The organism is Amycolatopsis sp. cmx-11-32 (assembly GCF_047608695.1).
In the GTDB taxonomy this organism is placed as follows: Bacteria; Actinomycetota; Actinomycetes; order Mycobacteriales; family Pseudonocardiaceae; genus Amycolatopsis.
Genome location: NZ_JADNQN010000013.1, coordinates 114,518 through 170,396 on the forward strand (window position 1 = coordinate 114,518; position 55,879 = coordinate 170,396).

Annotated in this window: 57 protein-coding genes (2 of these 57 cut by a window edge); 14 read left to right on the plus strand and 43 right to left on the minus strand. The window is 68.6% G+C overall.

Going from position 1 to position 55,879, the window contains the following annotated elements; translation table 11 throughout:
• The 3 genes from ACM6LR_RS31430 to ACM6LR_RS31440 form a co-directional block, all read right to left on the minus strand.
• Window positions 1-1,727: the 5' portion of a WD40/YVTN/BNR-like repeat-containing protein gene (locus ACM6LR_RS31430; RefSeq protein WP_414945084.1), read on the minus strand. Its footprint begins 253 nt before the window's first position; the window shows 1,727 of its 1,980 coding nt (coding positions 1-1,727); its start codon is at window positions 1,725-1,727; its stop codon lies off the left edge, out of view.
• A 349-nt stretch (window positions 1,728-2,076) separates the two neighbouring features.
• Window positions 2,077-3,990, minus strand: a complete 1,914-nt coding sequence (locus ACM6LR_RS31435) for a hypothetical protein (RefSeq protein WP_414945085.1) — start codon at window positions 3,988-3,990, stop codon at window positions 2,077-2,079.
• 138 nt (window positions 3,991-4,128) lie between these two features.
• Complete coding sequence (locus tag ACM6LR_RS31440) at window positions 4,129-4,944, minus strand: DUF1206 domain-containing protein (protein ID WP_414940825.1); 816 nt, start codon at window positions 4,942-4,944, stop codon at window positions 4,129-4,131.
• Between the two features lie 239 nt (window positions 4,945-5,183).
• On the opposite strand from ACM6LR_RS31440, the gene ACM6LR_RS31445 reads away from it, so the two are divergent.
• The gene (locus ACM6LR_RS31445) at window positions 5,184-5,684 is read left to right on the plus strand and encodes a polyketide cyclase (protein ID WP_414940826.1); all 501 of its coding nucleotides are present in this window, start codon (window positions 5,184-5,186) and stop codon (window positions 5,682-5,684) included.
• 326 nt (window positions 5,685-6,010) lie between these two features.
• Here the strand turns inward: ACM6LR_RS31445 and ACM6LR_RS31450 are convergent, their stop codons facing one another.
• Complete coding sequence (locus ACM6LR_RS31450) at window positions 6,011-6,283, minus strand: hypothetical protein (RefSeq protein WP_414940968.1); 273 nt, start codon at window positions 6,281-6,283, stop codon at window positions 6,011-6,013.
• 32 nt (window positions 6,284-6,315) lie between these two features.
• Window positions 6,316-7,422 carry a 23S rRNA (adenine(2503)-C(2))-methyltransferase RlmN gene (rlmN, locus tag ACM6LR_RS31455; RefSeq protein ID WP_414940827.1) on the minus strand — a complete coding sequence of 369 codons (1,107 nt, stop codon included), beginning with the start codon at window positions 7,420-7,422 and terminating at the stop codon, window positions 6,316-6,318.
• A 424-nt stretch (window positions 7,423-7,846) separates the two neighbouring features.
• Between rlmN and ACM6LR_RS31460 the strand changes: the two genes are divergently transcribed.
• Window positions 7,847-8,476: a hypothetical protein gene (locus ACM6LR_RS31460; protein ID WP_414940828.1), complete on the plus strand. Its 630-nt coding sequence runs from the start codon at window positions 7,847-7,849 to the stop codon at window positions 8,474-8,476.
• A gap of 98 nt (window positions 8,477-8,574) precedes the next feature.
• Window positions 8,575-9,201 (plus strand): PadR family transcriptional regulator, encoded by a 627-nt coding sequence (locus ACM6LR_RS31465; protein WP_414940829.1) that lies wholly within the window; start codon window positions 8,575-8,577, stop codon window positions 9,199-9,201.
• Here ACM6LR_RS31465 and ACM6LR_RS31470 read toward each other — a convergent pair.
• A complete protein-coding gene (locus ACM6LR_RS31470; protein ID WP_414940830.1) occupies window positions 9,132-9,983 on the minus strand; it encodes a class I SAM-dependent methyltransferase in 852 nt (283 codons plus the stop codon). The genes ACM6LR_RS31465 and ACM6LR_RS31470 overlap by 70 nt on opposite strands.
• Window positions 9,984-10,098: 115 nt before the next feature.
• Here ACM6LR_RS31470 and ACM6LR_RS31475 point away from each other — a divergent pair, with 115 nt between their 5' ends.
• Window positions 10,099-10,944, plus strand: coding sequence for a VOC family protein (locus ACM6LR_RS31475; RefSeq protein WP_414940831.1), 846 nt, complete (start codon window positions 10,099-10,101; stop codon window positions 10,942-10,944).
• A gap of 41 nt (window positions 10,945-10,985) precedes the next feature.
• On the opposite strand, the gene ACM6LR_RS31480 is transcribed toward ACM6LR_RS31475, so the two are convergent.
• The 6 genes from ACM6LR_RS31480 to rpsB form a co-directional block, all read right to left on the minus strand.
• Window positions 10,986-12,518 carry a carboxylesterase/lipase family protein gene (locus ACM6LR_RS31480; RefSeq protein WP_414940832.1) on the minus strand — a complete coding sequence of 511 codons (1,533 nt, stop codon included), beginning with the start codon at window positions 12,516-12,518 and terminating at the stop codon, window positions 10,986-10,988.
• Between the two features lie 50 nt (window positions 12,519-12,568).
• Complete coding sequence (locus ACM6LR_RS31485; protein ID WP_414940833.1) at window positions 12,569-13,483, minus strand: phosphatidate cytidylyltransferase; 915 nt, start codon at window positions 13,481-13,483, stop codon at window positions 12,569-12,571.
• On the minus strand, window positions 13,483-14,040 hold the full coding sequence (gene frr / locus ACM6LR_RS31490) for a ribosome recycling factor (RefSeq protein ID WP_414940834.1): 558 nt from the start codon (window positions 14,038-14,040) through the stop codon (window positions 13,483-13,485). Before frr ends, ACM6LR_RS31485 begins: the two co-directional genes overlap by 1 nt.
• Before the next feature lie 51 nt (window positions 14,041-14,091).
• Window positions 14,092-14,835 carry a UMP kinase gene (pyrH, locus tag ACM6LR_RS31495; RefSeq protein WP_005154669.1) on the minus strand — a complete coding sequence of 248 codons (744 nt, stop codon included), beginning with the start codon at window positions 14,833-14,835 and terminating at the stop codon, window positions 14,092-14,094.
• A gap of 92 nt (window positions 14,836-14,927) precedes the next feature.
• Complete coding sequence (gene tsf, locus ACM6LR_RS31500; RefSeq protein ID WP_414940835.1) at window positions 14,928-15,752, minus strand: translation elongation factor Ts; 825 nt, start codon at window positions 15,750-15,752, stop codon at window positions 14,928-14,930.
• An 86-nt stretch (window positions 15,753-15,838) separates the two neighbouring features.
• The gene (gene rpsB / locus ACM6LR_RS31505) at window positions 15,839-16,780 is read right to left on the minus strand and encodes a 30S ribosomal protein S2 (protein WP_414940836.1); all 942 of its coding nucleotides are present in this window, start codon (window positions 16,778-16,780) and stop codon (window positions 15,839-15,841) included.
• A 384-nt stretch (window positions 16,781-17,164) separates the two neighbouring features.
• Between rpsB and ACM6LR_RS31510 the strand changes: the two genes are divergently transcribed.
• Window positions 17,165-17,776, plus strand: coding sequence for a murein hydrolase activator EnvC family protein (locus tag ACM6LR_RS31510; protein ID WP_414940837.1), 612 nt, complete (start codon window positions 17,165-17,167; stop codon window positions 17,774-17,776).
• 190 nt (window positions 17,777-17,966) lie between these two features.
• On the opposite strand, the gene ACM6LR_RS31515 is transcribed toward ACM6LR_RS31510, so the two are convergent.
• The 22 genes from ACM6LR_RS31515 to ACM6LR_RS31620 all read right to left on the minus strand — a co-directional run bounded on the left by ACM6LR_RS31515 (window position 17,967) and on the right by ACM6LR_RS31620 (window position 38,464).
• Window positions 17,967-18,902 carry a FliA/WhiG family RNA polymerase sigma factor gene (locus tag ACM6LR_RS31515; RefSeq protein WP_414945086.1) on the minus strand — a complete coding sequence of 312 codons (936 nt, stop codon included), beginning with the start codon at window positions 18,900-18,902 and terminating at the stop codon, window positions 17,967-17,969.
• A 20-nt stretch (window positions 18,903-18,922) separates the two neighbouring features.
• A complete protein-coding gene (locus tag ACM6LR_RS31520; RefSeq protein ID WP_414945087.1) occupies window positions 18,923-19,918 on the minus strand; it encodes a tyrosine recombinase XerC in 996 nt (331 codons plus the stop codon).
• 105 nt (window positions 19,919-20,023) lie between these two features.
• On the minus strand, window positions 20,024-21,163 hold the full coding sequence (gene dprA, locus ACM6LR_RS31525) for a DNA-processing protein DprA (protein ID WP_414940840.1): 1,140 nt from the start codon (window positions 21,161-21,163) through the stop codon (window positions 20,024-20,026).
• Entirely contained in the window at window positions 21,160-22,671 is a 1,512-nt protein-coding gene (locus ACM6LR_RS31530; RefSeq protein ID WP_414945088.1) for a YifB family Mg chelatase-like AAA ATPase, read from the minus strand. The genes dprA and ACM6LR_RS31530 overlap by 4 nt, the downstream gene beginning before the upstream one ends.
• Entirely contained in the window at window positions 22,672-23,058 is a 387-nt protein-coding gene (locus ACM6LR_RS31535; protein WP_414940842.1) for a YraN family protein, read from the minus strand.
• 240 nt (window positions 23,059-23,298) lie between these two features.
• On the minus strand, window positions 23,299-23,622 hold the full coding sequence (locus ACM6LR_RS31540; RefSeq protein ID WP_003096226.1) for a DUF2469 domain-containing protein: 324 nt from the start codon (window positions 23,620-23,622) through the stop codon (window positions 23,299-23,301).
• Window positions 23,619-24,398 (minus strand): ribonuclease HII, encoded by a 780-nt coding sequence (locus ACM6LR_RS31545; RefSeq protein WP_414940969.1) that lies wholly within the window; start codon window positions 24,396-24,398, stop codon window positions 23,619-23,621. Before ACM6LR_RS31545 ends, ACM6LR_RS31540 begins: the two co-directional genes overlap by 4 nt.
• Window positions 24,399-24,456: 58 nt before the next feature.
• Entirely contained in the window at window positions 24,457-25,386 is a 930-nt protein-coding gene (gene lepB / locus ACM6LR_RS31550; protein WP_414940843.1) for a signal peptidase I, read from the minus strand.
• Window positions 25,387-25,417: 31 nt separating this feature from the next.
• Window positions 25,418-25,786 (minus strand): 50S ribosomal protein L19, encoded by a 369-nt coding sequence (gene rplS, locus ACM6LR_RS31555; RefSeq protein ID WP_409490277.1) that lies wholly within the window; start codon window positions 25,784-25,786, stop codon window positions 25,418-25,420.
• Between the two features lie 159 nt (window positions 25,787-25,945).
• A complete protein-coding gene (gene trmD / locus ACM6LR_RS31560; protein WP_414940844.1) occupies window positions 25,946-26,710 on the minus strand; it encodes a tRNA (guanosine(37)-N1)-methyltransferase TrmD in 765 nt (254 codons plus the stop codon).
• Window positions 26,710-27,222 (minus strand): ribosome maturation factor RimM, encoded by a 513-nt coding sequence (gene rimM, locus ACM6LR_RS31565; protein WP_414940845.1) that lies wholly within the window; start codon window positions 27,220-27,222, stop codon window positions 26,710-26,712. Before rimM ends, trmD begins: the two co-directional genes overlap by 1 nt.
• Before the next feature lie 22 nt (window positions 27,223-27,244).
• Window positions 27,245-27,484 (minus strand): RNA-binding protein, encoded by a 240-nt coding sequence (locus tag ACM6LR_RS31570; RefSeq protein ID WP_003103110.1) that lies wholly within the window; start codon window positions 27,482-27,484, stop codon window positions 27,245-27,247.
• Window positions 27,481-27,927, minus strand: coding sequence for a 30S ribosomal protein S16 (gene rpsP / locus ACM6LR_RS31575; RefSeq protein WP_414940846.1), 447 nt, complete (start codon window positions 27,925-27,927; stop codon window positions 27,481-27,483). Before rpsP ends, ACM6LR_RS31570 begins: the two co-directional genes overlap by 4 nt.
• 159 nt (window positions 27,928-28,086) lie before the next feature.
• Window positions 28,087-28,893 carry a lysostaphin resistance A-like protein gene (locus ACM6LR_RS31580; protein WP_414940847.1) on the minus strand — a complete coding sequence of 269 codons (807 nt, stop codon included), beginning with the start codon at window positions 28,891-28,893 and terminating at the stop codon, window positions 28,087-28,089.
• A 37-nt stretch (window positions 28,894-28,930) separates the two neighbouring features.
• Entirely contained in the window at window positions 28,931-29,701 is a 771-nt protein-coding gene (locus ACM6LR_RS31585; protein ID WP_414945136.1) for a lysostaphin resistance A-like protein, read from the minus strand.
• Window positions 29,702-29,831: 130 nt separating this feature from the next.
• Window positions 29,832-30,905: an amidohydrolase family protein gene (locus tag ACM6LR_RS31590; RefSeq protein ID WP_414945089.1), complete on the minus strand. Its 1,074-nt coding sequence runs from the start codon at window positions 30,903-30,905 to the stop codon at window positions 29,832-29,834.
• A gap of 2 nt (window positions 30,906-30,907) precedes the next feature.
• Entirely contained in the window at window positions 30,908-32,467 is a 1,560-nt protein-coding gene (ffh, locus tag ACM6LR_RS31595) for a signal recognition particle protein (protein ID WP_414945090.1), read from the minus strand.
• A gap of 496 nt (window positions 32,468-32,963) precedes the next feature.
• Window positions 32,964-33,836 carry a Ku protein gene (locus tag ACM6LR_RS31600; protein WP_414945091.1) on the minus strand — a complete coding sequence of 291 codons (873 nt, stop codon included), beginning with the start codon at window positions 33,834-33,836 and terminating at the stop codon, window positions 32,964-32,966.
• Between the two features lie 50 nt (window positions 33,837-33,886).
• Window positions 33,887-34,279 carry a hypothetical protein gene (locus ACM6LR_RS31605; RefSeq protein WP_414940851.1) on the minus strand — a complete coding sequence of 131 codons (393 nt, stop codon included), beginning with the start codon at window positions 34,277-34,279 and terminating at the stop codon, window positions 33,887-33,889.
• 136 nt (window positions 34,280-34,415) lie between these two features.
• Entirely contained in the window at window positions 34,416-36,725 is a 2,310-nt protein-coding gene (locus tag ACM6LR_RS31610; protein ID WP_414945092.1) for a [protein-PII] uridylyltransferase, read from the minus strand.
• Window positions 36,726-36,734: 9 nt separating this feature from the next.
• On the minus strand, window positions 36,735-37,073 hold the full coding sequence (locus tag ACM6LR_RS31615; RefSeq protein WP_414940853.1) for a P-II family nitrogen regulator: 339 nt from the start codon (window positions 37,071-37,073) through the stop codon (window positions 36,735-36,737).
• Complete coding sequence (locus ACM6LR_RS31620; RefSeq protein WP_414940854.1) at window positions 37,070-38,464, minus strand: ammonium transporter; 1,395 nt, start codon at window positions 38,462-38,464, stop codon at window positions 37,070-37,072. Before ACM6LR_RS31620 ends, ACM6LR_RS31615 begins: the two co-directional genes overlap by 4 nt.
• Before the next feature lie 176 nt (window positions 38,465-38,640).
• Here ACM6LR_RS31620 and ACM6LR_RS31625 point away from each other — a divergent pair, with 176 nt between their 5' ends.
• A complete protein-coding gene (locus tag ACM6LR_RS31625) occupies window positions 38,641-39,501 on the plus strand; it encodes a putative RNA methyltransferase (RefSeq protein WP_414940855.1) in 861 nt (286 codons plus the stop codon).
• The gene (locus tag ACM6LR_RS31630) at window positions 39,501-40,115 is read left to right on the plus strand and encodes a (2Fe-2S)-binding protein (protein WP_414945093.1); all 615 of its coding nucleotides are present in this window, start codon (window positions 39,501-39,503) and stop codon (window positions 40,113-40,115) included. The genes ACM6LR_RS31625 and ACM6LR_RS31630 overlap by 1 nt, the downstream gene beginning before the upstream one ends.
• Window positions 40,116-40,296: 181 nt before the next feature.
• Here ACM6LR_RS31630 and ACM6LR_RS31635 read toward each other — a convergent pair whose 3' ends face one another.
• Window positions 40,297-42,411 (minus strand): RICIN domain-containing protein, encoded by a 2,115-nt coding sequence (locus ACM6LR_RS31635; protein ID WP_414945094.1) that lies wholly within the window; start codon window positions 42,409-42,411, stop codon window positions 40,297-40,299.
• A gap of 110 nt (window positions 42,412-42,521) precedes the next feature.
• Between ACM6LR_RS31635 and ACM6LR_RS31640 the strand changes: the two genes are divergently transcribed.
• Window positions 42,522-42,698, plus strand: coding sequence for a hypothetical protein (locus ACM6LR_RS31640; protein WP_414940858.1), 177 nt, complete (start codon window positions 42,522-42,524; stop codon window positions 42,696-42,698).
• Window positions 42,699-42,766: 68 nt separating this feature from the next.
• On the opposite strand, the gene alc is transcribed toward ACM6LR_RS31640, so the two are convergent.
• Window positions 42,767-43,783: an allantoicase gene (gene alc, locus ACM6LR_RS31645; RefSeq protein ID WP_414945095.1), complete on the minus strand. Its 1,017-nt coding sequence runs from the start codon at window positions 43,781-43,783 to the stop codon at window positions 42,767-42,769.
• Between the two features lies 1 nt (window position 43,784).
• Complete coding sequence (gene allB, locus ACM6LR_RS31650) at window positions 43,785-45,113, minus strand: allantoinase AllB (protein WP_414945096.1); 1,329 nt, start codon at window positions 45,111-45,113, stop codon at window positions 43,785-43,787.
• A 103-nt stretch (window positions 45,114-45,216) separates the two neighbouring features.
• Here allB and ACM6LR_RS31655 point away from each other — a divergent pair, with 103 nt between their 5' ends.
• From ACM6LR_RS31655 to pucL, 4 genes are read left to right on the plus strand one after another with little or no spacing between them, the layout of a single operon-like run.
• Entirely contained in the window at window positions 45,217-45,693 is a 477-nt protein-coding gene (locus ACM6LR_RS31655; protein ID WP_414940861.1) for a helix-turn-helix domain-containing protein, read from the plus strand.
• A gap of 58 nt (window positions 45,694-45,751) precedes the next feature.
• Window positions 45,752-46,243: a 2-oxo-4-hydroxy-4-carboxy-5-ureidoimidazoline decarboxylase gene (uraD, locus tag ACM6LR_RS31660; RefSeq protein ID WP_414940862.1), complete on the plus strand. Its 492-nt coding sequence runs from the start codon at window positions 45,752-45,754 to the stop codon at window positions 46,241-46,243.
• The gene (uraH, locus tag ACM6LR_RS31665; RefSeq protein ID WP_414940863.1) at window positions 46,240-46,557 is read left to right on the plus strand and encodes a hydroxyisourate hydrolase; all 318 of its coding nucleotides are present in this window, start codon (window positions 46,240-46,242) and stop codon (window positions 46,555-46,557) included. The genes uraD and uraH overlap by 4 nt, the downstream gene beginning before the upstream one ends.
• Window positions 46,558-46,563: 6 nt before the next feature.
• Window positions 46,564-47,451 (plus strand): factor-independent urate hydroxylase, encoded by an 888-nt coding sequence (gene pucL / locus ACM6LR_RS31670; protein WP_414945097.1) that lies wholly within the window; start codon window positions 46,564-46,566, stop codon window positions 47,449-47,451.
• Here pucL and ACM6LR_RS31675 read toward each other — a convergent pair.
• Window positions 47,448-48,965 (minus strand): alpha/beta hydrolase, encoded by a 1,518-nt coding sequence (locus tag ACM6LR_RS31675; protein WP_414940865.1) that lies wholly within the window; start codon window positions 48,963-48,965, stop codon window positions 47,448-47,450. The two genes, pucL and ACM6LR_RS31675, sit on opposite strands and share 4 nt — an antisense overlap.
• Before the next feature lie 342 nt (window positions 48,966-49,307).
• Here ACM6LR_RS31675 and ACM6LR_RS31680 point away from each other — a divergent pair, with 342 nt between their 5' ends.
• Window positions 49,308-49,853: a TetR/AcrR family transcriptional regulator gene (locus tag ACM6LR_RS31680; protein ID WP_414940971.1), complete on the plus strand. Its 546-nt coding sequence runs from the start codon at window positions 49,308-49,310 to the stop codon at window positions 49,851-49,853.
• 108 nt (window positions 49,854-49,961) lie between these two features.
• Window positions 49,962-50,651, plus strand: a complete 690-nt coding sequence (locus ACM6LR_RS31685) for a hypothetical protein (protein ID WP_414940866.1) — start codon at window positions 49,962-49,964, stop codon at window positions 50,649-50,651.
• Between the two features lie 71 nt (window positions 50,652-50,722).
• Here the strand turns inward: ACM6LR_RS31685 and ACM6LR_RS31690 are convergent, their stop codons facing one another.
• The 5 genes in view from ACM6LR_RS31690 to ACM6LR_RS31710 are tightly spaced (at most 34 nt apart) and all read right to left on the minus strand, a layout consistent with a single transcriptional unit that may run on beyond the window.
• Window positions 50,723-51,094 carry a gamma-glutamylcyclotransferase gene (locus tag ACM6LR_RS31690; protein WP_414945098.1) on the minus strand — a complete coding sequence of 124 codons (372 nt, stop codon included), beginning with the start codon at window positions 51,092-51,094 and terminating at the stop codon, window positions 50,723-50,725.
• The gene (locus tag ACM6LR_RS31695; RefSeq protein ID WP_414940868.1) at window positions 51,085-52,527 is read right to left on the minus strand and encodes an NCS2 family permease; all 1,443 of its coding nucleotides are present in this window, start codon (window positions 52,525-52,527) and stop codon (window positions 51,085-51,087) included. Before ACM6LR_RS31695 ends, ACM6LR_RS31690 begins: the two co-directional genes overlap by 10 nt.
• Window positions 52,528-52,560: 33 nt before the next feature.
• Window positions 52,561-53,055, minus strand: a complete 495-nt coding sequence (locus ACM6LR_RS31700) for a nucleoside deaminase (RefSeq protein ID WP_414940869.1) — start codon at window positions 53,053-53,055, stop codon at window positions 52,561-52,563.
• A gap of 34 nt (window positions 53,056-53,089) precedes the next feature.
• Window positions 53,090-55,378 (minus strand): xanthine dehydrogenase subunit D, encoded by a 2,289-nt coding sequence (gene pucD, locus ACM6LR_RS31705; RefSeq protein ID WP_414945099.1) that lies wholly within the window; start codon window positions 55,376-55,378, stop codon window positions 53,090-53,092.
• On the minus strand, window positions 55,375-55,879 hold the final stretch of the coding sequence (locus tag ACM6LR_RS31710; protein ID WP_414945100.1) for an 8-oxoguanine deaminase. The gene runs 845 nt beyond the window's last position; the window shows 505 of its 1,350 coding nt (coding positions 846-1,350); its start codon lies beyond the right edge, outside the window — the gene reads right to left on this strand; its stop codon occupies window positions 55,375-55,377. The genes pucD and ACM6LR_RS31710 overlap by 4 nt, the downstream gene beginning before the upstream one ends.

Consider the following 55,879-nt stretch of genomic DNA (forward strand, 5'->3'; position numbering starts at 1 on the left):
CGGAACGTCCGGCCGTTGTCCTCGCTGAGCAGCAGACCGGCACCGCCTGCCAGGACGCGGCCCCGGTGGCTCACCGAGATCGAACTGACCGGCTCGTCGGAGACGTGGGTCCAGGTCCTGCCGCCGTCGTCGGACCGGGACAGACCGTGGGAATCCCCGCCCCAGACCCGGTTCGCGTTCCACGGGTCACCGGCGAACGCGATGAACCCGTTGTCGCCTGCGAGCTTCTCCCAGGTCTTCCCGGCGTTGTCACTGCGATAGAGCACATAGCCGCTGGGAGCGAAGGCCGAGACGAAAAGCCTGTCGGGAGCGGCCGGGTGGGCGAAGATCGTCCTGGGGAGGCCTTCCTTCGCCTTCGCCGCGAACTGCCAGGTGCGGCCGCCGTCACCGCTGCGGAGCACGTCGAGCGAGAAGCCGTTGCGGGTGACCTGCCAGACGACGTCCGGACGGGCGGGCGAGACGGACAGACGCGCGTCCTCGTGCAACCTGTCGGTGGGGTGCGACTGCCACACCCGGTCCGCCGCGGCGACCTTGCCACGCGGAAGCGGGGTGTTGTAGATCTCCTGCACGCCGGCCGCGACGACGCTCTCGCGCAGGAGGTTCCCGCTGGTCACCAGGTCGCGAATGGATTCGCCGGGCACACCGATCTGCTGGTAGCCGCTCTTGCCGCCGTCCGCGTACACCCCTCGGTACAGCGAGGAGATCAGCGTGGTGGCGGGTTTGCCCGCCCCGGCGGGGAGTTCGATCATGTCGCTGACGCCTTCGCCCGGCGCGGGCACCGGTTTCCGGGTCCAGGTGCGGCCGAAGTCCGCGCTGACATCTATGTCGTTATACGTCGCGATATACAGGCGGCCGCCGACGAAGTGCGGTTCGCGCAGAGGCTGTCCGCCGGGTTCGCGGCGCAGGACCGTCCAGGTCTTCCCGCCGTCGGTGGAGCCGTGCAGCTCGGGGCCGACCGTGACCACGAACCGCTTGCCATCCGACGCGACCTGCCCGACCTCGTCGTTGGTCCGGTAGACGAGTTCGGCCCGCGGCTCCTTGCCGCTGACCCCGCGGACCGCCCACAGCGAGTACTCCGGGTAGACCGTCGTGAAGTAGGCGTCGTCGCCGACGAGGGTGAGTTTGAGCCCGCCGACCGGTGCGGCGACCCCCTCACGCGGCCAGGTCCTCGGCACGTCGTTCCAGTGGTCTCCGCCGTCGGTGCTGACGCTCAGCGAATCGAGGTTCTGTACCACGACGACCCGGCCGGTGGGGTCCGTCGCCATGCCGAACGCGCCGTCGGGATACCACTCGCGCAGGGTCTCCCAGGTCTCGCCGCGGTCGGTGGTGCGCAGCAGCAGGCCGCGCCACTCGCCGACCTGGTGCCCGGGTTTGTTGCCCACCGCGAGCATCCGGTCGGGATTCACCGGATCGGCGAAGAATCCCTGGATGGCGGTGTCCACCGGCAGTCCCCGACGCGCGGTCCACGAGCCACCGCGGTCGCCGGAGAGCCACAACGCGGGCGGGCCGGGCTGCATCATCGCGAGCCCGGCGGGCGAAACGGCCAGCAGCCCGCCGATGCTGTTCGGGCCGACCGGTTCCCAGCCGCCTCGTGGCAGCCCGGTCGCGTTCACGTCCGTGGGTACCTGCGCGGGTTCGGCGGTGGCCGCTGACGTAGCCCCGGTGGTCCCGAGAACCGTCAGCAGCCCGAGAACGAGCATGCGTTTGGTGATCGATCTCAGCTTCATGCGGAAGATCTTGGCGCAAGATCCGGCAAAGGTATAGAGATTCATCGGATCTTTATCTCGACACACTTTCCTCTATACCCTCGATGCCGCTCACATAGGGTCAACTCATCGGATCACTGTCGGTCAGTGACTCGGTAACGCAGGTGAGTGACGCCCGTCCCTTCGACCACGGCGGCGGCCCTTCGAACCGCGTCGGCGCCACCCCGAGCGGCGAACAGCGGCTTGCCGTCGCCCGACTCCCCCAGCCGGCCCGAAGCAGTTCGGCGGTACGCCAGGACTGGCCGCCGGGATCTCGACGTCACCGTTGCCGTACCCGCCCCGGTTCTTCGTCGAACCGGGGCGGGCGGGCTCAGCCGCCCAGCCAGCGGTCGAACCAGCCGAGGTTCTGGTTCATCGCCGCTGCGCGGTGTCGCGGCTGATGGAAAAGGTGCGTCTCGTCACCGAAGAGCACGAACTCGGCCGGCACGTTCTTCCCCTTCACGAACCGGTGGATGCTCAGGGTGAGTGAACCGGCGGCCGGCCCGGCCTGTTGCAGCACGGGGCCGTTGACACGGTCCGCCGTCTGCCCGGAGCCGGGGATCAGCGACGGGCTACCGCCCTCGCCGGCGGAGGCCGCTTTGAACACGGTCGAACGCGCGATCGCCTCCTCGCTGACGAACGCGCCCCGGCTGTAGCCCATGATGCCTGCCTTTCCCTGGTCGGCGGTACCACTGTCCACTTCGGACTTGACCGCGGTTTCCATTGCCGCCACGGCGTCCCGCGGATCCTGGGTCGCCCGCGACTCGTTGACCAGCAGGACGACGTATCCCTTGGCGGCGAAGACCTGGGACGGGTACTGCCATTCGTTCTCCTCCGCCATGAACCGCTCGGTGGCGTCGTAGCCATGGGTGATCACGACGACGGGGCAGCGGCTCTCGCGCCCACAGCGCTCGGGGACGAGGCGGTAGCCCGTGGCCCGATGCCCCGACGGCAGGGTCCACTCCGCGGCCCGCGGCCTGGTCAGGCGGACACCGGTGACCCAGCCGTTCGGATCGTGGCCTTCACGCACGGATCCGGTCGCGGCGTCCACGACGACGAGACGGGGCGGCGAAGCCACGTCCTCCCGGACGCAGAGAGCGTGACGCCGGGCCGGATCGAACGAGCAGCCCGCCAAGGTACCGGCAGCCAGGGCAACGGGCGTCAAGATTCCCTGACTGGACGCCGAGTACAGGGTTTCGCGCCGCTCGTCGCTCGCCATGGCGAACACCCGGTCACCGGCCGGTGACCACCACGCGCTGCCCGACGACGAAATCCGCGTGCCCTTGGGCAGGGTCGCGACCGGTGCCGGTGCCCCGCCGTCGACGGGAACCGCCAGCACCCGGTCGTCCTTCGACGCGAGGACCGAACGTCCGTCCGGGGACCACGCCGACGGCAGCGGGCGCGCTCCGGCAGTGTCCACAATGGTCGCTCGGCCGGAGGCCGCGTCCAGTAGCCGCACCGTGTCGAGATTGTCGGCAGGGCGCTGAGTCTCCCTGGTCACGAACGCGAGCCGGGAACCGTCGGGCGACCACGCCATACCCGGTTTGCCGGGGACGGCGAGCGGGCCCATCACGAAGTCGGCGATATGCCGACGGCTCCCGGTCTTCGTGTCCAGCAACCAGAGTCCGTTCCGCGTCAGGTCGTACTCCCCCGTCTCCAAGGTCCGGAGATCCATCGCCCGCTCGTCGAAGACGACGCCGTCGGCCGTCGGCCTGCCACCGGGACGCGGTGTGCTGAACGCCAGCGATCGCCCGTCCGGAGACCACTCGAACGCGAGGATCTTCGCCGGATGCGGTGGGACGTTGGCCAGCCGGAACGCCTCGTGCTTACCGCCGATCGGGACCGCGGGGCCGTCGAAATCGAGCAGTTTCGCCGGCTTCCCGCCCCGCACCGGCACCTGCCAGATCTCGTCGGCGCCGTCCCGCGGCGCGAGGTAGGCCAGCGAGCCGCCATCCGGTGACCAGCGCAGATTCGTGATCCTGGCCGTCGTACCGGTCACCGTCGCGACCGTCCTGACTTCCGCCGGTTTCGCCAGGGACAACACGAGAATCCGGCTGGTGACGGTGTTGTCCGCGACCGATGGTTCGGTGACGACAGCGGCGCCGAACCGCCCGTCCGAAGACGTCCTCGCTTCGCCGATCCGGCGGGTCTGCACCACGTCCGCCACCCCGATCTCGGGTGTCGCCGCCACGAACGTCGCCGCCACGGCCAGCGCCGTCACGACCTTGCCCAGCTTTTCCCACATCCCGTTTTCCCTTCGCCCAGTGGAAGATCACTGCGACGTCAGGCTAGGAACGGCGTTACTGCGCGCACATCGTCCGGCGGTGCCGAAGAGAGTCGACTTCGGCAGGAGGGGGATTCGTCCCCCAGGGTGGACTGCTCCTCAGCCGCGCTGTGCCCGTGCCGCCCCCATGCAGTACGCGCCGAAAGCGGCGACTCCGGCGGCCACCACGAGGAGCAGCACCGTGCCGAACGGCTGAGCGGCCAAGGCGCGCAGCGCGGCGTCGAGCCCGCCGGAGCGGGACGGGTCGTGTGCCAGCGCCGCGAATCCGAGGAGCACCGCGACCACGCCGAACACGACACCCCGTGCCACATAACCGATCCGCCCGAGCCGCTCGACCCAGCGCCGGGTTCCCGACGGCAACGACGAGAGGTCGAGATCCCGCACGAAGTTCCGGCGCACACCGTTCACCACCGAAGCCACGGCGACACCGAACACGATGACGGCCGCCACGATCACCAGGAACGGGCCGGCGGGCAACGCGAGCAGCCGCGCGGTGAGTTCCTGCTGTTTCTGGTCGCCGCTGCCCTGTTCTCCCGCCCCCGCGGCGAGCCGGGCCGCGTACACCCCCAGTGAGATTCCCACCAGGCAGCGCGCTCCGGACGTCACCCGCTTGACGACGCGCTGTCGCTTTTTGTCGATCCAGGTGTACCCGACAGCGGCCAGCAGCGCCTGCCACAGGCCGTACGCCACCAGTCCGGCCGCCAGCGCCCACAACAGCACGCCGCCCAACGGGGTCGAGCCGACCTCGGCGACCGCACCACGCCCGTCGGCCTCCTGGCCGCCACCGCCGAAGGCGATACGCGCCGCCAGGTACCCGATGAGCAGGTACACCAGCCCGTAGCACCCCATCCCGATCCGTCCGAACACCTGGACGGCCTTGTTGTGGCGTACCTGTCCCGCCTTGCTCGATGGCATTGGGTTCACTCTCCTCTTCGATCCACACCGAGTGTCGCGGCCAGCGGCCGGGACCGCCGTGCGACTGGTCCATCCAGCCCAATACCGACCGGAGCGGTGTCGCCTACCTCTCACCCAGCACCGAGTCGATCAGTCCACCGCGTGCGGACTCCGTGACGATGACGGCTCGCGGTCGTTTCTTTCGCGGCGATGTCGGATCGCGCCGTTCCCGTTCGTAGGCAAGGTGAGAGGAGGCCGAAATGACACGAAGCAAGCACACCACGGCCGAGGAGAATGTGAGCGCCACCCTGACCGTCGCCGCGCCTGTCACCAGGGTGTTCGCGGTGCTGGCGGATCCGGCGACCCATTCGGCCATCGACGGCACCGGCTGGGTTCAGGACCCCGCCGACCCCGCGCCGCTGACCGAGGTCGGGCAGATCTTCCGGATGAACATGTATCACGCCGGCCACGCGGACGGTGACTACCGGGTGGCCAACAAGGTCGACGTGTTCGACTCACCGCGTGCCATCGGCTGGCTGACGGGAACGGAAAAGGCCGACGGACGGCTGGAGTTCGGCGGCTGGTTCTGGCGTTACGACCTGGCACCGCTCGGGCCGTCCGAAACCGGGGTCACGCTCTCCTACGACTGGTCGGCCGTGCCGCCGTCCATCCGGGAGTACATCCGGTTCCCGCCGTTCGGCCCCGAACATCTCATCAACTCGCTGCACCACCTGGCCGAACTCGCCGAAGGAGCATCATGACCGCGACCGAGCACGCCGCGAGAACCGCGGTTAGAGACGGTGTTCGCCGTCGAATCGAACCGAACTCCGACATCGAACCGCCGGAAGACCGAGCGCGGCCAGGGCGCGTTTCGCTCCATCCCGAGAGCGCCGAACCGGCAGCCGGCCACGATCACGGTTTCGGCCTCGAAAGAGTTCGACCCACTCGAATCACGATAGTTGATCATGAGCCGATCACCTGGACCGTACGCAACGCCTTGGACCATCTCGCCGACGAGCTTCGCCGCGACACCGGCGGCCAGTCCGGCGGGTCCGGAGCGGAGCGGACGCTCACCGAAGCCGGGGACTCAGCGAGCCAGCCAAGGAGCCAGCAACGTCTCGAGATCGGCGTCCGACAACGCATACGGCCCGCCGTGGAACTCGTGCCACCGCGAAGCGTCGCGTGCCGCGTTGTAGTCCACCTCGAACGCGCGCATCAGCACGTACATGAACGTCACCGAGCTGAAGCGCTCGCCGAGCAGTGTCCGGGCCTCACGCGCGACACCTGTCGCGCCATGGCCGATCACGTCCGCGAGCTTCAGCTCGTCCGCAGCCGGATCCAACAGGCTCGGGGCATACATCACGACGAATTCTCCATCACCGAAACGAAAAGTCAGTTCTCAGCGGCAAGCTGACCGCAAGCCGCGGCGATCTCCTGGCCACGCGTGTCCCGAACCGTGCAGGCGACCCCGCCCGCGTTCACCAGCCGGACGAACTCACGCTCCACCGGCTTCGGCGACGCATCCCACTTCGAACCCGGGGTGGGGTTCAACGGGATCACGTTCACGTGCACCAACTGACCCAGGTGCTGACGCAGGCGCTTCGCCAAAAGCTCCGCACGCCAAGGCTGATCATTGATGTCCCGGATCAACGCGTACTCGATGGACACCCGACGACCGGAAGTGTCCGCGTAGTACCGGGCGGCCGACAGCACCTCGTCCACCGACCAACGCTCGTTCACCGGCACCAGCGTGTCCCGCAACTCGTCGTCCGGCGTGTGCAGCGAAACGGCGAGACGCACCTGCATCTTCTCGTCAGCCAGCTTCCGGATCGCCGGCGCGAGGCCCACCGTCGACACCGTCACCGAACGCTGGCCGATCCCCAGCCCCTCCGGCGAAGGGTCAGTGATCCGGCGCACCGCGGCGACGACACGCTTGTAATTCGCCAGCGGCTCACCCATGCCCATGAAGACGATGTTCGACAGACGGCCGGGGCCGCCGGTCATCTCGCCGTCGCGCATCACGGCGGCGGCCGAGCGGACCTGGTCGACGATCTCCGCCGTCGACAGGTTCCGGTCGAGGCCGCCCTGCCCTGTCGCGCAGAACGGGCACGCCATGCCGCAGCCCGCCTGGCTCGAGATGCACAGTGTCGCGCGGTCCGGGTAACGCATCAGCACGCTCTCCAGCAGCGTCCCGTCGTGCGCGCGCCACAGGGTCTTGCGGGTGGTGCCGTCGTCGCAGGCGAGAGCCTTGATCTCGGTGAGCAGCGTCGGCATCAGATCTCCGACGAGCTTCTCCCGCGACGCCGCCGGGATGTCGGTCATCTCCTCCGGGTTCACCGTGAGCCGCGAGAAGTAGTGGTTCGACAGCTGCTTCGCGCGGAACGGCTTCTCACCCAGCTCGGCGACGGCCTCGGCCCGCTCGGCGGCGGTGAGGTCGGCGAGGTGGCGCGGCGGGAGGCCGCGCTTGGGCGCGTCGAAAACGAGGGGGAGGGCAGTCATAGCCCACTCAGTCTCCCATGTCCACTCCCGCCGCGCCCGGGCCGCCCCGGATCGCTGTTCCCCAGGTCACGTATGCGTTCTTCCCGCGACGGCGTGCGAATCGCGGCCGAGGAGACGCCAGGACTTCACACCACGGCCGAGACTGGGGCAGGAAACCGTTCCGTCGCCTTTAAACGATGGGGTTGCCTATGACCTCGGTCCTCCTCACCGGCTCGCCCGCGCTCACCGAGCCGCTGACGGAAGTCCTCGGCGACAGCGGCTACACCGGGCGTTGCCGTCCTCCGGGAATTGGCAGAAGTGGTGCCCGAGAACACCGGCGTGGTCGCGGTCTTCGAGCACGCCGCCCACGCCGAACTGACCGAGTTGGAAGCGTTGTGCGCCAGGATCGGGGCGCTGGCTACCGCTGCGCCGGGAACTCGGCCGGATGATCGCCGGACCCGCGATCACACCCGGCGGAATCGACTTCGCCGACGTCGTCGCCCGCCGCCGTTCCGCCGCCCGAGGCCCGGTGCCCACCGACCCCGCGCCACTGCGATCCGGCGACCTCCGCTGGGTGCTGGCGAACCTCTCCGTCCACCTCGAACGCTGGCTTTCCGGTGGGCGATCCGCAATCACCACGGGTGAGATCGAGCTGGACCCGGCGGACCTGTCGGAGAGCCGCCGTCCGATCCTTCCCGTCCCCGATCGCGTCCGGCCTGTGCCCGCGGTGACCGACCCGGGGGCGGGCAAGCGAGTGACTCCGTGGGTACACGACCTGCCGGACCGGTCTTGGGACGACCTGCCGTCGTTCGGTGAACGGCGACTCAAGGCGTATCAGGACCGCGTCGAGGCCCGGGGTTTCGAGGTGATCAGCGTCGACTTGACCACCTGCGACGTCGCGGCCGCCGGACTCCACGTCACTCATACGCTGGTTCCAGGTCTCGTATCACCCTTCCCCGCCGGACTCCCGTCGTGGGGCGGCCGGATGATCGCCAACGCAGCCGTGACGCTCGGCTGGCGTGCCCGGCGGCTCGCCGAGCGGGACCCTCAACGTCATCCCCTTCCCTGCGTCTGACCTCGCATGAGACCCACTTCACCCCAAGCGGGTTGTCGTACGACCGTTTCCGATATATCGTGAACGTGTTGAAACATTACGTAGAGAGGATCTGCATCATGCGAGGACGACCTTTTCCTCCAGAACACGGCCGACCCGCCTTCGGGCCTTGGGCTCGCGGCGGCTTCGGCGACTTCCCCCCTGGCCCCGGCGGGCCAGGACACCGTCATCGGCACGGTCGCCGCGGTGGCCCCGGCGGACGGCGCGGCAAACGCGGTGACGTCCGCGCCGCGATCCTCGCGCTGCTTTCCGAGCAGCCGAGGCACGGTTACGAGATCATTCGCGAGATCGGCGAGCGCAGCGGCGGCTACTGGAAGCCGAGCCCCGGCTCGGTCTACCCGACACTGCAGATGCTGGCCGACGAAGGCCTGGTGATCAGCAAGGACGAGAGCGGCAAGAAGCTGTTCGAACTCACCGAATCCGGTCGCGCCGCGGCCGAACAGCAGGACGCCGTCCCGCCGTGGGAGCAGATCGCCCACGACGTCGACCCGGTCGAGGTGAACCTGCGCAAGGCGGGAGCGACCCTGGCCGCCGCGATCATGCAGGTCATGCACGCCGGCAGCGAGGCACAGCAATCCCGCGCCGTCGACGTGCTCAACGAGGCACGCCGGACGATCTACGGCATCCTCGGCGAGGCCGACGACGCTACCGCTCCGGACGAGACGCCCACCGAGGACGCGGAGTGACCTGGCACGACGAGGCCGGTGGGCTTGGTGCGCGTATGCACGCGATAGCCCACCGGCAGCGTCATCCGCTTCTCCCCCGCGCCTGACGAAACCTCGTTGAGGCGCCGGACCTCCGCGATCGCCTTCGCCGCGACCGGAGCACTGAACTCGATTTTCAGCACCGCTTCCATCGCGGCGGCGTCCTCGAACAGCCACCGCGTCATCACCTTGCGGCAGTCGAAATCTCGACGGGCGAAGAACTTCTCGACACCGGGCGGGTCATAGTCCGGCAGATCCAGTCGCATCCAGCGTCCGTAGGGCTCACTCGCCACATCGAGATCCACGATCGCCAACATCCCGCCGGGCCGCAGCACCCGCTCCGCCTCGCGGAGGCCGGGTTCACAGCCGGGGCCGAAGAAGTACGCGGTCCGCGCGTGAACGACGTCGAAAGCCGCGTCCGGCACGGGAAGTCGCTGCGCACGACCCTGCCGCACTTCGACGTTCGGCAGTCCCCCGACACGGCGCCGCGCGTCACGGACGAGCGGCTCATGGGGTTCGATCCCGAGCACCGACCGCGCCGTCGCGGCGAACAGCGGCAAGTGGAACCCGTCACCACAGCCGAGGTCGAGCACGTCCGCACCGGACCAGTCACGCTGCCCCGCGAGCACCCGCCAGATCTCGCCATCGACGTCCTGCGCGCGGTTCTCGACCTCGTAGGCCCTTTGGTAGTACCAGATATTCGGGCTCGGCAGCACTTCCTCGCCGCGGCGGAAGGAGGAGACAGCTCGGGGAAACCAGCGCACGAAAACTCCAACGATGCGGAGCCGGGCCGGGTTCCGGGCCATCCAGGTCGAAAACTTTCCCGGAAACAATGCGGATAGCGACTAGACTTTACTCCCACTGGTAAGGGAGAACCGCATGTCGCTTGGCTCGGCCGCTCACACTTCCGTCATCCCGTCAGGAATCCCGTGCTGGATCGAACTCGCATGCAGAGACGAAGCGGCCGCACAAGCCTTCTACGGCGGACTTTTCGACTGGGAGTACACAGTCCAGCGTGACCCGGCGACGCCGTCCGGCCGGTACTCGATCGCGACACTGAACGGCGTCCCGGTCGGTGGCCTGTACCGCGCAGGCGCGGAGGGGCCATCCGGCTGGAGTGTCCACATCTCCGTGCCTCAGGCGGCCGCGGCCGCCGAATGGGTGGACAGTCTCGGTGGCCGGGTCACCCTCGGACCGATGGCGATTCCCCATCGTGGCAACATCATTCACGCCGTCGACGCGTGCGGCGCGCACGTCGTCTTCTGGGAACCGCCGGAAACCTGGGAGTTCGCGACCGGTGTGCCCAACACCTTCAGTGGCGCGGATCTCAACACCCACGACGGCGCCGCGGCGGATCACTTCTACTGCCGCCTCTTCGACTACACCAGCCACCAGATCGGGGACGGCACGTCGCTCGACTACGCCGAATGGCTCATCGAGCACGAACCGGTGCTGTACCGGTATGTGATGGGCACGGAATACCGGCCGGACACTCCTCCGCACTGGATGGTCTATCTCGAAATCGACCCGGCTCGAGGCGCGGACGCCGCGGCGGGACAGGCCTTGATGCTCGGCGGCGCCGTCGTGGTCCAGCCCTACGACACCCCGTACGGCCGGATGGCGATCCTCGCCGACCCGGACGGTTCGGTGTTCGCCGTGATCGACCACTCCCGGGCCACCGAAGGCTGGGGGCGCGCCGAAGTCGACGATCCCTACGACGACTGAGCCGAAGAGCCGGGGTGACCGCGTCACCCCGGCTCCTGGCGTCAGAGACCGGCCCAGAACCCGCAGTCGTGCACGGCCGCGAGGTCGACCGGGCCGATCTCGCCCGGCGCGAGTGACTGCGTTTTCGGCGTGGGACGCCACTTCGGCAGTTCTTCACCGTTCGGATTCCCGGTCCGCGCGAACCGGGTCCAGTACTGAATCATCCGCTCCCCGAGTTTCTTCTGCTCGGGCTTCAAATCCGCCGGGAAACCGGTTAAATCAGACAAATATGCTAATTCAGACCCATGGGAAGCACCTGGTCGCATTCCCGGTGGAGCCGGAACGAGCGCGGGGGCGTCCCGATCGGCGAACTCGTACCCGAACGTCCGGGTGCGGCCGCTCAGCAAACGCTCGGTCCCGACCTGGGGACAACCCCAGATCCGGTCGGTCATGGCGTCGGCGTACGCCATCGCCGGACTCCCGTGCTTCGCCGACGGGTAACGGGCGGCGACGAGTGGTGCCTTTTCCTTGAAGGCGGTGCGCAGCAGTTCTTGGTAGTGCTCCTCGGTGAACGGCTGCCCGGGATACAGGCCGACGAACAGCCTGGCCTCGTCCCTGGTGACGCCGGTCAGCACCGGGACGCGGGCGAAGTGCCCGGCCTTCAGCGCGGTCGCCGGATGTTGTGGCAGCAGGCCGGTATCGAACGCGGGTGTCCCGAGAGGCTGGCTCACCAGGTCCTTCACCGGAAACCGCCGGAGGCAGGCGACGTCGGCGCAACCCAGCTTCTTCGCTGCGTCGGCTCCCATGGCCTCGACGTCGGCGCGGGGAAGGTACGGCGATCCCGCGGGCACGCCGGGGAAGAACCCACCGTCAGGCCAGGTCAGGGTGCACGGACCACTCTGGATGATCGCGCGGTGGAACAGTCCCGCGGCCGACGGGGAGGCCAGCTGGGCGCAGGTGCTCATCGCGCCGGCGGATTCACCGAACAGCGTGACGTTCCGGGGATCTCCCCCGAAAGCGCGGGCGTTGCGCTGTACCCAGCGAAGAGCGGCCTGCTGGTCCTGGAGGCCGAAGACGCCGGAATCGCGTCCCAGTTCCGGGTGCCCGAAGAAACCGAACACACCCAGCCGGTAGTTCACGGTCACCACGACGACGTCCCCGCCGAGAGCCATGCGCTGGAAGTCGTAGTCGCTTCCAGCGCCGGAAGTGAAGCCCCCGCCGTGCACCCAGACCATCACCGGACGCGGTTTGTGCGTCGGCTTGGCCGGGCTGATCACGTTGAGATACAGGCAATCCTCACTGTCGCTCGGTGCCGATCCGAGCCCCGGCCCCTGCGCACATCGAGGCCCGGGTTTGCTCGCGTCCCGCACGGCGGTCCACGATTCGGGTCTTTTCGGTGGCGCCCAGCGCAGGTCGCCGACCGGTGGCGCGGCGAACGGAATGCCTTGGAAACTCCGGTATTCGCTGGTACTCACCCCGCGAACGGGACCGGAATCCGTGCGGACGATCGGGCTTTCGCCCGCCTCCGCCACGGAGGTCGTCAGGGCACCGAGCGTCAGCACGCTCAGTGCCAGGGTCAGAAGTCGCTTACTCATCCTTTGAGTTCGCATACTCCGACCTTGGCCCAGCGCACCGGGCTTGTCACCTAGCCGGGCACGAACGCCGAAAGCAACAGCCAGGAGACGACGGCCGAAGGGAGCAACGAGTCGAGCCGGTCCATCAGCCCGCCGTGTCCGGGCAGCATGTTCCCCATGTCCTTGACCCCGAGGTCCCGCTTGATCAGCGATTCGACGAGGTCGCCGAGCGTCGCGGTGCAGACGATCGCCGCGCCGAACAGCACACCCTGCCAGGCATGGCCGTCGAGCAGCAGGCTCAGCGTCAGTGCTCCGGCGACCACACCGGCCACGAGCGAACCGGCGAAGCCTTCCCACGTCTTCTTCGGGCTGATACTGGGTGCCATCGGGTGCTTGCCACCCAGCACGCCGGCGATGTAGCCACCGGTGTCCGAGGCGACGACGCCGATCATGAACGCCAGTACGCGGCCGACACCGTCAGCCGGCGGGACGAGCATGGCGGCGAAGGCACCGAAAAGCGGGATGTACGCGGCGGCGAAGACGGACGCGCTGATGTCGCGCAGATAGCCGTCCGCACCGCCGGGCAAGCGCCAGAGCAGGCAGACGAGCACCGTCAGCACGAACGCCGTCAACGCGCCTTCGCGGCCGAACGGCCACGCCAGCCAGATCATCGCCTGGCCGCCGACGAGCACCGGCACCAGCGCGATCCGGATGCCCGCCGCCCGCTTCAGTGCCCCGGCCAGCTCGATCGTGCCGACCGCGATGGCGATCGCGATGATGCCGATGAACAGGAAGCGCACGGTGAGCAGGGACGTGATGATCGCCGCGCCCAGCAGCAGCCCGACCCCGATCGCGGCGGGCAGGTTGCGGCCGGCGCGGGAAACCTTCTGTACCGGTTCCGGCACGGCTTGAGAATCCGGCGCTGTGGCCGGAACCGGTTCCGGGTTTTCCACCCGGTCCTCGCGTTCCTCGCTCACCTGGCTCATCAGACCTCAAGCAACTCGGCTTCCTTGTGTTTCACCAGCTCGTCGACCTTGTGCGTGTAGGAGTCGGTGAGGTTCTGAAGTTCCTTCTCGGCGTGGACGACCTCGTCCTCGCCTGCCTCGCCGTCCTTCTTGATGCGGTCCAGCTCTTCCTTGGCCTTGCGGCGGACGCTGCGGATCGAGACGCGGGCATCCTCACCCTTGGCCTTGGCGACCTTCACCATCTCCTTGCGGCGCTCTTCGGTGAGCTGCGGGATGACGATGCGGATCACGTTGCCGTCGTTGCTCGGGTTGACGCCGAGGTCCGACTCGCGGATCGCCTTCTCGATGGCGTTGAGCGCGGTCTGGTCGTAAGGCTTGATCAACGCCATCCGGGCCTCGGGGATGCTGACGCCCGCCAGCTGGTTCAGCGGGGTCGGCGCGCCGTAGTAGTCGACGACAACGCGCGAAAACATCCCGGGGTGGGCCCGGCCGGTGCGCACCGACGACAGGTCCTCCTTGGCGACGGACACCGCTTTTTCCATCTTCTCCTCGGCGTCGAGGAGGGTCTCGTCGATCACGGCAACTCCCGTTGTTGTGTATTCGTACCGGTTGCGAAGAGCAGAGCAGTGCTACGCGGGCACCCCGTCGGCGGGGGTGTCGACCAGGGTGCCGATCCTCTCACCACTGACCGCACGAGCGATGTTCCCCTCGGTGAGGAGATTGAACACGATGATCGGCATGTTGTTGTCCATGCACAGGCTGAACGCGGTGGCGTCGGCGACCTTGAGGTCCCGTTCCAGCACCTCGCGGTGGCTGATCTCGTGGAACATCTCGGCGGTCGGGTCGCTCTTCGGGTCCGCGGTGTAGACGCCGTCGACGGCCTTCGCCATCAAGACGGCTTCGCAGCCGAGCTCGAGCGCACGCTGCGCGGCTGCGGTGTCGGTCGAGAAGTACGGCATGCCGACCCCGGCGCCGAAGATGACGACGCGACCCTTTTCGAGGTGACGCTCGGCGCGGCGCGGGATGTACGGCTCGGCGACCTGTCCCATGGTGATGGCGGTCTGCACGCGTGTCGGCAGGCCCTCTTTCTCCAGGAAGTCCTGCAGCGCCAGGCAGTTCATGACGGTGCCGAGCATCGCCATGTAGTCCGCGCGGTCGCGGTCCATGCCGCGCTGCGACAGTTCCGCGCCGCGGAAGTAGTTGCCGCCGCCGATCACGACGGCGATCTGCACGCCCGTGCGCGCGACGTCGGCGATCTGCTGAGCGACCGAGTGCACCACATCCGGATCAACCCCGATGGAACCGCCGCCGAACATCTCGCCGCCCAGCTTCAGCAGCACCCGCCGGTATCCGCCTTCGACCCGGACACCCATGTCGCTCTCCCTCATGCTCTGGACCCGACTGTGCCCCGTCCCCGATGGACGGAGACGGGGCACAGTGGTGACTCTTGTGTTCCGCGCCTGGATCAGGCCTGGCCGACCTCGAACCGGGCGAACCGGCTCACGGTCACGCCGGCCTCGTCGAGCAGGGCCTTGACGGTCTTCTTGTTGTCCTTGACCGACGGCTGCTCGAGCAGGACGTTGTCCTTGTAGTAGGCGTTGACCTTGCCCTCGATGATCTTGGGCATGGCCTGCTCCGGCTTGCCCTCTTCGCGAGCGGTCTTCTCCGCGATGCTGCGCTCGTTCTCGACGACGTCGGCCGGGACCTCTTCACGCGTGAGGAACTTGGCCTTCAGCGCGGCGACCTGCATGGCGGCGCCACGAGCGGCCTCGGCGGCGGCTTCGCCCTCACCGGTGTACTCGATGAGCACGCCGACGGCGGGCGGAAGGTCCGCACCGCGACGGTGCAGGTAGGTGGCGGTGGTGCCCTCGTAGGCGGCGACGCGGCGAAGCTCGAGCTTCTCGCCGATGCGGGCGGCCATCTCCTGAACGGTCTCGTCGACGGTCTTGCCGTCGAGCGAGGCGGCCTTCAGCTTCTCGACGTCGTTCGTCTTCTCGGCCTTGGCGACCTCGACGATCTTCGCGGCCAGGGCCTGGAAGTCGTCGTTCTTCGCGACGAAGTCGGTCTCGGAGTCGAGCTCGATCAGCACGCCGTCTTGGCCGGCGACGAGGCCCTCGGCGGTGGCGCGCTCGGCGCGCTTGCCGACGTCCTTGGCGCCCTTGATGCGCAGGAACTCGACGGCCTTGTCGAAGTCGCCGTCGGTCTCCTCCAGCGCTTTTTTACAGTTCATCATGCCGGCGCCGGTCAGCTCGCGGAGGCGCTTCACATCTGCGGCGGTGTAATTCGCCATCGTGCGTTGTCCGTCCTTTTTCAGGTACGAGAAGTCTTTGGGAAGGTACTCGTGGGGCCGCCCGAAGGCGGCCCCACGAGCGGGGATCAGGAGGAGGCGGTGGCCTGCTCGGCGACGGGCTGCTCGGCAGCCTGGTCCGCAGCGGGCTGCTCGGCAGCCTGCTCCGCGGCGGGCTCGGTGACCGCCTCGGTGGCCGCCTCGGTCGCGGCGACGGCTTCCTTGGCGTCCGCGGCGGCGGTCTCGGAGCCGGCGAGCAGCTCCTTCTCCCACTCGGCCAGCGGCTCGTCCGTGGCGACGACACCCGGCTCGGGCTTGGTGTCGGCGGAACCACCGTTGCGGCTGGAGCGGGCCATCAGACCGGCGGCGGCGGCCTCGGCCACGACCTTGGTCAGCAGCGCGGCCGAACGGATCGCGTCGTCGTTACCCGGGATCGGGTAGTCGACCTCGTCCGGGTCGCAGTTGGTGTCGAGGATCGCGACGACCGGGATGTTCAGCTTGCGAGCCTCGCCGACGGCGATGTGCTCCTTCTTCGTGTCGACGATCCACACGATGCTCGGCACCTTGGCCATGTCGCGGATACCGCCGAGGGTCTTCTCGAGCTTGTCCTTCTCACGGGTGAGTGTGAGGATCTCGCGCTTGTTCAGACCGGCGAAACCGCCGGTCTGCTCCTGCGACTCGAGCTCCTTCAGGCGGAGAAGACGCTTGTGCACCGTCTGGAAGTTGGTCAGCATGCCGCCGAGCCAGCGCTGGTTCACGTAGGGCATGCCCACGCGCGCGGCCTCGGAGGCGATCGCTTCCTGCGCCTGCTTCTTCGTGCCGACGAACATGATGGTGCCGCCGTGCGCGACGGTTTCCTTGATGAACTCGAACGCACGGTCGATGTAGGTCAGCGTCTGCTGCAGGTCGATGATGTAGATGCCATTGCGCTCGGTGAAGATGTAGCGCTTCATCTTCGGGTTCCACCGACGAGTCTGGTGCCCGAAGTGCACGCCGCTGTCGAGCAGCTGCTTCATGGTGACGACGGCCATTGCCGGAATCAACCTCTTCTGTGTCGTGCGCGCCCGGCTCCGCCGGGACCGCGCTTGCTCGGTTCGTCGCGCTCGGCCGGGTGGCCGTTCGCCCTGGTGCAGATGCTCGGGCCCGGACCCGGGAGTGAAGTGACTCCAGGGACCGCCGGGCCGTGTACCCCCGCCTGTCCTGACCCTCCGTGAGGAGATCGGCCATCGGGAGCGCGCACGTGCACGCGAAGTCAGTCCGCTGCCGCGGACCGCGCAAAAGAGTCTACTCCCTGTCGTCACCGTCTACCGCACCGGCAGCCTCCGATGAGAGCGGTTGTCCACAACCGCCTCGGTTATCCACAGATTCCACCGGCGCGTCCCGCTCGCCACGCCCGGTCCCCCAGGCTGGAACACATGACGACGACAACCTCTTCCCGCCCTGTCACCAGGCATTCCTTCGCGATCGACCGCACCGGCGGCAGGCACCGCCGTCCCGGGCGGCCGAGGCGCCTGCCGCGCGTCGCGATCCTCGCGGCCGTGCTCGCGATCCTGACCTCCACCGCCGCCCCGGGAACGGCCAGAGGCGCGCCTTCGCCCCAAGGACGCCTCTCTTGGCCGCTCTTACCGACACCCAGCGTCACCAGGTACTTCGAGCCGCCGTCGACGCCGTACGGCCCCGGCCACCGGGGGGTCGACCTCGTCGCCACACCGGGTACGAACGTTCTCGCGGCCGCGGAAGGAGTGGTGATGTTCGCCGGCCAGGTGGCTGGCCGGGGAGTGGTTTCGATCGAGCACGAAGGAGGCCTGCGCACCACTTACCAACCTCTCGCTCCGACCATCACCGCGGGTGATCAGGTCTACCGGGGCCAGGTGCTCGGCCCGGTCGCCGCCGGCCATCCGGGCTGCCCCGGGACGGCGTGCCTGCATTTCGGTGTCCGGCGGGGAGAGGAGTACGTCGATCCGCTCTCGTTGATCGGCGAACCATCCGAGATCCGCCTCAAACCCTGGGAAGGAGACCAGGTGTGAGTACGTGGGTTGAGCACGGTGATCGGACACCGAACTCACGGGACTGGACACCGCACAAGCGTGCTTGAAGACCGCAATCACGTATGCGGCTTCTGAGCACGCGAGATACGGCTCTGAGCACGTGAGTACGGTGCCACTCGGTGACGCAAGAGAGTCCGGGCAGCACGGCGCGAGTCTCTGGCGCACGACACTAGGCCGTCTCGACCAGTTTCGCGCGCAGCCGCATGACCGCGCGGGTGTGCAGCTGGCTGACCCGCGACTCGGTGACACCGAGGACCTTGCCGATCTCGGCGAGCGTCAGGCTTTCGAAGTAGTAGAGGCCGACCACGATCCGGTCGCGTTCGGTGAGCTGCGCGATCGCCTGTGCCAGCTGGCGGCGGTTGTCCTGGTCGACCAGGACGGCCACCGGGTCGACGGCGCCGTCGTCGGGCAGGGTGTCGACCAGCGAGCCGCTGTCCTTGCCGGCGGCGACCAGGTCTTCCAGCGCGATGACGCTGGTCAGCTGCAGCTGACCGTAGAACTCGCGCAGGTCGTCGACACTGATTTCGAGTTCGGCCGCCAGTTCGGCGTCGGTCGGCGTGCGGTTCAGCCGGGCACCGAGGCGTTCCAGCGCGCGTTCGGCCTCGCGGGCTTTGCTGCGCACCGCCCGGGGCACCCAGTCCTGGGAGCGGAGATCGTCGAGGATCGCGCCGCGGATGCGCTGCATCGCGTAGGTCTCGAACCGCAGGCCCCTGGCGGGTTCGAACTTCTCGATCGCGTCGACCAGGCCGAAGATCCCGGACTGGATCAGATCGCCGACGTCGACGTGGGTCGGCAGGCCGGTGCCGACCCGGCCCGCGACGTATTTGACGAGCGGGGCGTAGTGCAGCACGAGCCTGTCGCGCACGATCTGGTCCGGCGATTCGGTGAACTCCCGCCACAACGCCTGGATCCCGGCGTCCACCTCGTAGCCCGTCCGCGCTTCGGACGCGATGGCAGGACCGTTCCCGCCGGGACGGTGTTTCCCGGCGGTTTCGGTGACATGTGGGTCGACGGTCATCGGACCGCCGTTCTCAGCATGCGACTCAGGGTGATCTCCGTGCTCGTGCGGATGCGCGTGCGCCGCCGGTTCGGGCCGCCGGGTCACCTGCCGAGTCCTCCCCGGCATCATCGGGCCCGGGGGTGTGCGCGGTCGTGGATCGCCTTCAGCCGATCGACGGTCACATGAGTGTAGAGCTGCGTTGTGGCCAGCGTAGCGTGACCAAGCAGTTCCTGAACGCTCCGAAGATCGGCACCGCCTTCGAGCAGATGGGTGGCCGCCGAATGCCTCAGTCCGTGTGGCCCCATGTCGTTCGCGCCCGGCACCGAGCCGACAGCGTCATGAACTACCCGGCGGGCCGCCCGCGGGTCGAGCCTGCCGCCTCGCGCTCCCAGGAAGAGCGCGGCTTCCGCCGGTCCCTTCGGTTCGACGACGAGCTTTCCCCTGCCCTCGTCGAGCCACATCCGCAAAGCCGCTTCGGCGGGGACGCCGAACGGCACGACGCGTTCCTTGCCGCCCTTGCCCAGCACGAGCACGACCCGGCGGGAGAAGTCGACGTCGCCCACGTCCAGGCCGCACAGTTCGGAGACCCGCACTCCGGTCGCGTAGAGCAGTTCCACGATGGCACTGTCCCGCAAAGCGACCGGGTCATGCTGTTCGGCACCGGCGGCTGAGAAGCGCATGACCTCGCTCGCCTGCTCCGCCCGGAGGACCCCGGGGAGCTTGCGGTGCGCGCGCGGCGCCACCAGCCGCCCACCTGGATCGGACGCGAGCGCGCCACCCCGGTGTGCCCACGCGGTGAAGGTGCGGGCCGCCGCCGCCCGCCTGGCCAGCGTCGTCCGGCTGGCCCCATCCTCGCGTTGACGGGCGAGCCAGCCGCGCAGCGTCCCGATGTCGAGGTCCTCGAAGCGGCCACCGTTCCCGTACACGAACCCGGCCAGCGACACGACATCGCCGAGATAGGCACGCACCGTGTGCGTGGACAGCCCGCGCTCCAGGGAAAGGTGCCGCTCGTAGTCGTCGATCAGCTTCCGGACGGGCTCCGGCAGCGCGGCACGGGCGGCGCGCAGATCGGGCCTGCGGGCGCGTTTTCCCGTGCCGTGGGGACCTTCGGTCGACGGCATGCCGATCACGCTGCGCGATGTACGGCGGATGGTCAAGTATCGCCGCACCCTGGTGTGGTGTCCGTGGTCGGATCGTGCCGGGATGGCGTCTCAGGCTTGGGCCAGTCAGGTCTTGGCCGTCCGTCTTCGCCACCCTGTGTCACCCCTTTCCGCGAAACCGTCGATTTCCAGTTCGGGAAGGAGCGAGCGGACGCGCTCGGCCGGGATGCCGGACTCGGCCGCGATCCGTTCCTCCGGTTTCGCCGACCGTTCCGAAAGCGCGTCGTGCACTCGCAGCGCCTCGGGGCCGAGCCGATCGGTGCGACGGCGTGGTTTCGACGGATCCGCGGCCGGCTGCCCGAGCCGTCCGGCGGTCTCGAGGATCTCGTCGACCGAGGTCACCAGCGTGGCGTCGCCTTCGCGGATCAGCGCGTGACAGCCGGCGGACATCCCCGACGACACCGGTCCCGGCATCGCCATCACTACCTTGCCGAGCGCTCCGGCCGTTCCGGCGGTGTTCCGCGCACCACTGCGCCTGCCCGCCTCGACCACGACGGTCCCATCCGTGAGCGCCGCGATGAGCCTGTTGCGGACGAGGAAGCGATGCCTCGCGGGCGAAGTGCCCGGCGGGTACTCGCTGGCCACCGCACCGGTTTTCGCGATGGTGCGCAACAGGGTCGTGTGCTGCGCCGGATACCCGGCGTCGATCCCGCAGCCGAGCAGGGCGACCGTCGTACCCGCCGCGCTCAGCGCACCCCGGTGAGCCGCGCCGTCGATGCCATACGCCGCCCCCGAGAACACCGGGATCCCCCGGCTCGCCAGGTGATAGCCCACCTCGGCCGCGTTGTGCTCGCCGTAGCCGGTCGCCGCCCGGGCGCCGACGATCGCGATCGCCTGGTCCACCGCCTCGTCGAGCCTGGCCGGGCCGCGTACCCACAGTGCCAGCGGAGGCGCCATTCCGGAGACACCCCTGCGCTGGGCGATCGCCAGCGAAAGCAGCGGCCAAGCAGGCCATTCGTCGTCCTCCGGGATGACAAGCCTGGTCTCGGCGGCGGCCGCCCGTTCCAGATCCCGCTCGGCGTAGTCGTGGGCTCGCCGCGCGGCCGTCTCGTCACGCACCTTCGGCGGGCAGTCGGCACGCCGAACCCGTTCCGCGGCGACCACCGGGCCGTGTTCGCCGACGAAATCGGCCAAGGCGGGGGCCGGCGGCTCGGCCACGCGCAGCAGGTACGACCGCGCGATCCGTTCAGCCTCGAGTTCACTCATCCGGATGACCTCTCCCGGAAGTTCAGCGCCGCCGCGACCTCGTCCGCTTCCGGTCTCTCGGCGCCCTTCAGATCGGAGAGCGTCCAAGCGATGCGAAGACATCGGTCCGCGCCGCGCGCGGTGATCGCACCCCGCTCCAGCGCACGGTCCAGCAACGCCGTGACCTGTGCCGGCAGCGCGAACTCGCGGCGCAGTGCCGGGCCGGGCACCTCCGCGTTCGTCGGCCAGCCCTGCTCCGCCCAGCGTTCTCCGGCCCGTTCACGGGCCTCCAGTACGCGTTCCCGGACGGCCGCCGACGCTTCTGGTGGCTCGCTCAAGTGCGCGCTGAGCACGGAAAGCGGACGTAAGCGGACCCGCAAATCCACCCGATCGAGTAACGGGCCGGACAATCGGCCCAAGTACCGCCTTCGCGCGGCCGCCGAACACATGCAGTCGGCGTCTTTCGTCGGGGCGCAGGGACAAGGATTGGTCGCCAGTACCAGCTGGAAACGCGCCGGGTACCGCACGGCGCCCTTGACTCTCGCGATCCGCACCTCACCCTCTTCGAGCACCGTGCGCAGCGACTCGAGCCGCTCCGGGCCGAACTCGCAGACCTCGTCGAGGAACAGGATTCCCCGATGCGCGCGGCTGATGGCGCCGGGCACGGCAAGGCCGCTGCCGCCGCCGATCAGGGCGGGCACGCTGATCGAATGATGCGGCGCGATGAACGGCGGCACGGTGACCAGCGGCGCGGACGGGGAGAGCGAACCATCGATCGAGTGGACCGCGGTGACCTGCAACGACTCCTCGGCCGTCAGCCTCGGGAGGAGTCCGGGAAGACGTTTCGCGAGCATCGTCTTCCCCACCCCGGGAGGACCGGTCATGAGCAGGTGGTGCCCACCCGCGGCGGCCACTTCCAGTGCCCACCGCGCTTCCGGTTGTCCCACGACGTCGGCGAGATCGGGGACCTGTGGTGGCTCCTGGACGACGGCAGGCTGGGGCCGGGTGAGTTCACCTTCGCCCTTGAGCCAGTCCACGAAATCGCTCAGCCGGGCTACCCCGCCGACCTCGAGTCCGTCCACGAGAGCGGCTTCGAACAACGACTCGGCGGGGACGACCGCCCGCCGGTACCCGGCCTTGCGCGCCGCCAGCAAGCCCGGCAGGACCCCGCGGACCGGCCGTACCCTGCCGTCGAGGGCGAGTTCTCCGAGCAGCACGGTGTCGAGCAGCTTCGTGGCCGGAACGGAGCCCGTCGCGGCCAGGACCGCCGCCGCGATGCCCAGGTCATAGCCGGACCCGACCTTCGGCAGATTCGCCGGAGAAAGGCCGAGGATCACCCTTTCGTCCGGCCACGTCTGCCGCGAATTGCGGACGGCGGAGCGGACCCTGTCCTTGGCCTCCTTCAACCCGGCGTCGGGCAGGCCGACCATCGTCACCTTCGGCGAGCCGCCGCCGATATCGGCCTCGATCTCGATCATCTTGCCGTCGACGCCGAGCAGTGCGACGGACCAGGCCTTCGCCAGCGCCATTCAGAACGCCGCCTTGATGTGCCGGACCTGAGGCGGGGTTCCGGGCCGGGCGAGGATCGCGATGATGTCGTAGCGGACCGGGCACCAGCGGAGCATGAACGCGCGCTGCCACTGGTACGCGAGACGACGGATACGGTCCGCCTTGTCCGGGGTCACCGCCTCGGCCGGAGTGCCGAAGCCCAGCCCCGCCCTCGTCTTCACCTCGCAGAAGACGAGGCGTTTCCGGTCGGTCGCGACGACGTCCAGTTCGCCGTCGCGGCAACGCCAGTTACGGCTCAGGACGACGTATCCCGTCTTCTCCAGGTGCCGGACCGCGAGCTCTTCTCCCCATCGCCCCAGCTCGATGTGCGGCGCTCCGGCGGACGGCTGTTCGGCCGTGCTCATCATCTCGATCCCCCTCAGCGATCGTCACAGTGCGTGTGCGATCGACGTTGCCAGGGTGATCAGGTGCCGACCAGGCTCAATCCACCGGCCTGTGGACAACTGGGGTGTTGTGGATGGTTCGGGCGCGTTCAGGCCCGCCGACCGGGAATTGTCGGCGCCCTGTGCTAGGCGCCCCACAAGTACAGGAAGGCCCCCTTCCTGTACCTAGGCGCAAGGAAGGGGCCTCCATGTACTCGGAGAAGATCAGCCGGAGAACGGACCGTCCTCGGGCAGCCGGAGATCCGGCTTGTCGAGTTCCTCGACGTTGACATCCTTGAACGTGATAACCCGGACGTGCTTGACGAACCTGGCTGGCCGGTACATGTCCCAGACCCACGCGTCGGACATGCGGACCTCGAAGTACACCTCACCGCCACCGTCGCGCACCTGCACGTCGACGGCGTTGGCCAGATAGAACCGCCGCTCGGTCTCCACCACGTACGAGAACTGGCCGACTATGTCGCGGTACTCGCGGTAAAGCGAGAGCTCCATCTCGGTCTCGTACTTCTCGAGATCCTCTGCGCTCATGAAATCCGCGCCCCTCCTCGCGATTCTGCTGATACTCCAGCGGCGGAGCGTTCATTGTTACCCACGTACGGGCCGAGGGCACGTATCGGCACGCTTGGGTTTTCCAGCGCCGCGACGGTCAGCACCACCGGGTGAGGCGGCCGCGCCCGATGCGCGGCGGCCACGGTGGCCACATTCGCGTACGACCAGCGATGCACCGGGCTCGGGCCGTGCGTGTTCAGCGCCGCGCTGTGCTCGGTCGTGCTGTACCCCTTGTGCACGTCGAAGCCGTAGTGCGGGTGGACGTCGTGCAGGTCGCCCATGATCCGGTCCCGCGTGACCTTGGCCAGCACGGATGCCGCCGCCACGCACGCGACGGCCTTGTCTCCCTTGATCACTGGCACACTCGGGGCGGGCAGCCCGGAGACACGGAATCCGTCGGTCAGGACGTAGCCCGGCGTGCTTCGCAGCGCCGAGACGGCACGCCGCATACCTTCGAGGTTCATGACGTGGATGCCGAACAGGTCGACCTCGGCCGACGGAATGACGATGACCGAATAGTCCAGCGCGCGCTGGACTACCCGGTCGTAGACGCGATCACGGGCTTTGGCCGTGAGCACTTTGGAATCGGTGAGCTCGGGCAGCCGGGCAGCGTCGGCGGAACGCAGGACGCACGCGGCAACGACGAGCGGGCCGGCGCAAGCGCCGCGCCCCGCCTCGTCGACTCCGGCGACGGGCCCGAGGCCCCGCCGGTCCAGCGCGCTCTGCAACCCCCAGAAGAGGTCGCCACGCACCACTGCCCGCGGCGGCCGAAGCGGTTCGGCCGGTGTGAGCGGTACAGGAAATCTCAAGGCCTTACCGCCTCCGGTCGACCGCCTTGCGCACTCCGGACGACATCCGCCTGCCGAAGAAGACCATCGGCCACGCTGCCGCGACGCCGACACCCAGGGGAAGCCCCTGCTGCCAGGCCGGCGCGCCCAGCGCCAAGGGCTGCGCGTTCGCCTGCGGGTTGTGGTCCGAAACGCCACCCCAGCGGCCGGGCGGGAGCACGATGACGCGCGCCTTGCCGATGATGTTGTCGACCGGGACGGCACCGTTCACTCCGCCGCCGCCCTGGAACCGGGAGTCGCTGGAGTTGTTGCGGTTGTCGCCCATGACATAGACGTATCCGGCGGGAACCTTGATCGGGTCGAACGTCTTCTGGGTGGCTCCAGTGCCCTCTTCCCAGTGGATGTACGGCTCGTCGAGCGCTTTGCCGTCCACGACGACGCGGTTGTCGTCGCAGCACTGCACCGTCTGGCCGCCGACCGCGATGATCCGCTTGACGAAGTCACGCTCGTCCGGCGGCGCGAACCCGATCAGGGACCCCAGCGCGCGGAAGCCGCTGACGAAGATGTTGCTGGACTCCGGCGTCTCGATCTCGCCCGCCCACGCGGGCGGTCCCTTGAAGACCACCACGTCGCCCGGGCCGGGATCGGTGAAGTCGTACGTGATCCGGTCGACCAGGATCCGGTCGCCCGTGCACCCACTACAGCCGTGCAAGGTGGTCTCCATCGATCCCGAGGGGATCATGTAGACCTTGGCGAGGAACTGCTGGATCAAGATCGTCAGCACGAGTGCGACGACGATCAGGATCGGCAGTTCCTTCCAGAACGACCGCTTCTTGTTGACCTTGCCGAATTTCTTGGAGCCGGATCGGCCCCGCCGGGAGGCCCTGGTGGGGCGCTCCTCTTCGGGGCGATCGGGCTCATCTTCGGACGTGTTCTGGGACACGGGTTCGACCACGACGCCAGGCTACCTGTAACCGTCCGGCCACTCAGGAAGCGGAGGTCTTCTCGCGGTTTTCGCGGCGTTCCTTGATCTTGGCGGCCTTGCCGCGAAGATCGCGGAGGTAGTAGAGCTTCGCCCGGCGGACGTCGCCGCGCTTGTAAACCTCGACCTCGGCGATGTTCGGCGAGTGCACCGGGAAGGTACGCTCCACGCCGATGCCGAACGACACCTTGCGGACCGTGAAGGTCTCGCGGATGCCGCCGCCCTGGCGACGCAGCACGACGCCCTGGAAGATCTGGTTACGCTCGCGGTTGCCCTCGATGACGCGGACGTGAACCTTGAGCGTGTCGCCCGGTCGGAAGTCCGGGATGTCGGAACGCAGTGACTGCGCGTCCAGCGCGTCCAGGGTGTTCATCGGTGGTCCGTCCTCGTCTTCGTATGGCTTACGTGCAGCTTGGGCGCGCAGTGTCGGAACTGCGACCTACCCGGGGGCTGATGGCGTTCCGGTGTACGGCGCCGGCTGTTGAGCCGCGCGTCCACTCACGCCAACCTGTCAAGTATTGCAGACCGGGCCTCAGGTGTTCGAACCGGCCTGGCCGGTGTCCTCGTCCAACCGCTCGAGGACCTTGAGATCGTGCTTGTCGAGACTACCTTCCGGCAGTTGGCCGATCAGTTCCGGCCTGCGCCGCACGGTGCGTGCCAGCGCTTGGTCACGGCGCCAGCGGTCGATCAGCGCGTGGTTGCCGGAGCGCAGGACGTCCGGCACGGGCAGTTCCCGCCACACCTCCGGCCGCGTGTAGCTGGGGCCTTCGAGAAGGCCGTCGGAGAACGAGTCCTCCTCGGCGGAGCGCGAGTTCCCGAGCACGCCAGGCAGCAGCCGGACGACGGCCTCGACCATCACCAGTACCGCGGCCTCGCCGCCGACCAGCACGTAGTCGCCGATCGAGACCTCGTCGACGGCCATCCGCCGCGCGGCGTCGTCGATCACCCGCTGGTCGATGCCCTCGTAACGGCCGCACGCGAACACCAGGTGCTCCTCGGCGGCGTACTGGTGGGCCATGGCCTGCGTGAACGGCCGTCCGGCGGGGGTCGGGACCACGAGGCGGGTGTTCTCGCCGCAGACTTCGTCCAGGGCGGGGCCCCAGATCTGCGGTTTCATCACCATGCCGGGACCGCCGCCGTACGGCGCGTCGTCGACCGCGCGGTGGACGTCGTGCGTCCAGTTCCGCAGGTCGTGCACGCCGACCTCGATGAGGCCGCGGTCGATCGCGCGCCCGAGCAGCGCGGCACGGAGCGGGTCGAGGTATTCGGGGAAGATCGTGACGACGTCGAGGCGCATCAGGCGTCCAGCAGGCCTTCCGGCGGGTCGAGGACCACGCGGCCGCCCGCGACGTCGACCGCCGGGACGATCGCCTTCACGAACGGGACGAGCACCTCACGTCCGTCGTGCTCGATCGACAGTAGTTCCCCTGCCGCCGAATGCACGATTTCGAGCACCTTGCCGACGAGCGTGCCGTCGACGAGTTCGGCCCGCAGGCCTTCGAGTTCGTGGTCGTAGAACTCGTCGGGGTCTTCGGTCGGCGGCAGCGTCGAAGTGTCGGCGATCAGCAGCGCACCGCGAAGGGTCTCCGCGACATCCCTGGTCAACACCTCTTCGAAACGCACCAGCAGCCGCCCGCTGTGTTCGCGGGCGGCTGCGATGGTGAGGTTTCCGCTGCTGCCGTCACGCAGCTTCGTCGTGACGGCCGAACCGACCGCGAACCGCTGTTCCGGCGAGTCCGTGCGCACGTCCACCGCGAGTTCCCCGCGGATTCCGTGCGCTTTGGCGATCCGGCCTACTACGACGTCCATCTCGATCTGTCTCTGTCCGTGGTCAGCGATCGGTGTCGACGACGTCCACGCGGACGCCGCGGCCACCGATGCCGCCCATGACGGTGCGCAGGGCGGTCGCCGTGCGGCCGCCCCGGCCGATCACCTTGCCGAGATCGTCGGGGTGCACGTGCACCTCGAGCGTGCGGCCACGACGTGTGGTCAGCAGCTCGACCCGGACCTCGTCCGGGTTGTCGACGATCCCGCGCACCAGGTGCTCGAGGGAGTCAGCGAGGAAGCTCACGCCTCGGCCTTGTCACCCTCGGCGGCCTGGGCCTTGTCGGCTTCGGCCTTCTTGGGGGCGGACTTCTTCTTCGGCGTGGTGGCCTCGGTCGACGGGGCGTCACCGGCCGCGGCGAGCGCGGCGTTGAACAGGTCCTGCTTCGACGGCTTCGGCTCGGCGACCTTCAGGGTGCCCTCGGCGCCCGGCAGGCCCTTGAACTTCTGCCAGTCACCGGTGATCTCGAGGATGCGCTGGACCGGCTCGGTCGGCTGGGCACCGACGGACAGCCAGTGCTGAGCCCGCTCGGTGTCGACCTCGATGAAGCTGGGCTCTTCCTTCGGGTGGTACTTGCCGATCGTCTCGATGGCCTTGCCATCACGGCGGGTACGCGCGTCGGCGACGATGATGCGGTAGTACGGCGCACGGATCTTGCCGAGACGCTGCAGCTTGATCTTGACGGCCACGGGTGTGGGTACTCCTCAGTTCTCTCTGATGCAGGTGGAAGGCGCACGAAAGCCGAGTGGGGACACGGCTACGCACACCCGAAGGTCCGGAGCTCGGGCGCGGTGAGAGGGTCCGGCCAAAGCAGGCAAGCGAACATTCTGCCAGACGCCGGCTGACGGTCAGAACGCGGCTATCCCGAGCGACGCGAGCAAGATCGTCACGGCCGGGAGGAAGTTGTTCACCTGATGGGCGACCACGCTGCCGAGCAGCCGTCCGGTGAACACTCTTGCCAGCCCGATCGGGATCGCGATCACCAGCAGCAACGTGGTGCGCAGCGGTTCGAGGTGGCTCGCCGCGAAAATGGCCGTGGAGACCAGGAACGCCGCGATCCTCCCCCAGCGTTCGGTGCGCCATTGGAGCCGCTCGACGGCACCCCACAGGAGGCCGCGGTAGATGATCTCCTCGCAGATCGGCCCGACCAGCCACAGGTAGATGAACATCACGACGGCCGCCGACACCGACATCCGCCGGTCCTCCACGAGCGCGCTGATCGCCGAGGTCGCGTTCGCGTCGCCGACGACCTGTGTCCACACGTAGGCGGCGAGCGAGGTGAACCCGAGGCCGAGCACCCCGAGTTTGAGCCCGAGCTTGACGTCGGCCCAGCTCCAGCCGATCCGGAGGTCGGCGAAGGGGCCGTTGCCGCGGAGCCGGGTGATCAGCAGCGCCACCCCGGCGGCGACCATCGTCGGCACCATCGTGCCCAGCAGCACCACGCGCATCGGCAGGGGCTGACCGGGCTGGACGTCGCCGAGCAGGACGCTGATGAACGCCGCCGACGCCAGCAGGACGGCCTCCACCAACAGGAAGGCCCCGAATCCCCAGCGATGCGGCGGTGGCGTGTCGGGGGCGGCCACCTCACCTCCGACAGCGAGTTCGTCCGGCGGCGCGGCCTCGGGGATCGGCTCCCTTGGCTGAGATACGGTCACGCCGACCCTCCGGTGATCGTTCGGTTACTCGAGGACTCTATCCGCCAGGACCGGCGATCACCTCGCCCGCGAAGAGCAATACAGCCGGTGGGAGGTTGTTCGCCGCGTGCGCGATGACGGCCGCGCTCACCCTGCCGGACAGGTGGCGGGCGAGGCCGATGGCGATCCCCTGGCCGAACAGCGCGATCGTGCGCGCCGCCTCGCCGTGCAACTGGGCGAACATCAGCGCCGTGACCAGCAGGATCACCCATGAGGGCAGGCGATGGAAGCCCATCGCGTTCCAGAGCGTGCCACGGAAGAGCAGTTCTTCGGTGATCGGAGCGGCGAAGACGACGATGACCGCGGCCAGCACCAGCCAGACGGTGTCCCCTTCGGCGGTCCCCGACAGTTCGGTGATCGGGCTGGGCGAGAAGTCGTCGACGGACCTGTCCGCGCTGTCGGTCCCGTAGACGGCGAGCAGGAGCAGGTTGAGCAGGTAACCGGCGGCGAGCGCGGCCGCTCCGCAGGCGAGCCCGATCCGGACGTCACGCCAGGTGGGTTTCAGCCCGAAGTCGGCGCGAAGTCCCTGCCCCCAGACGCGAGAGCCGACAGTGGGACTGAGGCCGAGCACGAGGGTCGGCAGAAAGGCGAGGATCAGCAGCGGGCCGACGTCACGGAGTTCAAGCGGGTCGTAACCGCCGAAGCGACCCGACATCACGAAGCTCATGACGAGCGAGACGAGGTGATACCCGGCGATACCCGCGAAGAACGCTACGAAGCCCCAGTGCGCTCCGAGCACCAGACGCTCGCGAGCCTGCCCGTCGTCCACCACGCCTCCACGCTAAGTGCCGCTCCGGTCACGGGTGGAGGCGGGTCAGGGAGCTGAAGGACGCTTTACCCGCATGCGATGGGGGCAAAGCGCCCTTCACCTCTTGAGATGCGGGGAAAGTCCCCTTCAGCTAGGCGTAGATCTTGCCACGCAGGACGAGGTGACTCGGATGCCGGAGCACCGCGAGGTCCTCACGCGGATCGGACGGGTAGACCAGCAGATCGGCGGAAGCGCCATCGACGATCCCGGGCACGCCAAGCCACTCACGAGCCGCCCAGGAGGCCGAAGCCAGCGCCTGTTCGGCGGACATCCCCGCCTTGTGCAACGCCTCGACCTCGTCGACGAGCCTGCCGTGCTCGACCATTCCGCCCGCGTCGCTCCCCGCGTACACCGCGACTCCGGCCTCGATCGCCGTCGAGACCATCAGCCCGACGCCGGCGTGCAGCGCCCGCATGTGGTCCGCGTAGACCGGGTACTTGCCCGCCTTGTCGGCGATCCCGGGGAAGTTCTCGATGTTGATCAGGGTCGGCACGAGCGCGATCCCGCGTTCGGCGAGGACGCCCAGTTGATCCGCGGACAGTTCGGTGCCGTGTTCGAGGCAGTCGATCCCGGCGTCGATCAATCCGGGCAACGCGGCCTGACCGAACACGTGCGCCGTCACCCTGGCGCCCTCGGCGTGCGCGACCGCGACGGCCTCGGCGAGCACGTCGTCGGGCCACAGCGGCGCGAGATCACCGACGCCACGGTCGATCCAGTCGCCGACCAGCTTGACCCAGCCGTCGCCGTCACGGGCCTGCTCGGCGACCGCCTGCGGCAGTTCGGAAGGGTCTTCGAGTTCGATGCCGAGACCGGGGATGTAGCGCTTGCGCAGGGCGAGATGCCGTCCCGCGCGGATGATCCGCGGCAGATCGGCGCGTTTCTGCAGCGGCCGGACGTCGATCGGCAGCCCGCAGTCGCGGATCAGCAGCGTCCCGGCTTCGCGGTCGACGATCGCCTGCTCGGTGGCCTCTTCGAGGGTGGTCGCGCCGCCGACCCCGATGCCGGGATGGCAGTGCGCGTCGACCAGCCCGGGCACGAGAAAGCCTTCCCGGACAACGGTTTCCGCCCCGGCGACCGGCTCGGTGGTGATGCGGCCGCCGGTGATCCACAGCTCGCGGTGCTCGCCGTCCGGCAGGACCACCCCCGTTAGGTGCAGAGCCTCCACGACTACTTTTCCTTCGGGAACTTGAACTTCTTCGGGTCGAACCCGGGTACGTCGTTCATGCCGCCGAGCTGGGAGAGGTCCGGCATCCCGCCGCCGGGACCGCCGGGCATCCCGCCCGGGGGCAGCATCGGCATGCCACCGGGACTGAAACCTCCAGGGAAGCCGCCGCGGACCTTGGGCTGCGTCGGGCCGCGCCCCTTGCCCTTCTTCCCCTTCTTGCCCTTGCGGTTCTTGCTGCCGCCGCCACCACCGCCGAAGCCGAAACGGCCCGCCATCTGCGCCATCATCTTGCGCGCCTCGAAGAACCGGTTGACCAGTTCGTTGACGTCGCGGACGGCGACACCGGACCCCTTCGCGATCCGCACCCGGCGCGAAGCGTTGATCATCTTCGGGTCGTCGCGTTCGGCGGGGGTCATACCGCGGATGATCGCCTGCAGCTTGTCGAGATGCTTGTCGTCGACCTGCGCGAGCTGGTCCTTCATCTGCCCGGCGCCGGGCAGCATGCCGAGCAGGTTGCCGATCGGGCCCATCTTGCGGACCGCCAGCATCTGCTCGAGGAAGTCCTCCAGGGTGAGCTGGCCGCTGCCGAGCTTGGCCGCGGTCTGCTCGGCCTTCTCCTGGTCGAAGTGCTGCTCGGCCTGCTCGATGAGGCTGAGGACGTCGCCCATGCCGAGGATCCGGCTGGCCATCCGGTCCGGGTGGAAGAGGTCGAAGTCCTCGAGCTTCTCACCATTCGACGCGAACAGGATCGGCTGGCCGGTGACCTGGCGGACCGACAGCGCGGCACCACCGCGGGCGTCACCGTCGAGCTTGGTGAGCACGACGCCGGTGAAGCCGACGCCGTCGCGGAACGCCTCGGCCGTGGTGACCGCGTCCTGACCGATCATCGCGTCGACGACGAACAGCGTCTCGTCCGGCGAAACGGCGTCGCGGATGTCCGCGGCCTGCTTCATCAGCTCTTCGTCGACGCCGAGACGGCCGGCGGTGTCGACCAGGACGACGTCGTGCTGGGCGCGTTTGGCCTCGTCGATGGCGCGGCGGGCGACGTCGACCGGGTCGCCGACACCGTTGCCGGGCTCGGGCGCGAACGTGGTGACACCCGCCCGCTCGCCGACGACCTGGAGCTGCGTGACCGCGTTGGGGCGCTGGAGGTCACAGGCGACCAGCAGCGGCGCGTGGCCCTGCTTCTTCAGCCACAGCGCGAGCTTTCCGGCGAGGGTGGTCTTACCGGCACCCTGCAGACCCGCGAGCATGATGACCGTCGGCGGGTTCTTCGCGAACGTGAGCCGCCTGGTCTCGCCGCCGAGGATGGTGACGAGTTCCTCGTTGACGATCTTGATGACCTGCTGCGCCGGGTTCAGCGCGCCGTGCACCTCGGCGCCCTTGGCACGTTCCTTGATCCGGGCGATGAAGTCCTTGACCACCGACAGCGCGACATCCGCCTCGAGCAGCGCGATACGGATCTCGCGCGCGGTGGCGTCGATGTCGGCGTCGGAGAGCCTGCCCTTGCGAGACAGGGTCTGCAGGGCGGACGTGAGCCGATCGGAGAGGGTGTCGAACACGGGTGTGCACGCTCCAGCTGGGTCGTTGTGGCGTGCCGGTACGGACCGGCGGCTTCCCAGGGTAGTCGGTGTCCGGGGTCGGCGTTTGACGCGGTTGCGGACGGACGGCGGCGGTGCCAGGCCGAGTACCGCGTCGGCCGGGGTGGTCGTGAGCGGCGAATAGCGTTATTCGAGAGGTAAAGAGTCCTTCGCTACCCGCCGCTACACCTTTGCCTTACTCCCGATAGAACGCGACCTGCCACTCACGACAGTGATGAAACAGGCCCCGGGACCGGCCGCCCCTCGCAGACCGGTACCGGAGCCCCTACGGAAGGCTCGCCTCCCCGCGAGCCGACCGTAAGCACACTTGGCGAGTATCGCGGGACTTCGTCTCGCCGGACCCCCAGTACCAGGCGATTCGCTGCCCGCGCTCTCGCCGCGCGATGGCATAACAATGCCCGGTCACCGTGGGGTCACGGCAGCGTGAAGACCCCCAACTACCCCTGGGTAGAACTACTCAACTGGTTTTGGCGCGCGACTTGGCCGACGACGAAGCCTTCTTCGCCCGCGTCCGCGCCTCTCGCGCCTTACTCGCGGCGGCCTTCGCCTTCTCGACGGGAGCGTTGTCTGCCTCGACGGCGCTCTGCTGCAAAGCCGCCAGCAGCCGCGTCACGCCCTCGGCCTGCTGCGCCGCGGTCGGCTGGAGGACGTCGTCGCCGTCCAGTTTGGCCTGGATGAGCGCTTCGAGCGCTTCTCGGTAGCGGTCGGTGTACTGGCCGGGGTCGAAGTCCTGTGTGAGGTCCTCGATCAGCGAAACCGCGTTCCGCAGTTCCCCGCGTCGCAGGTCGACGTCCTCGTGCAGGAACGGGAAGTCGGGCCGCCGGATCTCGTCGGGCCACAGCATCGTCTCGAGCACGATCACCTGGTCCCGCACGCGCAGCGCACCCAGCGTCTCACGCTGCCGCAGCGTCACCTTCACGATCGCGATCCGCCCGGACTGCTGCAGCGCCTCGCTCAACAGCACGTACGGCTTGGTGCCCGCCGGCTCCGGTTCGAGGTAGTAGCTGCGCGCGAAGTGCGTCGAGTCGACCTGCTCGGCCGGAGTGAAGCCGACGACGTCCATCGACTGGGTGGTCGGCGCGAGCAGCGACGCGAAATCCCCGCCGGTCAGCAGGACGACGTCACCACCGGGAACGGGGTACCCCTTCGCCATCTCGGCGGCGGGCACCTCGGCCCCGTCGACCTCGCAGACCCACTTCACCCGTACCCGGCCGCCGTCCGGCTCGTGCACCTGGTGGAGGGGGACGTTGTGCTCTTCGGTCGCGCTGTACGCCTTCACCGGGATGGCGTAGGTCCCGAATCCGATCGTGCCTTTCCACACCGCCCGCATGGCCCACCTCCGCCTGGCCAGCGTAGCCACGCGCCGAAGCGGCGGGACAGCTACAAACGGGTGTCAGGGGCGACTGATTCGCTCACACATTCGAATGACGGACGTGATTCGGCGAGTGCCTCGGCCGAACAGTCGACAGCGGTGGCGGCCGCCCGGAGTACTTCCGCGACGACCTCGACGTCGATCCCCCTGGCGGGGGCCAACGCGCCATCGCCGCCCCCCTCGACCCGGCCCGCCATGCCTTCGAGCGCGATGGCCAGCGCCTGCTGGCCTGCGACGAGATGCCTGACGACCTTGAGCAACTCGGTCACGGTGGCGGCGGTACCGGACGCGGTCAGGCTGACGGCGAGGTCGTCGGCGCACGCGCGGAGGTGGGAGGCGACCACGGTCGGCGGCAGCGTGAGCCGCTGCGGTCCGGGCGGGTTCTGCTCGTGGCCCAGCACGCGCTCACCGCCCTCCGGATCTTTCGGGTCTCGACGGCGGACATCCTGCCATCACTACCCTCCGCCACCCCGCGCGACACCCCGATCCCCGGCGTCCGCCGTGGCCGAGCCGCACCACTTCGAAATCCTTAAAAGATCAGGAAGCCGCGGCCAGCAACGCGTCTTCGATCTTCGACCGCCACGCCTGGTCGACCTTTCCCGTCCGCGGCGCGACGGCGAACGAGTCGACGACCGCACCACCGAGGGTGGCCACCTTCGCCCACCGCACCTCGGCTTCGCACCGCCGCAGCGCGCCCGCGACCCGGTACAGCAGCCCGATCCGGTTCGCGGCCCGCAGTTCGACCACGACCGTGTCGTGCCCGCTGGTCTCGTCGTCGAACCAGATCACCTTCGCGTTCGCCGTAGGAGTCTCGCCGTAGTCCCGTTCCTTCGCCGCGAGCCGCTGCGTGAGCGGCAGCGTCCCGGCCACCGCCCGCGCGAACTGCTCACGCAGCAACGTGACGTCGGGCAGCGAGCCGAACTTCGGCGACGCCGTGAACACGCCCGCCCGTCCCCCGTCGTGCCCGCGCAGCACCGCCGCGTGGACCTCCAGTGAGTTCAACGCGAGCACTCCGGCGGCGGGAGCCAGCAATTCGGCGCGCGCCGGGACCGCGAGCAGCACGGTCACGACCTTGCCGACGGCCGAAATCCGCACCTCGCCACGGCCGGACGTGACGGCTTCGGCGACGAGTTCCCGTTGCTCGGCGCCCATCGGCTCCGGCGGCACGAAACCCTTGTCGTGCAACGCCTCTTCGCAGCCGGACACGAGTTCGGCGAGCAGCCGGGCCTTCCAGTCGGTCCACACGCCCGGTCCGGTGGCCAGCGAATCGGCCGTCGTCAGTGCGTGCAGCGACTCCAGCAGGACCAGATTCTCGTCGAGCGTCTTCGTCACCCGCTGGATCGTGGCCGGATCACTGATGTCCCGCCGCGTCGCGGTGTGCGGCAGCAGCAGGTGATGCCGCACCATCGCCGCCACCAGCGCCGCGTCGGTCTCCGGCAGCCCGAGCCTGGCCGCCACCTGGGCGCTGATCTTCGCGCCGAGCTCGGAATGGTCCGAGTCGCGGCCTTTGCCGATGTCGTGCAGCAGCGCGCCGATCAGCAGCAGATCCGGCCGCGAGACGGTGGTCGTCAGTTTCGACGCCTCGACAGCGGTACGCACGAGATGCCTGTCGACGGTCCACGAATGCACCGGCGACCTCGGCGGGAGGTCCCGCACCGCTCCCCATTCGGGGAACAATCGCGCCCACAGGCCCGTCCTGTCGAGCGCCTCGACGGCGTCGACAAGGCCGTCGCCCGCGCCGAGTAGTTCCACCAGTGCTTTGAGTGCCTCGGCGGGCCACGGCGCGCGCAGTTCCGGGGCAGTCTCGGCGAGCGCCCGCAGGGTCCCGTGCGAAATGGGCTTCCGGATCCGGGCCGACGCCGTGGCGACCCGCAGCAGCAGCGCCGGATCCTTGGCGGGCACCGCGTCCCGCGCCAGCGCGACCTCGTTCCCGTGCAGGACGACACCTTCGTCGAGCGGCGTTCGCACCGGCCGCCGCCCGAACCGCGCCTTGGGTGGTTCCACAGTGGACCGAAGTGCGACGTCGACCGCGTACGCGATCGTCCGTCCGACACCGGAAAGCTTGCGCGCCAAGGTGAACCGGTCGCCGAACCCGAGTTCGCCCGCGACCGTCTCGGCCTCCGGCGCGCTGAGGATGTCGCGCTCCCGCCGCAGTTCCCGGCGCAATTCCGTCCGGACGTCGAGAAGCAGCGCCTTGGCCGCCAGCAGTTCCTCGCCAGGCCTCGCGGTCAGTTGTGCCGCCGCGAGTGCTTCTAAGACGGCGAAGTCGCGAAGCCCGCCTCGGCCGTGCTTGAGATCAGGCTCGGCGGACTGCGCGATCTCGCCGCTGCGGGCCCAGCGCTGACCTACCGCGTCCGACAGTTCGCCGACCCGTTTCCGGGTCGTCCGCCGCCATTGATCCCGTGCCGCGGCCGCCAGCCTGGCGGTGATCTCGGCGTCCCCGGCGATGTGGCGGATGTCGAGCAGCCCCATCGCGGTCCGCAGGTCCTCGGACGCCACCTTCAGCGCCTCACCCGGTGTGCGGACCGAGTGGTCGAGGCCGATCTTGGCGTCCCACAACGGATACCAGATCGCGTCGGCGATCTCGCCGACACGGGAGTTGCCGTTGTGCAGCAACAGCAGGTCGAGGTCGGAGAAGGGCACCAGTTCACCGCGCCCGAGACCGCCGACCGCGGCCAGCGCGACACCGGGTTCAGCGGTGTCGACGCCGGCCGCCGCGGCACCCTTGCCCAACCAGAATTCGTAGAGGTCGACCAGGGCCGCCCGCAACGCGGCCGCCCCCAGCCTCCCGTGCCTGCCCTCGAGCAATCGCTCGGTGGCCTTGACCAGTTCACCCCCGTCGGCCATCCCTGACGCCTATAGGGCGTCCGAGCCGCGTTCGCCGGTTCGGACCCGGATCACCGTCTCGACCGGTGTCACCCAGATCTTGCCGTCGCCGATCTTGCCGGTGTGGGCGGCCGTGGTGATCGCGTCGAGGACCTTCTCGACGTTGGAGTCGTCGGTGACGACCTCCACCCTCAGCTTCGCCACGAAGTCCACGGAGTACTCCGCGCCCCGGTAGACCTCGGTGTGGCCCTTCTGCCTGCCGTAGCCCTGTACCTCGCTGACCGTCATGCCGAGCACGCCCAACTGTTCCAGCGCGGAGCGGATGTCGTCGAGCGTGAACGGCTTGACGATCGCGGTGATCAGCTTCATGCCTTGCTCTCCTCGAGTTTCGTGGCCGCGTTGCCGGTGGGCGCCTTGACCGGGATGCTCGTCGGCTGGCCGAGGCCACCGCCCGAACCGGTGAAGTCGTAGGCACTCTCCGCGTGCTGGGCCTCATCGATACCACTGACCTCGTCCTCCGCGCTGACGCGGAACCCGCCGAGCTTCTTGATCACCCAGCCGATGAGGAAGGTGAGCACGAACGAGTAGCCGAGGACCGCGACGGCAGCGAGTGCCTGCTTGCCGAGCTGGCCGAGGCCGCCGCCGTAGAAGAGACCGTCGACGCCGAGCGAGTTGACGCTGGTGGTGCCGAAGAAACCGATGAGCAGCGTACCGACGAGACCACCGACGAGGTGGACGCCGACGACGTCGAGGGAGTCGTCGAAACCGAAGCGGAACTTGAGGCCGATCGCCAGTGCGCACAGGGCGCCGGCGATGAGGCCGATGGCGATGGCGCCCAGCGGGCTGACGAAGCCCGCGGCCGGGGTGATCGCGACGAGACCGGCGACCGCGCCGGAAGCGGCGCCGAGCGTGGTCGGCTTGCCGACCTTGATCTGCTCGATGATCAGCCAGCCGAGGATCGCGGCCGCGGTGGCGACGGTGGTGTTGGTGAACGCCACGGCGGCGAGGTCGTTGGCGGCGAGCGCGGAGCCGGCGTTGAAGCCGTACCAGCCGAACCACAGCAGTGCGGTGCCGAGGAGCACGAACGGCACGTTGTGCGGGCGTCCGGTGCCTTTCGGCCAGCCCTTGCGCTTGCCGAGCACGATCGCGAGCGCCAGGCCCGCCGCACCGGCGTTGATGTGGACCGCCGTTCCGCCCGCGAAGTCGAGCGCCTTGAGCTGGTTGGCGATCCAACCGCCGACCGAGTCCGCGCTGATGAAGCCGTTGAACGAGAACACCCAGTGCGCCACCGGGAAGTACACGATGGTCACCCACACCGCGACGAACAGCGTCCAGCCCCAGAACTTGGCGCGGTCGGCGATGGCACCGGAGATCAGCGCGGGCGTGATGATCGCGAACATCAGCTGGAACATCACGAAGGCGAACAGTGGCAGCGCGTCCGCGCCGGGCCAGGCGACCTCGGGCGCGGTGTCGGTCGCGGCGGTCACGAACCCGGCGAGTTTGCCGGAGATGTTCGAGAGCCCGGCGAAATCGAAGTTACCGAGCAGCCCGCCGCCTACGTCGTTGCCGAACGCCATCGTGAAGCCGTAAAGCGTCCAGAGGACGCCGACGACGGCGAGCGCGATGAAGTTCATCATCAACATGTTCAGAACGCTCTTCGCGCGGACCATGCCGCCGTAGAAGAACGCCAATCCCGGTGTCATGAGCATGACCAGCGCGGCGCTGATCAGTACCCATGCCGTGTCTCCTGCGTTCAGCACAATCTTCCTCCCGTGCCTGGGGTGTACTGCGCAGGAATTTTTGGACCGGGGTGTTTCCTCGGGCGGCGATTCAGGTTTCACCCGCGTGAACTGTCGGCGCGGCGTTGTTACGTCCAGGTTTCCGCCAGACCTGGTGCGTTCTGTCCGGTTGCGAAACGTCGTGGTCGAATATCCCCATGAACACGCGTTCCCACGGCAATGGCCCACTGCCACCGGAGATCGTCCGGTCGCTGCGGTGTTCGGTCTGCGGTGACCCGGTCGGGTCAGCCGATCGCACGGTGCGTTGCGGACGGGGTCACTCGTTCGATATGGCCAAGCAGGGTTACGTCAACCTTCTGCACGCGCGCGTCCCGGCCGGTACGGCGGACACCGCGCCGATGGTCGCGGCTCGCGTCGACCTGCTCTCTTCGGGTGCCTATCTCCCTCTCGCCAGCGCTCTCGCGAAGGTGGCTTCGGAGCACGTGAAGGACGGGCTGATCATCGACGCGGGCGCGGGCACGGGGTACTACCTCGCGCACGTGCTCGACGCTGTCCCCGACGCGTACGGACTGGCGCTCGACGTCTCCGCCGTCGCCCTGCGCCGGGCCGCCCGCGCACACTCGCGCGCGGGCGCGGCCGTGTGGAACCTGTGGGAACCGTGGCCGGTGGCGGACTCGAGCGCGTCGCTGATCCTCAACGTCTTCGCGCCCCGCAACGCCTCGCAGTTCCACCGCGTCCTGACCGCGGACGGGCTGCTGGTCGTCGCGACGCCGAACCCTGGGCACCTTCGCGAACTGGGCGACCTGGTGATCTCCGTCGACGGCAGCAAGGACGCGCGGCTGGAGGGAACCCTCGGCGAGCGCTTCGGCCGGGTGGACCGACGTGAGGTCACCGAACAGGTGACCTTGTCGCCCGCTCAGATGCGGCAGGTCGTCGAGATGGGACCGAGCGCGCACCACCTCCACCGGGACGGACGCCGCGAACGGCTCGACGCGATCACCGGATCGGTGGATGTCACGACGTCGTTCAGCGTCACGCTGTACCGGCCGGTGCCCTGATGGAGGCGCCCGCGACCCTGCTTGCCGACGCCGCATGGGTCAGCGCCCGCGTCGGCGGGGCCGCGAAGCTCTACGGCTGCTCTCGGTCCGAGGTGCTCGGCACGATCTGGTGGTACTCGCTGTCTTCGGTCCTCGTCGCGCCTTCCGTGGAGTCGCTTGTGAGGGGCGAGCCGCTGGATCCGTCGCTCGACGCCGTCACGATCGACCTCGTCCCGGACGGTCGCTTCACCGGCGCCCGTTCGTCACGGCTCCTTCCCGGCGGCCTGGCCGAACTCGGCGAGGCGTTCGCCAGGACACTGGGCACCGCGATGGGCACGATCGCGCAGGTCACCGGCGCCAACCCGCGCGCGCTCGGCGCCATCGCGACGGATTCGATCGGCAACCGGCTGCTGTGGACCGGCGACATCGACCGGGCGATCGCCTTGGCCGCGCCGCTCGTGTCCGCGATCGGGCTCGGCCTGCCGGAGCCGCGGTTCTCCCGTGTCGGGCGGAACACCGTGGTGCGCCGGGCTTCCTGTTGCCTCATCTACGAGGCGGGGAATCCGAAGTGCACCAGTTGTCCCCGCCAGACCCCGGAAGAACGGGACCGACGCCTTCGTGCCGCCCTCGGCTAAAACCCCGCGTTTAGTCCTCTGGTCGCGATAGTTGCACGTGCAAGGACCGCGACTAGAGGACTAAACGCGGCGAGGGGCCACGGGCTGGGATCGCCGACATCACCGAGCTGGCGGAACTCGCGCACTCACACGACATCCCGCTGGTCGTGGACGTCGAGATCGAGCACGCCCGGTTCGTCCCTCAGGCCGAGGTATTCACCGTGAACGGCAGCCACTGGACGGTGGCCCCGTTCGACGGCGACACCGGCATCCGCCAGTTCTGGCAGCCGCGCCCGGGAATCCGGTCCCAGATGAACAGCGGCGCGCCCTGGCCGGCGGTGCAACCCTGATCCAGCAGTTTGCCCGCGTTCTGGACGGCGTACCGGTACACCCCCGTCCCGACGATCTGCGGTTCGATCGTCCACTTCTGGCACGCGCCCGCGACGCGGTCGTAAGTGGTCACCGGGTTCCCGCTGGTCGTGTTGCAGCCGGTGTTGTCCAGCACCTGCCCGGAATGCTTGGCCCGGAACTGGTAGTAGCCGTCACCGGTGCCCCACGGGAAGAACTTCTGGCAGTCCGCGCCGTTGGACGGCCACTGTTGCACCTTGGTCCCGTTGTTCCAGCCGCACGCGGCGACGTCGGCGTAGAGGCCGCTCGACACCGCTTGCAGCGAGACCCAGGCATCGTCGCCGAACTCTCCGCCAGGGTCGAACGTGGTGGCCCGGAACCGATAGGTGTGGTTCTCCCGCAACAATCCCGGCGGCACCGTCCAGGTCGCCGTGGTGCCGGAGGAGACGTCCCATTTCCAGTAGTCCCCGATCATCGTTTCGCCTTCGTAGACGTAGAAGACCGCGGTGACGTTGCCGCCGTCGGGGTCCGTCGGCGTGAAGCGCAGTGTCGGGGTGAGGGACTTCGTATGGGTGACACCGCCGACGTCGACGCGGTCCGAGATGTCGTGCCCGGCGGCGGGATTCGGCCGCTGGTTCCGGTAAGTGACCTCGATGTACGGCGACTTGCCGCCCTCGCTGGACGAGAATTTTTTCCAGCCGAAGGAATCCGCCTCGTTCTCCGCCTTCAGCAGCATCGAACCGGTCGTGACGCCCGCGCCCGCCCAGGCGCCGATCAGGTTCCCGATCGGGGTCCGGACCCAGTCTGCCGGGCAGGACGCGCTGTAGCCGCGAGTCGCGTCCGTCGTCGCCCACCGGGTGTAGGGCGGCGGCTGGTTCGCCCAGCGAGTTCCGGTGCCGACGAGCGCGGTGTCCCAGATCTCCCAGTTACGCGGCGAACACGAGTAGGAATGGTTGCCCCACAACGACAACGTGGCAGAGTCGATCTGTGTACCACGGAACCGTGACACGTCGAAGTGGAGATACGACCGGGCCTTCGTGGCTCCGCCGTCGTAGGTGCCGATGCGGAGTTCGGTGGCGCCCGACTGGTCGGTGCTCGCGATGTTCGACTGTGTGAAGGTGTCGAAGTTCGTCCACACCGAGACACCCGGATCGACGATGACCGGATAGGACCGCGCCGGGTCGGCGAAGTACCCCGCGTCCGGCGTCACGTTCAGGCCGAGTGTCCCGCGTTCCTCGGCGGACACCACCTTCCCGACCTTCACCCTGGCGACGGGGTCACCGCTGCGCTGGTCGATCCGCGAGTCCCACATCTCGGCGGCGGGCACGCTGCCCACCACCGCGCCGGACGCGGTGACGAGCTGCGTGTTCCCGTCCGCGTCGGTCCGCGGCGTCAGCCCGGTGGCCCGCAGCGGAAGGGCGAACGTCAGCGCGCGACCGGGCCGCCGCTTGACGACGAAGAACTGCTCGAACCCGGTCCGCGTCGCCTTGACCTGCAGGTCGACCCCGGGCTGGACCTCCGGATAGGTGGCGACCTCGCCGGTCAGCACCGGCTCGGGCAGCGCGCCCGGATACTGCAGGGCCACCTTCCCGTCCGGGCTCTGCACGGTGGCGAGATCCCCGCTCTTGCCGCTCGCGCCGGTCAGCACGAGGTCGCGTGGATGTGCCTTCGGCCGGACGAGGCCGTCTGCGCCCTTCACCAGCGTCAGGTCGACCGGGACCCAGTCACCGCCGCGGCGGACGTGGACCGGACCGCCGTGCACCTGGGTGGTGCGGGAGCCGTCGGGATTGGCGAAGGTGGCCGAGTTCTCGGTACGGTCCGAGAGCATCTCGACCGGCTTGTTCTGCGAACGCGCCACCGTTTCGTGCGACGTCGCTTGCGCGGGAGCGGTGAAAACGGCACTCCCGGCCAGGCACGCGGCGAAAAGCACGAGGCCCCGCCGCGGGAGTCTTCGGGTTACGGTTTGCATTTCGATCTCCCCCTTGAACCTGGGTGACAAGTTGACACATCGCTTACGCATGTCACACCCACGGGGTTGCCCGCCGCCCCGGAATTCTCGCCTCGTGAGAAAGTGGCGGTATGGCCAAACCGACACCGCTGCAGCTCAGGAACATCGTCATGGCACTGCTCATGGCGGGTGCCCTGGTGTGGAACCTGTCCATCGGCGGCGCCTTCTGGCTCACCGCGATCTTCTCGGTCGGTATCGTCCTCTCGCTCTTCTCCGCGTACCTGAACCGCCCCGGTGCCCGCCCCTGACCCCCGCGTTTCGTCCTCTAGTTGCGGTAGTTGCACGTGCAAGGACCGCAACTAGAGGACTAATTGCGTCAGGGGCGCGAGGCCTCGAAGCGCGAAGTGACGTCGGAGCGGCCTCGATCGGTCAGAGCGCCGAAGAGGCGTAGGCGTGCCATGCCGCCGTCGGGGTAGATGTCGAGACGCACTTCGGTCACTTCGGGACCCGAAGCGAGGGCGAACCGGTGCCGCGTGTCCGGCTGCAGACGCGTCTTCGGCAGCAGCTCGACCCACTCGCCGTCGCCGTCCCGTCCGCTCAGTGCGGCCCAGCCGGGTGCGTTGCCTTTGAGGTTGCTGTTGTCCAATTCGGCGAACCGGACGACACCCGCGCCTGCCAGCCTGACGGTCACCCAGTCGTTCCCGTCGTCCCGGCGCCGCGCCGTTTCCCAGCCCTCGGCCTGATGCGCGGCGAGCCCCGGTGAGAACAAATTGTTGGGCGAGGAGTAGAACAGGTCGCTGCACCCGGTCACCACCGCACCGTTCTCCAGCGCCGCGAGGTCGAGCGCGCCGAGGTCCAGCAGGCCCGGATCCGGGATCGGCGTGCCGTGCACCCGCAGTCGCGCGACGCCGCCGTCGGGATGCATGGTCAGCCGGACGTGCGTGTAACGCTTACTTCCGCCGATCTCGAAGAAGTTCTCCGTATGCCCCGCCGCCACGCCGCGTTTCACCAGCACGTCCCAGTCCACTGTGGATAGTTCGGCGGCACTGGGATAGCCCTCGACGGCGCACGCCTCGACCGACACGAACGGCGGGTAGTTCCCCTTGAAGAACGCGGTGTCCACGATGACGCCGGTGATCGCGCCCGCCAGGCCGAGCCGAACGATGGCCTGGTCGTCGCCGGGCTCGCGATGCCGCCGGGTCTCCCAGCCGTCGTAGACCTGCCCCTTGGGGCCGAAGGTCTCCGCGCGGTGCGCGGGAACCCACGGGTTGACCAGGTTCTCCTTCTCGGCGAACAACTCGTCCGTCGCCCACATCACGGTCCCGCCGAACTTGCGCGAGGCCAGGTCGGGCCGGGCTGTCCACTCAGGACGGTCGTGCACGGTCTCCTCCATCTCAGCAGTCGCCCCTGGTCAGCAGGACGCCTGCCGGGTCGTCACCGGTGATCTCCTTGCCCCGCAACCACGTGCTCCGGACGACGCCGGCGAGCGGGCGTCCGTGGTAGGCGCTGACCGGGTTGCGATGTTTCAACTTCGCGACATCGACGACGAAAGCCTCGTCGGGCGCGAACACACTGAAGTCTGCGTCATAACCGGGCGCGAGGTGGCCCTTGCGGCGCATTCCCGCCTGCGCGGCCGGATGTTCGGCCATCCAGCGGACGACGTCGGTGAGCCCGAAACCACGCTGCCGCGCCTGCGTCCAGACAGCGGGCAAGCCCAGTTGCAGTCCGGCGATGCCGCCCCACGCGAGCCCGAAGTCGCCGCTGTCGAAGCGTTTCAGCTCCGGAGTGCACGGCGAATGGTCGGTCACGACGCAGTCGATGACGCCGTCCGCGAGGCCCTGCCACAGCAGTTCCCGGTTCCCTGCCTCGCGGATCGGCGGGCAGCATTTGAACTGCGTGGCGCCGTCGCCGATCTCCTCCGCGGTGAAACTCAGGTAGTGCGGGCAGGTCTCGGTGGTCAGCCGGACGCCGTCGCGCCGCGCGCTCTCGACCATCGGCAGGGCGTCCGAAGAGGACAAATGCAGGATATGCGCGCGGACACCGGTCTTCCTGGCGAGTTCGATGACCTGGGCGATCGCCACGTTCTCCGCGCCACGCGGGCGCGAACGCAGGAAGTCGTCGTACTTCTCGCCGTGCGGGTCCGGCGCGTGATCGATCGCGTCGGAGTCCTCCGCGTGCACGATGATCATGCCGTCGAAGGTCCGCAGTTCGGTCATCGCCTCTTCGAGCCCGCGCGCGTCCAGCGGCGGGAACTCGTCGACGCCGGAATGCAGCAGGAACGACTTGAAGCCGAACACCCCCGCCTCGTGCAGCCCGCGCAGATCCGCCAGATTGCCAGGGATCGCACCGCCCCAGAACCCGACGTCGACGTGGACGCGCCCCTCGGCGGTCCTCCGCTTCACCTCCAGCGCCGTGACGTCGACCGTCGGCGGCAAGCTGTTGAGCGGCATGTCCACGATCGTGGTGACCCCGCCCGCCGCGGCCGCGCGGGTCGCCGAAGCGAAGCCCTCCCAATCGGTGCGGCCGGGATCGTTGACGTGCACGTGGGTGTCCACGAGGCCCGGCAGCAGGACGACGTCCGCGCCGAGTTCGAGCACCCGATCGCCGTCCAGCGCGGCTCCGGCGGGTTCCACCGCGACGATGCGGCCACCTTCGACACCGATCGTCGCGGATACTTCGCCGGCTGCCGTCACAGCTCGAACGGCTCTGATCACCAAGTCCATCTAGCCCGCCAATTTCCACTGAGTGGAATCGAGGTTTCGCACTCCGACATTAACTCTGGCCACCCCGCTCGTCAACGAACCTCGGCGGCGCTACCTTCGCTGGGTGCAGTTAGAAGCCGAGTTCACCAGCGAACCGTTCCACGGCGAGGGCCCGCCACCCGAGCATGCCGTCAAAGCACGCGACACGGCGGAGGACGCGGGCCTGTCGACCGAGTTCGGCCCGCTCGGCACCCTCGTCCGCGGCGACGCCGAAGCCCTGCTCGACGCGCTCCCCGCCATCGCCAGGGCGGCACTCGACGGCGGCGCGACCCGCGTGACCCTCCAACTCCGGCAGGTCGGCGACGACACGAGCGAGCCGGCCGTCGAACTGCACAGCGCCCTCACCCGCCTCATCGGCGACGTCGAACGCGAACTCGGCGGCAAGCTCGACACCCTCGACCGTGCCGCCAAACAGCGCGCGGTGCGACTGCTCAAGGAACGCGGCGCGTTCGGCCTCCGCAAATCGGTGTCGACCGTCGCCGAGGCGCTGGGGGTCACAAGGTTCACGGTCTACAACTACCTCAACCGAGACCAAGACTGAAGGCCTCTTTCAACAAAATGTTGACGATGGCGGATTCACCGCCGTACCGTCGGTTCCCGTGCCGCTCACCATTCGAGAGTTCGACCAGGCATCCGCACAGGACGTCCGGCCGGTGCTGACCGCCTGCCTCGACGTCCCACGCTGGGTGGAAACCCTGCTGGCCAGGCGCCCTTACACTGACCTGGCCGCACTGCTCGCCGCGTCCGAGGCACTGGCACCGCTGCGCCCCGACGAGGTCAAACAGGCGATGGCCGCCCATCCCCGGATCGGGGAGAAAGCGGGCGGCGAGAGCACCGAGGCGGGCTGGTCGCGATCGGAACAGTCCGGTGTGGACGGTGACGCGGCGCGCGAGTTCGCGGCGGCCAACGCCGAGTACGAGGCGACGTTCGGGCACGTCTTCCTGGTGTGCGCGAGCGGCCGGAACGGCGCCGAGCTGCTGGAGAACCTCCGGTCGCGGCTGTCGAACGACCCCGGCACGGAACTCGAAGTGGCCGGTCGAGAACTGGCCAAGATCGCCGCGCTGCGGCTGGAGAAAGCGGTGACGTCATGAGCCTCGTGACCACGCACATCCTCGACACCGCCGCGGGACGCCCCGCCCCGGGTGTCGGAGTCCGGCTCGAAACCGGCGCGGGCGAACCCGTCGCCGACGGCCGCACCGACGCCGACGGCCGGATCCGCGACCTCGGCCCGGAAACCCTGGAACCCGGGGTGTACCGGCTGGTCTTCGACACCGGCGCCCATCTCGGCCCGGACTCCTTCTTCCCCGAAGTCACCCTGACCTTCCGCATCGCCGACGGAACCGAGCACCACCACGTGCCGTTGCTGCTGAGCCCGTTCGCGTACTCCACCTATCGAGGGAGCTGATCGCCCGTGGCCATCACCCTGGGCCCCAACCAGTACGGCAAGGCCGAAGTCCGGCTCGTCACCGTGCGGCGCGAAGGCGCCGTCCACCACCTCAAGGACCTCACCGTTTCGACGTCGCTGCGCGGCGACCTCGCGGCCACGCACCTGACCGGCGACAACGCCGACGTCGTCGCGACCGACACCCAGAAGAACACCGTGTACGCCTTTGCCAAGGAGGCCCCGGTCGGTGAGATCGAGGACTTCGCCCTGCGGCTCGGGCGGCATTTCGTCGACTCGTTCGAACATATCTCCGGCGCCCGGATCCTGATCGACGAACACGGCTGGCACCGCATCTCGGGCCACGATCACGCGTTCTCCCAGGCAGGCAGCGAAAAGCGCACGACCGCGGTGACCATTCAGGACGGTCGGGCCTGGGTGGTGTCCGGTTTGGACGATCTCGTCGTGCTCAAGTCCACCGGTTCGGAGTTCCACGGTTTCCCGCGCGACGAGTACACGACGCTGCCCGAGACGAACGACCGGATCCTCGCGACCGCGGTCACCGCGCGCTGGCGCTACCAGGGCGACGGGATCGACTGGGCGGCGAGCCACGCCGAAGTCCGGCGGATCCTGCTGGAGACCTTCGCGGACAAGCACAGCCTCTCCCTGCAACAGACGCTGTACGCGATGGGAGAGGCTGTGCTCAAGGAACGCGAAGAGGTCACCGAAGTCCGGCTCTCACTGCCGAACAAGCACCACTTCCTGGTGGACCTGTCGCCGTTCGGGCTGAAGAACGACAACGAGGTCTTCTACGCCGCCGATCGCCCGTACGGCCTGATCGAGGGCGTGGTCCTCCGCGACGACGTAGCGGACACAGAGGACCCAGGCCTGGCCTGGTACACCCTCTGCGCCTTCTAGGGCACGGGCAGCGGCATCCCGGGGACGCTCTGGTCGGCGGGAACGACCCCGTCGACCAGGTAGGCGTCCACGACCTTGTCCACGGCGGCGTTGCCGGTCGCGTAGAGCCCGTGGTCACCCTCGCCGGTCACCGTCAGCATCCGGGAGTTCGCGAACCCGGCGTGTGCCTTCCTGGCTCCCTCGATCGGCGTCGCCGGGTCGTGCTCGGACTGGACCATCAGCACCGGCGGGACGCCCTTGCCGTCCAGCTTCGGCAGCGGACGCGGTTGCTTGTCCCAGAACAGGCAGACCGAGGCGTTCAGCACGCCGCCGCCCGCCATGAGCAGCCCGCGGTCGAGGTTCCGCTGCGAGTCGCGGATCAACGATTCGCGAGTACCGGTGAACCGGCCTTCCCCGCAGAGGGTGTTCCAGAACGTGCCGTCCTGTGCGTCGGGGAAGTCACCCGCGTCCTTGACCGCGGCAAGGGCATCGGCCTTCGCCTGGGCCCCGTTCTCCAGCCCCGCCCGGACCTTGACCAGCAGATCGGCCAGCGCCGGGAAGGTCGCCTTCTTGTAGAGCATGTAGACCATGGCGTACTCGAGCTGCATCGGCCCGTTCCCGTTGATCGGGTTGCGAGACAAGGCGTACCGGAGCCGCTCGTAGGCTTGCCGGACCTCTTCGCCGCTGGTGCCGAAGTGGTACTTGGCGTCGTAGCGCGCCATCCACGGCAGGAAGTCCTGCCGCCAGCGGCGTTCGAAGCCGACCGACTGCCGGTTGAACGAGTTCTGCCACGTCGTGGTGAACTCCGTCGAGGAGTCCAGCACGAACCGTCCCGTCCGCTGGGGGAACCGCTGCGCGTAGTGCGCGCCCAGCCAGGTGCCGCCCGAGTAGCCGACCCAGTTGATCTTTTCCCGGCCGAGCAGCGCCCGGAGCAGGTCGAAGTCCTTGATCGTCTGGTAGGTGGTGATCAGCGGCCCGAGTTCGCCATTGGCGTTCTGGCAGGACTTGGCCACGTGTTCCGCGTTGGCCAGGATCTGGTTCAGGTTGCGCGGATCGCGGTCGCGCGGGTCCAGCTGGCGGATGAGGTCGGCGGTGCCGCGGCAGGTGACGTTGGTGCTCTTGCCGGTCCCGCGGACGTCGATGCCGATGACATCCTGGTGTTCACGCAGCTTCTCCTGCCCGCGGAACGTCACCGGGAACCAGCGACCGGCCCCGCCCGGCCCACCGGGGTTGGTGAGCAGCGAGGCCGTCGACGGCCCGGTGGACTTCAGCCTGCTCACCGCGATGGTCAGATCCTGCCGCTCCCACGGGCGATCCCAGTCCCGCGGCGTGCGGTAGGTCGCGCATTCGAGTCCGCCGATGTCGGTGCCCGGCGGCAGCGTGCTCAGTTCCTCTTCCGCGCACGGATGCCAGTCCAGTTTCTGGCCGGTGTAGTGAGCCGGAACGCCAGGACTGCTCGCCGAAGCCGGCACGGCTCCGACGAGCAGACCGCCCACGACCACCGGGATCATCCCGGCGATCAATAGCCGTTTCATCTGTTGCCCCCTTCTTTCCTTGGATTCCCAACGGCTCCCGACGCTAGGGCGGGGCGTCCTGCGCGAACATCGACCGCAGGTAGCACCGGAGGGTGAACCAAGGTTCAAGGGGTGACTAGGTCCGCGGCACAAGCCCCGCCGCGGCGGCCTTCCGCTGGAGTTCGTCCCAGCGCCTCGAAGGCGGGCGGTACGGCGCATGGCGACCTCGGGATCCGCCGTTGGACTACCGGCAGATCCTGATGAATTCCCACCTGCGCCCGGAGAAGTGAGTATCTTTCACGTTTCGGGATGGTTGATAGAACGCTCTATCATGGAGGCGTGACAGGGACGAGGGAACGCATCGTGAACGCCGGCGCCGAGCTGCTCCGGCGCAACGGGTACACCGGCACCGGGGTGAAACAGATCGTCGAGGCCGCGAACGCGCCCTTCGGCTCGCTCTACCACTTCTTTCCCGGTGGCAAGGAGCAACTCGGCGAGGAGGTCATCCGCACCTCCGGGATGATGTACCTGGCGCTGTTCGAGATCTTCTTCGCCGACGAGCCGGATCTGATTCACGGGATCGAGGCGTGCTTCGCCAGCGCGGCGGACACCCTTCGCGAGACCGACTACGCCGACGCCTGCCCCATCGCGACGGTCGCGCTCGAGGTCGCGAGCACCAACGAGAAGCTGCGGATCGCGACGGCGGACGTGTTCACGGCCTGGATCGAGACCGGTACCGAAAAGCTGGGCAAATACGGCCTTTCGGCCGAGTCCGCGCGGCTGCTCACCATCGCGCTGGTCAACAGTCTCGAAGGCGCGTTCGTGTTGAGCCGTTCGCTGCGTAACACCGAATCGCTCCAGGTCGCCGGGATCTCGTCGGTCGCCTTGGCCCGCACCCTGCTCCCCTGATCGTGAAGCACCGACGGCCGGTTGCTGAACACCGAGGTTTCCCCGCAACACACAACGACTTCCGGCCGACCTAGCGGTCACATGAGCCGAATTCCGTTTGGGGAGCACATGATCATCAGGAAGCTCGTAGCAGGCACCATCGCCGCCGCCGCGCTGCTGGCCGCGGGCGCGGTGCCCGCGACCGCCGCCGAGGTCCAGCCGTCCACCCTCACCACCACCGCGAGCAGCACCAAGATCGACGCCGGGAACTCCGTCGCGATCTCCGGGAAGCTCACCAAGGCCGACGCCACCCCGATCGCGGGCGCCGAGGTGGAAATCTCGTTCTGCTTCAACGGTTTCTGCGGCGAGGCCCAGGCCAAGCCGGTCACCGACGCCACCGGCGTCTACCGCGCGACGCTGACCCCGATCCGCACCGGCAACTACCACGCCGACTTCTTCTCCACCGACCCGGCGATCGCGAACTCGCGCGCCGACACCCCGCAGATCGTCGTGCTCCACCCGGCGAAGATCACGTCGTTCGCGGCGGGCCGGGACGCGGCCAAAGCCGTCACCGCGTCCGGCACGATCGACTTCCCCGGCCAGTACACCGCGAACCCGATCCCGGTCGAACTCCAGTACTTCTCGTTCAGCACCTACCACTGGACCATGGTGTCGACGGTCGACGCCACCTGGAACGGCACCACCTGGGCCTTCTCGATGACGGCCGCCCACAAGAAGCCCGGCGCCTGGCGTGCCTTCTACGCGGGCGCGCCCGAGATGTTCCACACGGCGGCGAGTGACCTCGTCTTCGTGCTCTGACCCGTTCCACGCGTGCTTGGAGGCGGAACTCGCGTGATCACGCGAGTCCGCCTCCAAGTATTTACGCGGCGTCAGCGGGAAGCGAGGTAGGCGCGCCAGTCGCCGACATCGGAGATGTCCGTCAGCTCGACGGAGTCCACATAGGACGAACGCAGCACGGTCGCGAGGCAGGCCGCGCCGTCCTCCAGTTCGACGACACCCAGCTCCAGTTCAGGCGGCTCCGCGGGGACGAGATGATCCCGCAACACCGAAAGCGGCAGATCATAGACCTCCCCGACGACGGCTCCGGAACCACCTTCGTACATCGCCGGAAACCGGTCGCCCACGGAGAAGTAGCGGTACTTCGGCGCGGATCGGGCCACGCAGCACAGGGGCGCGCCCTGCAACTGATCGTGCAGCGGGCCGCCTCGCATCCCGCCGCCGTTGAGGAACATCAGAACCACGACATGATCCCTTCGATTCCGAAGTACACACCGAACACCGCGGCCAGGATCCCGAGGATCCAGCCGATCTCGCGGATCTTGCCCTTGCAGATCTTGATCAGCACGTAGGCGACCAGACCGGCGCCGATGCCGTTGGTGATCGAGTAGGTGAACGGGATCAGCGCGACGGTGAGGAACACCGGGATCGCGAAGTCCAGGTCCCGCCAGGGAATCCGTGCGCACTGGGCCATCATCATCCCGCCGATGACCACCAGCGCGGGCGCCGCGGCCTGCGCCGGGACGACCGCCGCGATCGGCGTCAGGAACAGCGTCGCGGTGAACAGCCCACCGGTGACGATGCTCGCCAGCCCTGTCCGCGCCCCTTCACCGACACCGGCGGCCGATTCGAGGAACACGGTGTTCGGAGCCGATCCGGTGACCCCGCCCGCGAGCGCACCGGCGCCGTCGACCAGCAGGATCCGGCCCATTCCCTCGACCTTGCCGTCCTTGACCAGCCCCGCTTCCTCGGAGACGGAGGTGATCGTGCCCATCGCGTCGAAGAACCCGGAGAGCACCAGCGTGAACAGGAAGACCGCCGCGGTCACCGCGCCCGCCGACGCGAAGCCACCGAAGAGATCGATGTCCCCCAGCAAACTGAAGTCCGGATGCGCCACGACCTGCTCGGGCACCTTGGGTTCGACCAGCCCCCAGCCGTCGACCTCGGACACACTGTTGACCAGCACCGCGAGCCCGGTCGCGACGGCGATGCTGATCAGCACCGCGCCCGGAACGCCTCGGCTCACGAGCACGATCATCAGCAGCAGGCCGAGGCAGAAGATCGCGATCGGCCAGCCTTCGAGATGGCCCGCGATCCCCATCCGCACCGGCACCGTCGACTGCGCGGAGTCGGGTGTCCGCGTGACGAATCCGGCGCTGACCAGGCCTACCAGCGCGATGTAGAGCCCGATGCCGACGGTGATCGCGACCTTGAGCGGCATCGGGATCGCGTTGATGATCCGTTCCCGGATCCCGGAAACCGCCATGAACACGATGCAGACGCCTTCGAGGACGACGAGTCCGAAGGCCTGCGCCCACGTCATGGTCGGTGCCATCTGGAAGGCGACGACGCCGTTGACGCCGAGTCCCGCCGCGAGCGCCAGCGGCGCGTTGCCCACGAATCCCATCAGGATCGTGGTGACGCCCGCCGCCAGCGCGGTCGCGGTGGTGATCGCCTCGGTGCTCAGCCGCGCGCCGGTGATGTCGGCCGACGCGCCGAGGATCAGCGGGTTGAGCAGCACGATGTAACACATCGCGACGAAGGTGGTGATCCCGCCGCGCACCTCCCGGCCGATCGTGCTGCCGCGATGGGAGATCTTGAACCACCGGTCGAGCCCGGACAGCCGCCTCGGCTCGGACGAGGGCGGGTGGGGACGCTCGGTACCTAACTGGGTCATGCCTACTCCACAACGTTGTGGCGCGGGAAGAAACTAGTAGGCCTTCTTGTCGGGTTTCGACAGCCAAGCCTGGAAAGGCGCGAAAGAATCCGGAAGGGACAGTTGGCCGACGGATAGTGACCAGGTCTCGCGCGGGCGGGAAAAGAGGTCGTAGAACTCGCGGTCGTCGAAGCCGGCCTTGGCCGCGTCGTGGCGGTCCGCGGCGTAGACGACCTTGCCGACGCGCGCCCAGAGCGCGGCGGAAAGGCAGAGCGGGCACGGCTCACAGGAGGTCACGAGGACGCACCCGTCGAGTTTGTGGTCGCCGATCACCTGGCAGGCCGCGCGGATCGCGACCACCTCGGCGTGTGCCGTCGGGTCCAATGTCGTCGTCACCTGGTTGGTCCCGGTGGCCAGCACCGAACCGTCCCGGACGATCATCGCGCCGAACGGGCCGCCGCCGCCTTCGACGTTCGCGGTGGCCAGCTGGACGGCCTCGGCGAGCCATTTCTGCTCGTCGGACTCCGAAATGGACAGACGGGTACTCACGGATGTGCTCCTAGCTTGAGAAAGTACGGGGTGATCAGGTGCCGGTGAGGTGTTCGGGGCGCACCGGGACGCGGGGCAGCGCCAGTCCGGTGGCCGCGCGGATGGCCGCGACGATCGCCGGGGTGGACGAGATCGTCGGCGGCTCACCGACGCCGCGCAGACCATACGGCGCGTTCGGGTCGGGCCGTTCCAGGACGTCGATGTCCATCGGCGGCATGTCCAGCACGGTCGGGATCAGGTAGTCGGTGAACGACGGGTTGCGGATCTTCCCGTCGACGGTCTGGATCTCCTCCATCACCGCGAGCCCGAGGCCCTGCGCGGACCCGCCCTGGATCTGGCCGAGCACCGCCTGCGGGTTGAGCGCCTTGCCGACGTCCTGCGCGCAGTCGAGCGCGACGACCTTGATCAGCCCGAGTTCGGTGTCGACGTCCACGACCGCGCGGTGTGCCGCGAAACCGTACTGGACGTGCGCGTTTCCTTGCCCCGTCTCGGGATCGATGGGTGCCGTCGGACGGTGACGCCATTCCACGACCTCGTCGAAGACCTCGTCACCGAGGACGTCGGCGAGGTCGGCGAGCACACTGCCGTCGGCCGAGACGACCTTGCCGCCGACGACGTTCAGCTTCCCATCCGCGGCGAGTTCGCCCGCCAAGTGCTTGCGCAGTCCCGAACGCACCGCGACACACGCGGCCTGGACGGCTCCGCCGGTGACGTAACTCTGCCGGGACGCGGACGTCGAACCGCCGTTGCCGATGTTGGTGTCCATCGGCAGGATCGTCACCTGCTCGATGCCGAGTTCGGTCCGGACGATCTGCTGCATGATCGTCACCAGGCCCTGGCCGACCTCGCAAGCCGCGGTGTGCACGGTCGCCGCCGGTTCGCCGCCGACGAGTTGCAACCGCACGCGGGCCGTCGAGTAGTCGTCGAAGCCTTCGGAGAAACAGATGTTCTTGATGCCGACCGCGTACCCGACTCCCCGGACGACGCCCTCACCGTGCGTGGTGTTGGAGACGCCGCCGGGCATCCGGCGCAGGTCCAGAGCCTCGTCCTTGACTGGGAGCGGTTTGGCGCGAAGCCGTTCCAGCAGTTCGGCCACCGGGGCGGCGGAGTCGACCACCTGCCCGGTCGGCATGAGACTGCCTTCCTCCATCGCGTTCAGGATCCGGATGTCGACCGGGTCGACACCGCAGGCCTCGGCGAGTTTGTCCATTTGGGACTCGTACGCGAATCCCGCCTGAACCGCGCCGAAGCCACGCATCGCACCGCAGGGCGGGTTGTTGGTGTACACGCCCCAGCAGTCGATCGAAGCACTGTCCACATTGTACGGGCCGACGCCGAGCGTGGCGGCGTTCGCGACCACCGCGCCGGTGGACGAGGCGTACGCACCGCCGTCCAGGTACAGCTTCGCTTTGACGTAAACGAGACGGCCGTCCTTGTCCGCGCCGTGCTCGTAGTACATCTTCGCCGGGTGGCGGTGCACGTGACCGTAGAACGATTCCTCGCGGTTGTAGACCATCTTGACCGGCTTGCCGGTGTGCAGCGCGAGCAGGCAGGCGTGGACCTGGATCGAGAGGTCCTCACGGCCGCCGAACGCGCCGCCGACCCCGGCGAGCGTCAGCCGCACCTTGTCCTTCGGCAGGCCCAGCGCGGCGACGATCTGCTGCTGGTCGACATGGAGCCATTGCGTGGCGACGTAAAGATCGACACCGCCCTCGGTGTCGGGGATCGCCATGCCGGACTCAGGACCGAGAAAGGCCTGGTCCTGCATACCGACCTCGTAGACACCGGACACCACGACGTCGGCCTTCACCGACTGGTCACCATGGCGGATCCTGGCGTACCGCACCACGTTCCCGCCGGGGTGCGACTCGGCACCCTCACCGGCGGCGGCCTTCTCGGAGTCCGTCACCGGTTCGAGGACCTCGTAGGAGACCTTGATCCGCTTCATCGCACGGCGCGCGGTCTCGGGGTGGTCCGCGGCGACGACTGCGACGGGCTCGCCCTGGTAGCGCACGACGTCGACGGCGAGCACCGGCTGATCGGAGTGCTCCAGGCCGTACTTGTTCACGCCAGGCACGTCTTCGTGCGTCAGGACCGCGTAAACCCCTTGCACGGCAAGGGCTTCAGTGATGTCGATACCGGTTATCCGCGCGTACGGATGCGGGCTGCGCAGCGTCGCGCCCCACAGCATGTCCTCGTGCCACAGGTCCGACGAGTAGGCGAATTCGCCGCGTACCTTGACCGTCCCGTCGGGACGCCGCGGGCTCGCGCCAACGCCGTTGTCGGTCGCGGTCGCGGTGGTGGAGGTCTGCGTGGACGTCATAGCGTCTCCCTCAGCCGGGCACTGGCCACGGCCAGGTCGCGGGCGATCTCGTCTTCGGATTCCTCGCGCGGCGTCCCGCCGGTGACCACGGTCGCGCCGCCGACGAAGAGCCGCGCGACCGGCGGGGTCGCGCCGAGCACCAGCGCCGCGACCGGGTCGATGATCCCCGCGTAGTTCAGGCCGTTCAGGTCCCAGACCGCGAGGTCGGCGAGCTTGCCGGCCTCGATCGAGCCAAGGTCGTTCTCCCTGCCCAGACAACGCGCGCCACCCATCGTGCCCATCCACAACGCCTCGCGCGTGGTCAGCGCACGCGGCCCGCCGCGTTGCCGCGCCTGCAGCAGCGACTCGTGCAGCTCCTCGCCGAGGCCACCGGATTCGTTGGACGCGGCGCCGTCGACGCCCAGTCCGACCGGTACGCCGGCGTCGAGCAGTTGCCGGACCGGGGCGATCCCGGCGCCGATCCGGCCGTTGGACGTCGGACAGTGCGCCGCTCCCGTGCCC

Coding starts and splice junctions, on each gene's coding strand:
- ACM6LR_RS31435 (WP_414945085.1), bottom strand. CDS start 3,990: ATGTGGGAAAAGCTGGGCAAGGTCGTGACGGCGCTGGCCGTGGCGGCG.
- ACM6LR_RS31440 (WP_414940825.1), bottom strand. CDS start 4,944: ATGCCATCGAGCAAGGCGGGACAGGTACGCCACAACAAGGCCGTCCAG.
- ACM6LR_RS31445 (WP_414940826.1), top strand. CDS start 5,184: ATGACACGAAGCAAGCACACCACGGCCGAGGAGAATGTGAGCGCCACC.
- ACM6LR_RS31450 (WP_414940968.1), bottom strand. CDS start 6,283: ATGTATGCCCCGAGCCTGTTGGATCCGGCTGCGGACGAGCTGAAGCTC.
- rlmN (WP_414940827.1), bottom strand. CDS start 7,422: ATGACTGCCCTCCCCCTCGTTTTCGACGCGCCCAAGCGCGGCCTCCCG.
- ACM6LR_RS31460 (WP_414940828.1), top strand. CDS start 7,847: ATGATCGCCGGACCCGCGATCACACCCGGCGGAATCGACTTCGCCGAC.
- ACM6LR_RS31465 (WP_414940829.1), top strand. CDS start 8,575: ATGCGAGGACGACCTTTTCCTCCAGAACACGGCCGACCCGCCTTCGGG.
- ACM6LR_RS31475 (WP_414940831.1), top strand. CDS start 10,099: ATGTCGCTTGGCTCGGCCGCTCACACTTCCGTCATCCCGTCAGGAATC.
- ACM6LR_RS31480 (WP_414940832.1), bottom strand. CDS start 12,518: ATGAGTAAGCGACTTCTGACCCTGGCACTGAGCGTGCTGACGCTCGGT.
- ACM6LR_RS31485 (WP_414940833.1), bottom strand. CDS start 13,483: ATGAGCCAGGTGAGCGAGGAACGCGAGGACCGGGTGGAAAACCCGGAA.
- pyrH (WP_005154669.1), bottom strand. CDS start 14,835: ATGGGTGTCCGGGTCGAAGGCGGATACCGGCGGGTGCTGCTGAAGCTG.
- tsf (WP_414940835.1), bottom strand. CDS start 15,752: ATGGCGAATTACACCGCCGCAGATGTGAAGCGCCTCCGCGAGCTGACC.
- rpsB (WP_414940836.1), bottom strand. CDS start 16,780: ATGGCCGTCGTCACCATGAAGCAGCTGCTCGACAGCGGCGTGCACTTC.
- ACM6LR_RS31510 (WP_414940837.1), top strand. CDS start 17,165: ATGACGACGACAACCTCTTCCCGCCCTGTCACCAGGCATTCCTTCGCG.
- ACM6LR_RS31520 (WP_414945087.1), bottom strand. CDS start 19,918: ATGCCGTCGACCGAAGGTCCCCACGGCACGGGAAAACGCGCCCGCAGG.
- dprA (WP_414940840.1), bottom strand. CDS start 21,163: ATGAGTGAACTCGAGGCTGAACGGATCGCGCGGTCGTACCTGCTGCGC.
- ACM6LR_RS31530 (WP_414945088.1), bottom strand. CDS start 22,671: ATGGCGCTGGCGAAGGCCTGGTCCGTCGCACTGCTCGGCGTCGACGGC.
- ACM6LR_RS31535 (WP_414940842.1), bottom strand. CDS start 23,058: ATGATGAGCACGGCCGAACAGCCGTCCGCCGGAGCGCCGCACATCGAG.
- ACM6LR_RS31540 (WP_003096226.1), bottom strand. CDS start 23,622: ATGAGCGCAGAGGATCTCGAGAAGTACGAGACCGAGATGGAGCTCTCG.
- rplS (WP_409490277.1), bottom strand. CDS start 25,786: ATGAACACCCTGGACGCGCTGGACGCGCAGTCACTGCGTTCCGACATC.
- trmD (WP_414940844.1), bottom strand. CDS start 26,710: ATGCGCCTCGACGTCGTCACGATCTTCCCCGAATACCTCGACCCGCTC.
- rimM (WP_414940845.1), bottom strand. CDS start 27,222: ATGGACGTCGTAGTAGGCCGGATCGCCAAAGCGCACGGAATCCGCGGG.
- ACM6LR_RS31600 (WP_414945091.1), bottom strand. CDS start 33,836: ATGCGGGCGGTGTGGAAAGGCACGATCGGATTCGGGACCTACGCCATC.
- ACM6LR_RS31610 (WP_414945092.1), bottom strand. CDS start 36,725: ATGGCCGACGGGGGTGAACTGGTCAAGGCCACCGAGCGATTGCTCGAG.
- ACM6LR_RS31615 (WP_414940853.1), bottom strand. CDS start 37,073: ATGAAGCTGATCACCGCGATCGTCAAGCCGTTCACGCTCGACGACATC.
- ACM6LR_RS31625 (WP_414940855.1), top strand. CDS start 38,641: ATGAACACGCGTTCCCACGGCAATGGCCCACTGCCACCGGAGATCGTC.
- ACM6LR_RS31630 (WP_414945093.1), top strand. CDS start 39,501: ATGGAGGCGCCCGCGACCCTGCTTGCCGACGCCGCATGGGTCAGCGCC.
- ACM6LR_RS31635 (WP_414945094.1), bottom strand. CDS start 42,411: ATGCAAACCGTAACCCGAAGACTCCCGCGGCGGGGCCTCGTGCTTTTC.
- ACM6LR_RS31640 (WP_414940858.1), top strand. CDS start 42,522: ATGGCCAAACCGACACCGCTGCAGCTCAGGAACATCGTCATGGCACTG.
- alc (WP_414945095.1), bottom strand. CDS start 43,783: ATGGAGGAGACCGTGCACGACCGTCCTGAGTGGACAGCCCGGCCCGAC.
- allB (WP_414945096.1), bottom strand. CDS start 45,113: ATGGACTTGGTGATCAGAGCCGTTCGAGCTGTGACGGCAGCCGGCGAA.
- uraH (WP_414940863.1), top strand. CDS start 46,240: ATGAGCCTCGTGACCACGCACATCCTCGACACCGCCGCGGGACGCCCC.
- ACM6LR_RS31675 (WP_414940865.1), bottom strand. CDS start 48,965: ATGAAACGGCTATTGATCGCCGGGATGATCCCGGTGGTCGTGGGCGGT.
- ACM6LR_RS31685 (WP_414940866.1), top strand. CDS start 49,962: ATGATCATCAGGAAGCTCGTAGCAGGCACCATCGCCGCCGCCGCGCTG.
- ACM6LR_RS31695 (WP_414940868.1), bottom strand. CDS start 52,527: ATGACCCAGTTAGGTACCGAGCGTCCCCACCCGCCCTCGTCCGAGCCG.
- pucD (WP_414945099.1), bottom strand. CDS start 55,378: ATGACGTCCACGCAGACCTCCACCACCGCGACCGCGACCGACAACGGC.